General features: G+C 72.4%; 56 protein-coding genes (1 of these 56 cut by a window edge). 17 read left to right on the forward strand and 39 right to left on the reverse strand.

The features are described 5' to 3' along the window. Nucleotides 1-545 precede the first annotated feature (545 nt). On the reverse strand, nt 546-1,019 hold the full coding sequence (locus ABD269_RS18270; protein WP_344119097.1) for a hypothetical protein: 474 nt from the start codon (nt 1,017-1,019) through the stop codon (nt 546-548). Between the two features lie 41 nt (nt 1,020-1,060). Further along, nucleotides 1,061-1,396, reverse strand: coding sequence for an SH3 domain-containing protein (locus ABD269_RS18275; protein WP_301893381.1), 336 nt, complete (start codon nt 1,394-1,396; stop codon nt 1,061-1,063). A 147-nt stretch (nt 1,397-1,543) separates the two neighbouring features. On the opposite strand from ABD269_RS18275, the gene ABD269_RS18280 reads away from it, so the two are divergent. Then, the gene (locus tag ABD269_RS18280) at nt 1,544-3,787 is read left to right on the forward strand and encodes a protein kinase domain-containing protein (RefSeq protein WP_344119099.1); all 2,244 of its coding nucleotides are present in this window, start codon (nt 1,544-1,546) and stop codon (nt 3,785-3,787) included. Nucleotides 3,788-4,016: 229 nt separating this feature from the next. Here the strand turns inward: ABD269_RS18280 and ilvD are convergent, their stop codons facing one another. From ilvD to ABD269_RS18300, 4 genes are all read right to left on the reverse strand, one after another. Continuing rightward, nucleotides 4,017-5,867 carry a dihydroxy-acid dehydratase gene (gene ilvD, locus ABD269_RS18285; protein WP_344119101.1) on the reverse strand — a complete coding sequence of 617 codons (1,851 nt, stop codon included), beginning with the start codon at nt 5,865-5,867 and terminating at the stop codon, nt 4,017-4,019. A gap of 155 nt (nt 5,868-6,022) precedes the next feature. After that, nucleotides 6,023-6,655 (reverse strand): TetR/AcrR family transcriptional regulator, encoded by a 633-nt coding sequence (locus ABD269_RS18290; protein ID WP_344119103.1) that lies wholly within the window; start codon nt 6,653-6,655, stop codon nt 6,023-6,025. Next, entirely contained in the window at nt 6,652-7,476 is an 825-nt protein-coding gene (locus ABD269_RS18295) for a sugar phosphate isomerase/epimerase family protein (protein ID WP_301893386.1), read from the reverse strand. Before ABD269_RS18295 ends, ABD269_RS18290 begins: the two co-directional genes overlap by 4 nt. Nucleotides 7,477-7,575: 99 nt before the next feature. After that, on the reverse strand, nt 7,576-8,508 hold the full coding sequence (locus ABD269_RS18300) for a Ppx/GppA family phosphatase (protein WP_301893387.1): 933 nt from the start codon (nt 8,506-8,508) through the stop codon (nt 7,576-7,578). A 45-nt stretch (nt 8,509-8,553) separates the two neighbouring features. Between ABD269_RS18300 and ABD269_RS18305 the strand changes: the two genes are divergently transcribed. Continuing rightward, nucleotides 8,554-9,402 (forward strand): DUF3109 family protein, encoded by an 849-nt coding sequence (locus ABD269_RS18305; protein ID WP_425572916.1) that lies wholly within the window; start codon nt 8,554-8,556, stop codon nt 9,400-9,402. A 17-nt stretch (nt 9,403-9,419) separates the two neighbouring features. On the opposite strand, the gene ABD269_RS18310 is transcribed toward ABD269_RS18305, so the two are convergent. Next, nucleotides 9,420-11,018, reverse strand: a complete 1,599-nt coding sequence (locus ABD269_RS18310; RefSeq protein ID WP_344119106.1) for a BACON domain-containing protein — start codon at nt 11,016-11,018, stop codon at nt 9,420-9,422. Nucleotides 11,019-11,188: 170 nt separating this feature from the next. Between ABD269_RS18310 and radA the strand changes: the two genes are divergently transcribed. Together radA and disA are read left to right on the forward strand one after the other, a co-directional pair. Next, on the forward strand, nt 11,189-12,622 hold the full coding sequence (gene radA / locus ABD269_RS18315) for a DNA repair protein RadA (RefSeq protein WP_344119108.1): 1,434 nt from the start codon (nt 11,189-11,191) through the stop codon (nt 12,620-12,622). 129 nt (nt 12,623-12,751) lie between these two features. After that, nucleotides 12,752-13,876: a DNA integrity scanning diadenylate cyclase DisA gene (gene disA, locus ABD269_RS18320; protein ID WP_116213224.1), complete on the forward strand. Its 1,125-nt coding sequence runs from the start codon at nt 12,752-12,754 to the stop codon at nt 13,874-13,876. Between the two features lie 112 nt (nt 13,877-13,988). Here disA and ABD269_RS18325 read toward each other — a convergent pair whose 3' ends face one another. Beyond that, nucleotides 13,989-14,819, reverse strand: a complete 831-nt coding sequence (locus ABD269_RS18325; protein WP_344119111.1) for a hypothetical protein — start codon at nt 14,817-14,819, stop codon at nt 13,989-13,991. A 184-nt stretch (nt 14,820-15,003) separates the two neighbouring features. On the opposite strand from ABD269_RS18325, the gene ABD269_RS18330 reads away from it, so the two are divergent. Next, nucleotides 15,004-15,585, forward strand: a complete 582-nt coding sequence (locus ABD269_RS18330) for a phosphatase PAP2 family protein (RefSeq protein ID WP_344119113.1) — start codon at nt 15,004-15,006, stop codon at nt 15,583-15,585. Nucleotides 15,586-15,592: 7 nt separating this feature from the next. On the opposite strand, the gene ABD269_RS18335 is transcribed toward ABD269_RS18330, so the two are convergent. From ABD269_RS18335 to ABD269_RS18350, 4 genes are all read right to left on the reverse strand, one after another. Beyond that, nucleotides 15,593-16,075 (reverse strand): pyridoxamine 5'-phosphate oxidase family protein, encoded by a 483-nt coding sequence (locus tag ABD269_RS18335; RefSeq protein ID WP_344119115.1) that lies wholly within the window; start codon nt 16,073-16,075, stop codon nt 15,593-15,595. 19 nt (nt 16,076-16,094) lie between these two features. Continuing rightward, on the reverse strand, nt 16,095-16,718 hold the full coding sequence (locus ABD269_RS18340; RefSeq protein ID WP_301894384.1) for a response regulator: 624 nt from the start codon (nt 16,716-16,718) through the stop codon (nt 16,095-16,097). 41 nt (nt 16,719-16,759) lie between these two features. Beyond that, complete coding sequence (locus ABD269_RS18345; protein WP_344119117.1) at nt 16,760-18,418, reverse strand: sensor histidine kinase; 1,659 nt, start codon at nt 18,416-18,418, stop codon at nt 16,760-16,762. A 66-nt stretch (nt 18,419-18,484) separates the two neighbouring features. Further along, complete coding sequence (locus ABD269_RS18350; protein ID WP_344119119.1) at nt 18,485-19,381, reverse strand: HhH-GPD family protein; 897 nt, start codon at nt 19,379-19,381, stop codon at nt 18,485-18,487. 233 nt (nt 19,382-19,614) lie between these two features. On the opposite strand from ABD269_RS18350, the gene ABD269_RS18355 reads away from it, so the two are divergent. The 4 genes from ABD269_RS18355 to cseC are packed head-to-tail and all read left to right on the forward strand — an operon-like array spanning nt 19,615 to nt 22,854. Next, nucleotides 19,615-20,166, forward strand: coding sequence for a SigE family RNA polymerase sigma factor (locus ABD269_RS18355; RefSeq protein WP_116213218.1), 552 nt, complete (start codon nt 19,615-19,617; stop codon nt 20,164-20,166). Next, nucleotides 20,154-20,816, forward strand: a complete 663-nt coding sequence (locus ABD269_RS18360; protein ID WP_344119123.1) for a hypothetical protein — start codon at nt 20,154-20,156, stop codon at nt 20,814-20,816. Before ABD269_RS18355 ends, ABD269_RS18360 begins: the two co-directional genes overlap by 13 nt. Before the next feature lie 7 nt (nt 20,817-20,823). Next, the gene (gene cseB, locus ABD269_RS18365; RefSeq protein WP_301893399.1) at nt 20,824-21,522 is read left to right on the forward strand and encodes a two-component system response regulator CseB; all 699 of its coding nucleotides are present in this window, start codon (nt 20,824-20,826) and stop codon (nt 21,520-21,522) included. A 30-nt stretch (nt 21,523-21,552) separates the two neighbouring features. Further along, the gene (gene cseC / locus ABD269_RS18370) at nt 21,553-22,854 is read left to right on the forward strand and encodes a two-component system sensor histidine kinase CseC (RefSeq protein ID WP_301893400.1); all 1,302 of its coding nucleotides are present in this window, start codon (nt 21,553-21,555) and stop codon (nt 22,852-22,854) included. A gap of 27 nt (nt 22,855-22,881) precedes the next feature. Here the strand turns inward: cseC and ABD269_RS18375 are convergent, their stop codons facing one another. Continuing rightward, complete coding sequence (locus tag ABD269_RS18375; protein WP_344119126.1) at nt 22,882-23,616, reverse strand: M23 family metallopeptidase; 735 nt, start codon at nt 23,614-23,616, stop codon at nt 22,882-22,884. 341 nt (nt 23,617-23,957) lie between these two features. Between ABD269_RS18375 and ABD269_RS18380 the strand changes: the two genes are divergently transcribed. Then, entirely contained in the window at nt 23,958-24,311 is a 354-nt protein-coding gene (locus ABD269_RS18380) for a trypco2 family protein (RefSeq protein WP_301893402.1), read from the forward strand. Between the two features lie 105 nt (nt 24,312-24,416). Here the strand turns inward: ABD269_RS18380 and ABD269_RS18385 are convergent, their stop codons facing one another. Next, the gene (locus ABD269_RS18385; protein WP_116213210.1) at nt 24,417-26,942 is read right to left on the reverse strand and encodes an ATP-dependent Clp protease ATP-binding subunit; all 2,526 of its coding nucleotides are present in this window, start codon (nt 26,940-26,942) and stop codon (nt 24,417-24,419) included. Between the two features lie 501 nt (nt 26,943-27,443). On the opposite strand from ABD269_RS18385, the gene ABD269_RS18390 reads away from it, so the two are divergent. Then, nucleotides 27,444-28,091 (forward strand): SCO3374 family protein, encoded by a 648-nt coding sequence (locus ABD269_RS18390; RefSeq protein WP_344119130.1) that lies wholly within the window; start codon nt 27,444-27,446, stop codon nt 28,089-28,091. On the opposite strand, the gene ABD269_RS18395 is transcribed toward ABD269_RS18390, so the two are convergent. The 11 genes from ABD269_RS18395 to ABD269_RS18445 form a co-directional block, all read right to left on the reverse strand. Beyond that, nucleotides 28,022-28,357, reverse strand: a complete 336-nt coding sequence (locus ABD269_RS18395; protein ID WP_301893404.1) for a histone-like nucleoid-structuring protein Lsr2 — start codon at nt 28,355-28,357, stop codon at nt 28,022-28,024. The two genes, ABD269_RS18390 and ABD269_RS18395, sit on opposite strands and share 70 nt — an antisense overlap. A gap of 160 nt (nt 28,358-28,517) precedes the next feature. Further along, entirely contained in the window at nt 28,518-29,036 is a 519-nt protein-coding gene (locus ABD269_RS18400; RefSeq protein WP_301893405.1) for an amino-acid N-acetyltransferase, read from the reverse strand. Between the two features lie 9 nt (nt 29,037-29,045). After that, a complete protein-coding gene (locus ABD269_RS18405) occupies nt 29,046-29,441 on the reverse strand; it encodes a BlaI/MecI/CopY family transcriptional regulator (protein WP_301893406.1) in 396 nt (131 codons plus the stop codon). Nucleotides 29,442-29,596: 155 nt separating this feature from the next. Beyond that, a complete protein-coding gene (locus ABD269_RS18410) occupies nt 29,597-29,761 on the reverse strand; it encodes a hypothetical protein (protein ID WP_301893408.1) in 165 nt (54 codons plus the stop codon). A 67-nt stretch (nt 29,762-29,828) separates the two neighbouring features. Continuing rightward, entirely contained in the window at nt 29,829-30,560 is a 732-nt protein-coding gene (locus ABD269_RS18415) for a hypothetical protein (RefSeq protein ID WP_344119135.1), read from the reverse strand. Between the two features lie 129 nt (nt 30,561-30,689). Next, the gene (locus ABD269_RS18420; protein ID WP_344119137.1) at nt 30,690-31,373 is read right to left on the reverse strand and encodes a hypothetical protein; all 684 of its coding nucleotides are present in this window, start codon (nt 31,371-31,373) and stop codon (nt 30,690-30,692) included. A 98-nt stretch (nt 31,374-31,471) separates the two neighbouring features. Next, nucleotides 31,472-32,269: a type III pantothenate kinase gene (locus ABD269_RS18425; RefSeq protein WP_116213202.1), complete on the reverse strand. Its 798-nt coding sequence runs from the start codon at nt 32,267-32,269 to the stop codon at nt 31,472-31,474. Beyond that, entirely contained in the window at nt 32,269-33,279 is a 1,011-nt protein-coding gene (gene nadC / locus ABD269_RS18430; protein WP_344119140.1) for a carboxylating nicotinate-nucleotide diphosphorylase, read from the reverse strand. Before nadC ends, ABD269_RS18425 begins: the two co-directional genes overlap by 1 nt. Then, nucleotides 33,276-35,000 carry an L-aspartate oxidase gene (locus ABD269_RS18435; RefSeq protein ID WP_344119142.1) on the reverse strand — a complete coding sequence of 575 codons (1,725 nt, stop codon included), beginning with the start codon at nt 34,998-35,000 and terminating at the stop codon, nt 33,276-33,278. Before ABD269_RS18435 ends, nadC begins: the two co-directional genes overlap by 4 nt. Continuing rightward, complete coding sequence (panC, locus tag ABD269_RS18440; protein WP_344119144.1) at nt 34,997-35,872, reverse strand: pantoate--beta-alanine ligase; 876 nt, start codon at nt 35,870-35,872, stop codon at nt 34,997-34,999. Before panC ends, ABD269_RS18435 begins: the two co-directional genes overlap by 4 nt. Then, on the reverse strand, nt 35,869-36,789 hold the full coding sequence (locus ABD269_RS18445) for a Rossmann-like and DUF2520 domain-containing protein (RefSeq protein ID WP_301893414.1): 921 nt from the start codon (nt 36,787-36,789) through the stop codon (nt 35,869-35,871). Before ABD269_RS18445 ends, panC begins: the two co-directional genes overlap by 4 nt. 183 nt (nt 36,790-36,972) lie before the next feature. On the opposite strand from ABD269_RS18445, the gene ABD269_RS18450 reads away from it, so the two are divergent. Next, nucleotides 36,973-38,205 (forward strand): threonine aldolase family protein, encoded by a 1,233-nt coding sequence (locus tag ABD269_RS18450; protein ID WP_344119148.1) that lies wholly within the window; start codon nt 36,973-36,975, stop codon nt 38,203-38,205. Here ABD269_RS18450 and ABD269_RS18455 read toward each other — a convergent pair. Further along, entirely contained in the window at nt 38,116-38,481 is a 366-nt protein-coding gene (locus ABD269_RS18455; protein ID WP_344119150.1) for a hypothetical protein, read from the reverse strand. The genes ABD269_RS18450 and ABD269_RS18455 overlap by 90 nt on opposite strands. A gap of 98 nt (nt 38,482-38,579) precedes the next feature. Here ABD269_RS18455 and ABD269_RS18460 point away from each other — a divergent pair, with 98 nt between their 5' ends. After that, nucleotides 38,580-39,662 (forward strand): DUF5937 family protein, encoded by a 1,083-nt coding sequence (locus ABD269_RS18460; protein WP_301893418.1) that lies wholly within the window; start codon nt 38,580-38,582, stop codon nt 39,660-39,662. Between the two features lie 69 nt (nt 39,663-39,731). Here ABD269_RS18460 and ABD269_RS18465 read toward each other — a convergent pair whose 3' ends face one another. Beyond that, the gene (locus tag ABD269_RS18465) at nt 39,732-40,340 is read right to left on the reverse strand and encodes a short chain dehydrogenase (protein WP_344119153.1); all 609 of its coding nucleotides are present in this window, start codon (nt 40,338-40,340) and stop codon (nt 39,732-39,734) included. Between the two features lie 107 nt (nt 40,341-40,447). On the opposite strand from ABD269_RS18465, the gene ABD269_RS18470 reads away from it, so the two are divergent. Further along, on the forward strand, nt 40,448-41,302 hold the full coding sequence (locus tag ABD269_RS18470) for a LysR family transcriptional regulator (protein WP_344119155.1): 855 nt from the start codon (nt 40,448-40,450) through the stop codon (nt 41,300-41,302). 28 nt (nt 41,303-41,330) lie between these two features. Here the strand turns inward: ABD269_RS18470 and ABD269_RS18475 are convergent, their stop codons facing one another. Further along, nucleotides 41,331-42,008 carry a response regulator gene (locus tag ABD269_RS18475; protein WP_301893423.1) on the reverse strand — a complete coding sequence of 226 codons (678 nt, stop codon included), beginning with the start codon at nt 42,006-42,008 and terminating at the stop codon, nt 41,331-41,333. A gap of 105 nt (nt 42,009-42,113) precedes the next feature. Continuing rightward, a complete protein-coding gene (locus ABD269_RS18480) occupies nt 42,114-43,319 on the reverse strand; it encodes a sensor histidine kinase (protein WP_301893424.1) in 1,206 nt (401 codons plus the stop codon). 121 nt (nt 43,320-43,440) lie between these two features. Between ABD269_RS18480 and ABD269_RS18485 the strand changes: the two genes are divergently transcribed. Continuing rightward, a complete protein-coding gene (locus ABD269_RS18485; protein WP_344119157.1) occupies nt 43,441-44,457 on the forward strand; it encodes an SAM-dependent methyltransferase in 1,017 nt (338 codons plus the stop codon). A 13-nt stretch (nt 44,458-44,470) separates the two neighbouring features. Further along, complete coding sequence (locus ABD269_RS18490; protein ID WP_344119159.1) at nt 44,471-45,622, forward strand: NADH-quinone oxidoreductase subunit D; 1,152 nt, start codon at nt 44,471-44,473, stop codon at nt 45,620-45,622. An 82-nt stretch (nt 45,623-45,704) separates the two neighbouring features. On the opposite strand, the gene ABD269_RS18495 is transcribed toward ABD269_RS18490, so the two are convergent. From ABD269_RS18495 to ABD269_RS18510, 4 genes are all read right to left on the reverse strand, one after another. Then, nucleotides 45,705-46,892, reverse strand: coding sequence for a hypothetical protein (locus ABD269_RS18495; RefSeq protein WP_344119161.1), 1,188 nt, complete (start codon nt 46,890-46,892; stop codon nt 45,705-45,707). A 174-nt stretch (nt 46,893-47,066) separates the two neighbouring features. Beyond that, nucleotides 47,067-48,056 (reverse strand): ABC transporter substrate-binding protein, encoded by a 990-nt coding sequence (locus tag ABD269_RS18500; RefSeq protein WP_301893431.1) that lies wholly within the window; start codon nt 48,054-48,056, stop codon nt 47,067-47,069. 99 nt (nt 48,057-48,155) lie between these two features. Then, nucleotides 48,156-48,905, reverse strand: a complete 750-nt coding sequence (locus ABD269_RS18505; protein WP_344119164.1) for an ABC transporter permease — start codon at nt 48,903-48,905, stop codon at nt 48,156-48,158. Then, entirely contained in the window at nt 48,905-49,633 is a 729-nt protein-coding gene (locus ABD269_RS18510) for an ABC transporter permease (protein WP_344119166.1), read from the reverse strand. The genes ABD269_RS18505 and ABD269_RS18510 overlap by 1 nt, the downstream gene beginning before the upstream one ends. A 128-nt stretch (nt 49,634-49,761) precedes the next feature. Between ABD269_RS18510 and ABD269_RS18515 the strand changes: the two genes are divergently transcribed. After that, nucleotides 49,762-50,934: an ABC transporter ATP-binding protein gene (locus tag ABD269_RS18515; protein ID WP_344119168.1), complete on the forward strand. Its 1,173-nt coding sequence runs from the start codon at nt 49,762-49,764 to the stop codon at nt 50,932-50,934. 141 nt (nt 50,935-51,075) lie between these two features. On the opposite strand, the gene ABD269_RS18520 is transcribed toward ABD269_RS18515, so the two are convergent. The 6 genes from ABD269_RS18520 to ABD269_RS18545 all read right to left on the reverse strand — a co-directional run. After that, nucleotides 51,076-51,570, reverse strand: coding sequence for a DUF3180 domain-containing protein (locus tag ABD269_RS18520; RefSeq protein WP_344119170.1), 495 nt, complete (start codon nt 51,568-51,570; stop codon nt 51,076-51,078). 95 nt (nt 51,571-51,665) lie between these two features. Further along, nucleotides 51,666-52,259, reverse strand: coding sequence for a 2-amino-4-hydroxy-6-hydroxymethyldihydropteridine diphosphokinase (gene folK, locus ABD269_RS18525; protein WP_301893437.1), 594 nt, complete (start codon nt 52,257-52,259; stop codon nt 51,666-51,668). Next, nucleotides 52,256-52,615 carry a dihydroneopterin aldolase gene (gene folB / locus ABD269_RS18530; RefSeq protein ID WP_301893438.1) on the reverse strand — a complete coding sequence of 120 codons (360 nt, stop codon included), beginning with the start codon at nt 52,613-52,615 and terminating at the stop codon, nt 52,256-52,258. The genes folK and folB overlap by 4 nt, the downstream gene beginning before the upstream one ends. 326 nt (nt 52,616-52,941) lie before the next feature. Next, nucleotides 52,942-53,433 carry a nuclear transport factor 2 family protein gene (locus tag ABD269_RS18535; protein ID WP_301893439.1) on the reverse strand — a complete coding sequence of 164 codons (492 nt, stop codon included), beginning with the start codon at nt 53,431-53,433 and terminating at the stop codon, nt 52,942-52,944. Next, nucleotides 53,430-54,359 (reverse strand): dihydropteroate synthase, encoded by a 930-nt coding sequence (folP, locus tag ABD269_RS18540; RefSeq protein WP_344119173.1) that lies wholly within the window; start codon nt 54,357-54,359, stop codon nt 53,430-53,432. The genes ABD269_RS18535 and folP overlap by 4 nt, the downstream gene beginning before the upstream one ends. 172 nt (nt 54,360-54,531) lie before the next feature. Beyond that, nucleotides 54,532-55,741 carry the 3' portion of a phosphatidylglycerol lysyltransferase domain-containing protein gene (locus tag ABD269_RS18545; RefSeq protein ID WP_301893441.1) on the reverse strand. It continues 641 nt past the right edge of the window, so only the last 1,210 of its 1,851 coding nucleotides appear in the window; its start codon lies off the right edge, out of view — the gene reads right to left on this strand; the stop codon is at nt 54,532-54,534.

Consider the following 55,741-nt stretch of genomic DNA (forward strand, 5'->3'; position numbering starts at 1 on the left):
ACACTCGCGTTGAGCGGCACAGCCAGGCGGAATAAGCCCGGCCATGCACAGCGTCCTCGCTGTGTGCCTTCCCTAAGGAAGGACTTTCAAAGGAACCGCGTCCCGGTCCAAAGAACCGGAGACGGGGTATTTTATAGTCTGGCGTTGACTTTTGGCACGCTGTTGAGTTCTCAAGGAACGGACGCTTCCTTTGTACTCACCCTCTCGGGCTTTCCTCCGGGCGCTTCCCTTCGGTATTTCGTGTTTCCAACCTTACCAGATCCGTTTTCCGTTCCGTTTCCGGTCCGAATTCCGTTTCCGGCCCCCTGTTGGAGCGGGGTTTCTCGCGCCTTCCGGCGTGATCACTACTTTAGCGTATTTCCCCGGCGGCTCCTAATCGGAACCCGGTCCGGAATTCGGCATGCCGAAATCCATCCCGTTCAGGGGTCAAACAAGTAGAGATTGCCACCGATGCGGCGTGAGTGGCTGCCTCGCCGTCCTCGCGGACGCCGTGGCAACTCGAAGAACTCTACACCAGTCCGGCCGGTGCTCCGGCCCGTCCGCCGCTATCGGCGCTTGCCGGGCCTGTTGCGGCGCCGTTCGTAGCGGGCGACGGCCTCCTCGTACTCCTTGCGGCGCAGCTTCTCGCCCGGGGCCTCGGTGAGGGTGCGGAGGGCGTAGGCGAGCAGGGAGCCGATGAAGCCGATCAGCAGCATGCTCTGCATCGAGCGCTCGGCACCCGCGTCCCCCGCGGGGTCCGGCCGGCGGCTGAACCCTTCCCAGGTGCGGCGGAACGCGAGCGCGCTGCACACGGCGAAGGCGACGACCACCAGGATGTTGACGAGGTTGCCGACCTTGGCGATCGTCAGGCCCTCGTAGCCGAAGCGGAGCACCAGGGCGCCGGCCGCCGCCGCGACGAGGGCGCCGAGTCCGGCGCCGACCCGGCGCAGCGCGTAGCCGCCGTCGTGGTCGACCCACGTCGTACCGAAGAACCGGATCGGTTCGGGGCGGGGGCCGGTCGCCTCGTGCTCATCGCTCATGTGCCGATTATCGCCACCGGCCCGCGAAGGGGCCTCGGGCCTCAGGAGCAGCGGACGGCGACGAAGCCGCTGCTGCCCGTCTTCACATAGGCGTCCGACACATACTGGCCCGGCGCGATGCTGTCCCAGATGTCCGTCGTGCCGTACGGGCCGGAGACCGTCTCGCCGCGGGTCTGGCAGCGGATCTGCACCTCCGAGTCCTCCGGGAGGACGCGGACGATCTGGCTGCCGGTGTTCGGGCCGCGGCGGACGTTGACCTGGGTGCCCGGGGCGACCGGGTAGTAGACGGCGCTCGCGGACTGCACCGATACGGACAGTCCGGCACTCTCGTCACGCGTGCCGCTGTCGTTGCTCTCGTTGATCTCGCCGTCGGCCATGTGGCCCTCCCCCGCGCAGTAATGAGGCGTTGCTCGATGACATGCGCAGGCTAGCAAGGCACGGCCATGCCTCCCGGGGTTCCCGGGTGCCATCGATTAGGCTCCGGAAGCCGCCGTACGCGGCCGAATACACACGGGGGTGGGGGAATGCCGCCGCTGCGCACGACCGGGGCGGGCCCGGAAGCGGAGGATCCGGGGTCCGCCGGTCAGTACCGGCTGGAGGGGCGTCTCGGGTCCGGCGGCATGGGCGTCGTCCACCTGGCCCGCTCCCCGTCCGGGCTGCGGCTCGCGGTCAAGGTGGTGCACGCCGAATACGCGGTGGACCCGGAGTTCAGGGCCCGCTTCCGGCAGGAGGTCGCGGCCGCGCGGCGGGTGAGCGGGGCGTTCACCGCGCCGGTCGTGGACGCCGACCCCGATGCGGAGCGGCCCTGGATGGCGACCCTCTACATCCCCGGTCCCACGCTCTCCGAGCGAGTGAAGCGGAACGGCCCTCTCCCGCCCGACGAGGTGCGGCGGCTCGCCGCGGGGCTCGCCGAGGCGCTGCGCGACATTCACCGTGCCGGAGTGGTGCACCGCGATCTCAAGCCGAGCAATGTGCTGCTCGCCGAGGACGGTCCCAAGGTCATCGACTTCGGTATTTCCCGCCCCTGTGACAGTGAGCTGCGCACCGAGACCGGGAAATTGATCGGGACGCCGCCTTTCATGGCTCCGGAGCAGTTCCAGCGGCCGCGTGAAGTGGGTCCGGCGGCGGATGTGTTCGCTCTGGCGTCGCTGTTGGTGCACGCGGCGACGGGGCGGGGGCCGTTCGAATCGGACAGCCCGTACATCGTCGCGTACCAGGTGGTGCACAACGAGCCGGATCTCGCCGGGGTCCCCGGAGATCTCGTCCCGCTGATCCGCGCCTGTCTGGCGAAGGAGCCGGCCGAGCGGCCGACGCCGGACGCGATCATGTCGCGGCTGCCGAGCGTGCCGGACGCGGTGCGGGTGGGCTCCGTCGGCGGTACGGATCACGGCGCGGCCCGTGACGCCGTACCCACACACGTACGCGTTCCCCCGCAGCCCGAGGCGCCGGAGCCGGCCGCGCCGCCTGCCGGCTCCCCCGCGCGGCGGTCCCGGCGTGTGCTGTGGGCCGTTGCCGCCGCGGTCGTGGCCACCGCGCTGGGGGCGGCCGGCTTCTGGGTGCTGGACCGGGCCGACGTGTCGGCCCGGCCGTTGCAGTCGCGGCCGACGGCCGCGGGCGCCGACTGGCAGCCGTGGGAGGCGTCCGTCCCGGTGGACGCGGCGGGGGACGGCAGGGTGCGGGCCGGGTTCTGTACGTACGGGGAGGAGGCGCTCTACTGCTCCGCGCCCGGTGTGCAGGCGGCCCGCATCGACCCCGCGAGCGGCGCGGTCGTCTGGCGGCACCCGGTCGACACCTCCCGCCCCGCGGCGACGGAGCCGGGAGCCCCGCCCGCGCCCGTGGTCTCGGGCGGCCTGGTCCACGTCATAACGCCGGACGGCGACCGGCTCTCCGCGCTCGACCCCGCGAAGGGTGAGCAGCGCTGGGCGCGGGACGTCTCCGCGTACGGCGGGCGGGTCTATCACGCGGGTGACACGCTGCTGCTGGTCGCAAACGACGGGACGGTCACGGCCGTCGACGGTGCCTCGGGCAAGGAGCGCTGGAGCCACAGGCTGCCGGGAAACGCCAAGCCGGTCTTCTCCTCCTTCGCGGACTCCGACGCCGGTTCCTACGCCGATCCCCGCACAGGGGGCGGCCGCGACACCGGTGCGCCCGTCTACGCCGTCTCCCCGGCCGGTGCGGGACAGCACCGTACGCAGCTGCTCGCGCTCGATCCGCTGCGCGGGACGACGCTGTGGCAGCGGACGCTGGACGGCGATCTGACGGCCGTGGGCGTGGGGCCGCGCGGTGCGCTCTATCTGACCGCCGTCGACTCCCGCGACCGCGTCTCCGCCGTCGTCCGCTACTCCCCCGCCGATCAGCGTGAGCACCGGGTCTCCCTGAGCACGCCGCTGAGCGTCACGAGCGCGGCCGCGCGGGGCGACGCGGTCTATCTGTTGTCATCGGACGGCGGGCTGACGGCCGTCGGCGTCGATCCGGACGGGCCGGGCGGGGGCCAGCGCTGGCGGCTCGACACGTCCGTGGCCAACGCTTCGGCGCTCGTCCTCGCGGACGGCAGGCTGTACTTCTCGGCAGCGGACGGGCGGTTGCTGGCCGTCGATACGGGGCGGGGGGCTCTGCTCGGGCAGACGTCGCCGCGGCTGACGCGGGCCGGGCGCGGGTATCTGGATCTGTTGCCCGCGCCGGTGGCGGCGGACGGGAAGGTTTTCGGGGCGGCGCCGGATGGAACGGTGTTCGCGGTCAGCGACCACAACCCTGGCGGGTGGCGATAGGGATCGTCCGGCTGCGCCGGGCGCTTTTTGTTCCCCAGCCCCGCCCCTTCCCGAAACTGGGGCTCCGCCCCAGACCCCGAAGCACGCTTCGCGCGCTGTCCTCAAACGCCGGACGGGCTGGAAAATCCAGCCCGTCCGGCGTTTGAGGACGCGCCCGCAGGGAGCACCTCCCAGCGGTAGCTGGGGGAGCCCCCGCCGCAGGCGGCAACGGAGCTCAGCCCAGCACCCGTCACCCCAAACGGCTGACGTCTCTCACCGCTCCCTTGTCCGCGCTTGTCGCCATCGCCGCGTACGCGCGCAGGGCCGCCGAGACCTGGCGGTCGCGGGACTTCGGGGCGTAGTGGCCGGCGAGGGCTTCGCGGCGGGTGGTCAGTTCGGCTTCGGGGACGAGGAGTTCGATCGAGCGGTGGGGGATGTCGATGCGGATCCGGTCGCCGTCCTCGACCAGGGCGATCGTGCCGCCGGAGGCCGCCTCGGGCGAGGCGTGGCCGATGGAGAGGCCTGAGGTGCCGCCGGAGAAGCGGCCGTCGGTGACCAGGGCGCAGGACTTGCCGAGGCCGCGGCCCTTGAGGAAGGACGTCGGGTAGAGCATCTCCTGCATGCCGGGGCCGCCCCTGGGGCCCTCGTAGCGGATGACGACGACGTCGCCCTCCTTGATCTCCTTGCGGAGGATCTTGTCGACGGCTTCTTCCTGCGACTCGCAGACGACGGCCGGTCCTTCGAACGTCCAGATCGATTCGTCGACGCCCGCAGTTTTCACGACACAACCGTCAACGGCGAGGTTGCCCTTGAGGACGGCCAGTCCGCCGTCCTTGGAGTAGGCGTGCGCGGCGTCGCGGATGCAGCCGCCCGCCGCGTCCGTGTCCAGGGTCTCCCAGCGCTCGGACTGCGAGAAGGCGGTGGCGGAGCGGACGCAGCCGGGGGCGGCGTGCCAGAGTTCGACGGCCTCGGCGGACGGGGAGCCGCCGCGCACGTCCCAGGTCTCCAGCCAGTCCTTGATGGAGGGCGAGTGGACGGTGTGCACGTCCTCGTCGAGCAGGCCCGCGCGGTAGAGCTCGCCGAGGATCGCGGGGATGCCGCCGGCGCGGTGCACGTCCTCCATGTAGTACGTGCCGCCGGGGGCGACGTTGGGGGCGACCTTGGCCAGGCAGGGCACCCGGCGCGAGACCGCGTCGATGTCCTTGAGGTCGTAGTCCAGCCCGGCCTCCTGGGCGGCGGCGAGCAGGTGGAGGATCGTGTTGGTCGATCCGCCCATGGCGATGTCGAGGGCCATGGCGTTGTCGAAGGCGGCGCGGGTGGCGATGTTGCGCGGCAGGACCGAGTCGTCGTCCTGCTCGTAGTAGCGCTTGGTGATCTCGACGACCGTGCGGGCAGCGTTCTCGTACAGCGCCTTGCGGGCGGTGTGGGTGGCGAGGACGGAGCCGTTGCCCGGGAGGGAGAGGCCGATGGCCTCGGTGAGGCAGTTCATGGAGTTCGCGGTGAACATGCCGGAACAGGAGCCGCAGGTCGGGCAGGCGTTCTCCTCGATGCGGAGGACGTCCTCGTCCGACACGTTCTCGTCGACCGCGTCCACGATGGCGTTGATGAGGTCGAGCTTGCGGACCGTGCCGTCGACGAGGGTGGCCTGGCCGGCCTCCATCGGGCCGCCGGAGACGAAGACGACGGGGATGTTGAGGCGCAGCGCGGCCATCAGCATGCCCGGCGTGATCTTGTCGCAGTTGGAGATGCAGATCAGCGCGTCGGCGCAGTGCGCCTCGACCATGTACTCGACGGAGTCGGCGATCAGGTCGCGGGAGGGCAGCGAGTAGAGCATCCCGGCGTGGCCCATCGCGATGCCGTCGTCGACGGCGATGGTGTTGAACTCGCGGGGCACCGCGCCCGCCGCCAGGATCGCCTCGGAGACGATCCGGCCGACCGGCGCGAGGTGGGTGTGGCCGGGGACGAACTCGGTGAAGGAGTTGGCGACCGCGATGATCGGCTTGCCGATGTCCTCGCTCGCTACGCCCGATGCGCGCATCAGGGCGCGGGCGCCCGCCATGTTGCGGCCGTGGGTGACGGTGCGGGACCTCAGCTCGGGCATCCTGCTCCACTCCTCGAAGGGCGTCGGCGCGGTGTCTGGCGTCTTCGTATCGACGTCTTCGCGTCGGCGCGGGTGTCGGCGTCTTCCGAGCCTACGCCGATGATCCAAGATCCGGACAGTGGCTCCGGGATGTGAGACGGGCGTCTCGCGTGACGTTACGAGGCACCCGAGAGGTGGCGCTGTATGGCCGGTGCCACCTGGGCGATGACCTCTTCCATGTCCGCCGACGCCAGCGGCTCGACCTTGATCACATGGCGCAGCATGGCGATGCCGACCAGGTGGGCGGCGGCGAGCTCGGCGCGCAGCCGGGGGTCCGCGACGTCCAGCTCGTCGGCGATGCGGGCCATCAGCCGGGAGGAGACGAGGTCGCGGAAGACCGCGGCCGCGGTCTCGTTGGCGACCGCGGACCGGACGATCGCGAGCAGCGGCTCGCGGGTGACGGGGTCCTCCCAGAGCCCGAGGAAGAAGCGCGCCATCCGCTCGCCCGCGGTGTCCGGACTGCCCTTGAGGACGACGTCGGGCGCCTGGAGCGCGGGCGCGAAGGCCACCTCGATGGCGGCGGCGAAGATCTGTTCCTTGGGACCGAAGTAGTGGTGGACGAGGGCGGGGTCCACGCCCGCTCCCCGGGCTATGGCGCGGATGGACGCCTTGTCGTAGCCGCGCTCGGCGAACTCCGCGCGGGCCGCGGTGAGGATGCGCTCCCGGGCGCCGGGGCCGCCGCCGAGGTCCGTGCGGGCGGGCCTGCCGCGCTTCCTGGGGGCTCCGTCGCCCGTACGGGGCGCGCTCACGGGTGGCCCACGCCCGTCGGGGAGGCGAGGTGCAGCCGGGTGAAGGCCAGGGCCTCGGCGAGGTCGGCCTCGCGCTCGGCGGCGGACATGGCGCGGCGGGTGTTGACCTCGATCACCACGTGGCCGTCGAAGCCGGTGGTCGCGAGGCGCTCCAGCAGCTCGGCGCAGGGCTGCTTGCCGCGGCCCGGGACGAGGTGCTCGTCCTTGGCGGAGCCGTTGCCGTCGGCGAGGTGGATGTGCGCCAGCCGGTCGCCCATCCGGTCGATCATGTGGATGGCGTCCGTCCGGGCGGTGGCGGTGTGCGAGAGGTCGACGGTGAAGTGGCGGTAGTCGTCCTTGGTGACGTCCCAGTCGGGGGCGTAGGCGAGCATCTCGCGGTCGCGGTAGCGCCAGGGGTACATGTTCTCGACGGCGAAGCGGACATCCGTCTCGTCGGCCATCCGCCAGATCCCCTGGACGAAGTCCCGTGCGTAGCCGCGCTGCCAGCGGAACGGCGGGTGGACGACCACGGTCGTGGCGCCCAGCTTCTCGGCGGCCGCGCGGGCCCGCTGGAGCTTGACCCAGGGGTCGGTCGACCAGACGCGCTGGGTGATCAGCAGGCAGGGCGCGTGGACGGCCAGGATGGGCACCTGGTGGTAGTCGGACAGCCGGCGGAGCGCCTCGATGTCCTGGCTGACCGGGTCGGTCCACACCATGACCTCGACGCCGTCGTAGCCCAGGCGCGCGGCGATCTCGAAGGCCGTCGCCGTCGACTCCGGGTAGACCGAGGCCGTGGACAGCGCGACCTTCGCATCCGGGATGCGCACCACAGGCTCTGTCACGAGGGACAGCGTACGACCGTGTCCCGGACCACGGGCATGGAGGTGCCCGTGCGGCGCACCGGTCGCGGGCCGCACGGTGGGCCGTCCGCGTCCCGCGCGTCACGGAGTCGGCAGGTGGTCCAGCCTCCGGAGGATGACGCCCTCCCGCAGCGCCCAGGGGCAGATCTCCAGTTCCTCGACGCCGAAGAGGTCCATGGCCGCCTCGGCGACGAGCGCGCCCGCGACGAGTTGGGACGCCCGTCCCTCCGACACCCCGGGCAGCCGGGCGCGCTCCGCGGAGGTCATGCCGGCGAGCTTGGGCACCCACTCCTCCAGGGACCGCCGGGTGAGCGCGCGCTGGACGTAGAGGCCGTCGGTGGAGCGGGCGGCCCCGGCGATCCGGGCGAGCTGTTTGAAGGTCTTGGAGGTGCCGACGGTGTGGTCCGGGGTGCCGTGCCGGGCGAAGTCCCCGACGATGCGCGCGATCTGCGCCCGTACGTGCCGCCGCAGGGCCCGTACGTCGGTGGGGTCGGGGGAGTCGCCGGGCAGCCACGCCTTGGTCAGCCGGCCCGCGCCCAGCGGCAGGGAGGCGGCCGCGTCGGGCTCCTCGTCCATGCCGAAGCCGATCTCCAGGGAGCCGCCGCCGATGTCGAGGACGAGGAGCTTTCCGGCCGACCAGCCGAACCAGCGGCGGGCGGCCAGGAAGGTCAGCCGCGCCTCCTCGTCGCCGGTGAGGACGGGCAGGGTGATCCCTGTCTCCTTCTGGACGCGGGCGAGCACGGTGTCGGCGTTGGCCGCCTCGCGCACCGCGGAGGTGGCGAACGGGAGCACCTCTTCCACGCCCTTGTCCTCGGCGGCCTCCAGGGCCTCCTGGACGACGGCGACGAGCCGGTCGATCCCGGCCTCGCTGATCGCCCCCTCGTCGTCGAGGAGCTCCGCGAGGCGCAGCTCGGCCTTGTGGGAGTGCGCGGGCAGGGGGCGGGCACCCGGATGCGCGTCCACCACCAGCAGATGGACCGTATTCGAACCCACATCGAGGACACCGAGTCTCATGGCCTGAACGCTACTGCGGTCGGCCGGTGCGCATAGTCTTGAGGGGTGGCAAAGACGAAGAAGGCGAAGCCTGACAAAACCCTCGACAAGGCAGCCGAGATCTCCCGGGACAAGACCTCGAAGAAGGGCTCCAAGCCCTCCGCGAAGGTCTCCGACGAGGTCGGGCTCGACTTTGCCCGCGCCTGGGTCGAATTCCCCGATCCGGCCGACGACGAACAGGTCTTCCGCTGCGACCTGACCTGGCTCACCTCCCGGTGGAGCTGCATCTTCGGCAGCGGCTGCCAGGGCATCCAGGCCGGGCGCGCCGACGACGGCTGCTGCACGCTGGGGGCGCACTTCTCGGACGAGGAGGACGAGCAGCGGGTCGCCGGGCACGTGGCGCGGCTGACGCCGGAGATGTGGCAGTTCCACGAGGTCGGCACGTCGACCGGCTGGACCCAGGTCGACGAGGACGGCGACCGGCAGACGCGCCGCTGGGAGGGCTCCTGCATCTTCCAGAACCGGCCGGGCTTCGCGGGCGGCGCCGGCTGCTCGCTGCACATCCTGGCCCTCAAGGAGGGCCGCGAGCCGCTGGAGACCAAGCCGGACGTCTGCTGGCAGCTGCCGGTGCGGCGCACGTACGACTGGATCGACCGGCCGGACGACACGCGGGTGCTCCAGGTCTCGATCGGCGAGTACGACCGCCGCGGCTGGGGCCCCGGCGGCCACGACCTGCACTGGTGGTGCACGTCGGCGACGTCCGCGCACGGCGCGGGTGACCCGGTGTACGTGACGTACGCGCCGGAGCTGAAGGAACTGATGGGCAAGAAGGCGTACGCGCGGCTGGTGGAGCTCTGCGAGGAGCGGGTGGCTTCGCTCCTGCCGCTCGCTCCGCATCCCGCGGACAAGCGCTGACGGCTGTCTGAGCCCGATCAGCCCGCCGGGGTGGGCGGAGGAGGCGTCGGCTGCGGGGTGGTCGCGGGCGGCGTCGGCCGGGGCGTCGGTATCGGCGCCGGGCCCTGTCCCTCGATCGTCACCACCGAACCGCCGGGCGCCACGGCCACCCGCGCGCTCCAGTGCCCGGCCGGTTCGTTTGCCGCGTCGACCTCGACGACGACGGTGATGGACTGGCCCGGCCGCAGCACCCCGCCGGTGCGGCTCAGCCGCAGCCAGGGCGCGTCGGTGCTCATCGACCAGACGACCGGCTCCCCGCCGCTCGCCGTGAGGGTGATGAGGGTGGCGTTGCCGCTCGGCCGCGCGGCGATGGTCAGCCGTCCGGGACCGGGCGCGGGCGTCGGTGGCGGCCCCGGCAGGGGTACGGCGCTGCCGGTGGGCGAGGGCGGCACCCCGCCGAGCTGCTCCTCGGGTACGGGCACGGGTCTGCCGTCCGGCCCGATCACCGAGACCGAGACCCCGGGCGGGCGGTCTCCGGGCGCCGAGCGCGTGCCGATCCGCTTGTGGGCCGCGTCGTCGGCCTCCCCGCGCGGGTATTCGGCCGGGCCGCCGGCCTCCTCTGCGGTGACGGACGTGGGGCTCTGTCCCTCCCCCGTCGACGGCGCGCCGCGGTAGGCGGCCCACAGGGCGAGCACGGGGGCGGCGACGACGGTGGCGACGACCGTGGTCGTGATGGCGCGGCTGCGGAGCCGGCTGCGGCGCGCCACGCGGTCCTTGGGGTCGACGGGGAAGCCCCGGCGGTCGAAGCGCGGGGTGAGGTGCGCGGACCCCCGCTGCGTACGCGCGCTCACGGCGGCCAGCATGGCGGTGTGCGCCGCGGCCCGGGGGGCCTCGATGACGGGCAGCGCGGCCGATGACGCGGAGGTGCCGGGCCAGGGTTCGCCCGCGGTGGCCCGCTCGGCGGTGCGGCGGCAGTCGGCGCAGTCGTCGACGTGCCGGACCAGTTCGCGCCGCAGCGCGGTGCCCAGCAGCACCCGGGTGTCGCCCGCGAACCGTGCCACGACCGGACAGCGGCCCGACTCCACGACGGCCAGCGCGGTCCGGGTGCGCTCGACCTCGCAGGCGGCGCTGGACAACAGGGCGCGCGCCGCGTCGGCCTCCAGGCGGAGCACGGCCGCGACCTCGTGCGCGGAGAGGCCGTGGCGGACGGCCAGTTCGAGCGCTTCCCGCTGCTCGGCGGTGGTCCCGGCGGCCTCGGGCCAGGCGAGCCGGGCGAGCTCCGTGCGGCGGTGCTCGGCGGGCTCCCCGGACGCGCCGCCCGGTTCGGCGAGCCGGCGCAGACAGGCCCAGCGGGCGAGGGCGTAGAGCCAGGAGCGGCGCACGTCGTCACCGGCGGGGGCGCGGTCTGCGCGCCGCTCGGCGATCGCGAGGACCTCGCCGAGCGCGGCGGTCGCGCTGTCGTGCTCGCACAGCACGGACAGGCAGTACGTGAACAGGCCGTCGAGGTGGGGGTCGTACTGAAGAGGCGGCCGCTGAACGAGCGTTTCCTGGTCCGTACGGGCCGCGCGCGGCGCTCCGCGGCCTGCGCGGTGCGCGCCGGTGGCGTGCGTGGGGTGCTCGGGCCTCCTGGTCATCATCCCGGCGACGGTAGGCGCGTGGCGGGCCCTCGTCCTCGCTGCCGGCACAGGATTAACCCATTCGGGTGAGCTTCTCCCTCAAAAGGGGACGCCTCGTTGTCGCGGGGCGCCCCGTGGGCGGCAACGGACCCGTACCCGGGATGTCAGTGCCCACCGATACGGTGACCCACATGGCCACCCGCACCGCTCGATCCGCCAAGGACCGCCCCTCCTACAAATGCAAGGAATGCGGCTGGACCACCGCCAAGTGGCTCGGCCGCTGCCCCGAGTGCCAGGCGTGGGGCACCGTGGAGGAGCTCGGCGTGCCCGCGGTGCGGACGACCGCGCCCGGCCGGGTGACCTCGGCCGCGCTGCCGATCGCGCAGGTGGACGGCCGCCAGGCCACCGCCCGGAGCACGGGCGTCGACGAGCTGGACCGCGTCCTCGGCGGCGGCCTCGTGCCCGGTGCCGTCGTGCTGCTCGCGGGCGAGCCCGGCGTCGGCAAGTCGACCCTCCTGCTGGACGTGGCGGCCAAGGCCGCCTCCGAGGAGCACCGCACCCTCTATGTGACCGGTGAGGAGTCCGCGAGCCAGGTGCGGCTGCGCGCCGACCGGATCGGTGCGCTCTCCGACCACCTCTATCTGGCCGCCGAGACCGATCTGTCCGCCGTCCTCGGGCATCTCGACACCGTGAAGCCCTCGCTCCTGATCATGGACTCCGTCCAGACGGTGGCCTCACCGGAGATCGACGGCGCGCCGGGCGGCATGGCGCAGGTGCGCGAGGTGGCGGGCGCGCTGATCCGCGCGTCGAAGGAGCGCGGGATGTCCACGCTGCTGGTCGGCCACGTCACCAAGGACGGCGCGATCGCCGGGCCCCGGCTGCTGGAGCACCTGGTGGACGTGGTGCTGAGCTTCGAGGGCGACCGGCACGCCCGGCTGCGCCTGGTGCGCGGGGTGAAGAACCGCTACGGCGCGACCGACGAGGTCGGCTGCTTCGAGCTGCACGACGAGGGCATCACCGGCCTCGCGGACCCCAGCGGGCTGTTCCTGACCCGGCGCGCCGAGCCCGTGCCCGGCACATGTCTGACGGTGACGCTGGAGGGCCGCCGCCCGCTGGTCGCCGAGGTCCAGGCGCTGACGGTCGACTCGCAGATCCCCTCGCCCCGCCGCACGACGTCCGGTCTGGAGACCTCGCGGGTGTCGATGATGCTGGCCGTGCTGGAGCAGCGCGGGCGCATCAGCGCCCTCGGCAAGCGGGACATCTACAGCGCCACGGTGGGCGGGGTGAAGCTCTCCGAGCCGGCCGCCGACCTCGCCGTCGCGCTCGCGCTGGCCAGCGCGGCCAGCGACACCCCGCTGCCGAAGAACCTGGTGGCCATCGGCGAGGTGGGGCTGGCCGGCGAGGTCCGTCGCGTCACGGGAGTGCAGCGGCGGCTGGCCGAGGCGTACCGGCTGGGATTCACGCACGCGCTGGTGCCGGGCGACCCCGGCAAGATCCCGAGCGGGATGCGGGTGCTGGAGGTCGCGGACATAGGCGAGGCGCTTCGAGTGCTGCCCAAGCGGGTACCCCGGGAGAACCGGCGCAAAGCCGGGGCGGACGCCTCGTCGGAAGAGAGCCCTGTCTGAACCGGAGGAGAGCCCTCTTTAATAGGCTGGGCGCCGGAATACGCCAGTAGACTTTGCCCTGGTCTCGCCCGTACGTACGGACGGCAGGGCGGCCTGCGGCACCGTTGACCTTGCGACCGGAGGAGTGCAGTGGCAGCCAACGACCGGGCATCGGGCCCCGGCAAGGCCGGGGGATCCTCCGGTGCCGACGGTCTGATGCGCGCCTCGCTGAGCGCCGTCGCGCCCGGCACGGCCTTGCGCGACGGCCTTGAGCGCATTCTTCGCGGCAACACCGGCGGCCTGATCGTCCTGGGCATGGACAAGACCGTCGAGTCGATGTGTACGGGCGGTTTCGTCCTCGATGTGGAGTTCACGGCCACCCGGCTGCGCGAGCTCTGCAAGCTGGACGGCGCGCTGATCCTCGACAAGGACATCACCAAGATCGTGCGGGCGGGCGTCCAGCTCCTGCCGGACGCCTCCATCCCCACCGAGGAGACCGGCACCCGCCACCGCACCGCGCAGCGCGTCTCCATCCAGTGCGGCTTCCCCGTGGTCTCGGTCAGCCAGTCCATGCGGCTGATCGCGCTGTACGTGGGCGGGGAGCGGCGCGTGCTGGAGGAGTCCGGCGCGATCCTCTCCCGCGCCAACCAGGCGCTGGCCACCCTGGAGCGCTACAAGCTCCGTCTGGACGAGGTCGCCGGCACGCTCTCCGCCCTGGAGATCGAGGATCTGGTGACCGTCCGGGACGTCACCGCGGTCTCCCAGCGGCTGGAGATGGTCCGCCGGATCGCCACGGAGATCGCGGAGTACGTGGTCGAGCTGGGCACCGACGGCCGTCTCCTCTCCCTCCAGCTGGACGAGTTGATCGCCGGCGTCGAGCCGGAGCGCGACCTGGTCGTGCGCGACTACGTCCCCGAGCCGACCGCCAAGCGCACGCGTACGGTCCCCGAGGCACTGTCCGAGCTGGACTCCCTCACCCACGCCGAGCTCCTCGAACTGCCCATCGTGGCCCGCGCGCTGGGCTACAGCGGCTCGCCCGAGACGCTGGACTCGGCGGTCTCCCCGCGCGGCTACCGCCTGCTGGCGAAGGTGCCGAGGCTGCCGGGGGCGATCATCGAGCGGCTGGTCGACCACTTCGGCGGGCTCCAGAAGCTGCTCGCCGCGAGCGTCGACGATCTGCAGACCGTCGACGGCGTGGGCGAGGCCCGCGCCCGCTCGGTGCGCGAGGGGCTCTCGCGCCTGGCTGAGTCCTCGATCCTTGAGCGGTACGTCTGACGCGGCCGTGGGGCACCCGGGATCAGTTCACTCTGCCCCGGGGCTCCGCCCCGGACCCCGGTCCTCAATCGCCGGACGGGCTTGATTCTCCCGTCCGCGATCCGCCCGATGTCTAGCCCTTGTCGAGTGTGAACTCGAACTTCTCGGTGACCCCGGCCACCTTGACCTCCACCCGGTACGCACCCGCGCCAGCCGAGGAAGCGCCGGACGGCGTCGCACAGAGCGGAGCACTCCGCTTGCGGTCCCACTCCAGCGTCCGCTTCGTCTCGCCCGAGCCGGGCAGCTCGATCAGCACGGCGCCCTTGCCCCGGGGGCAGTCGTCGGAGGACCAGACGTGGTCGTCGCCACCGGCTTCGGTGATCTTCAGGAAAGCGGCCGTCGACCCGAAGTCGACCTTGCACGCCGAGCCGCCGGAGTTCTTCACCACGATCTCGAACTTCGGCTTCTCACCGGGCCCGTAGGAGTCCTTGACGCTGCGCACCGCCAGGCTCACGGATCCTGACGTGCAGTCGGGCAGCGAGGAGCTCGCCGGGACGGCCTTGCCGTCGCCCGTGCCCAGGGCCCCGTTGCCGCCACCGGAGCCACCGGAACCGCCGGTTCCGGAGCCGCCCGTGCCGCCGCCGGAACCTCCGGAGCCGCTGACGTCGCCGTGGTCGTTCGCGACGCCACCGCTGCCGCCCGCGCCCGAGTCGCCCCGGCCGCCCGGCCGTTGGCTGTAATACGTGCCCGACGGAACCGGGCCGGGCGTGATGGTCGTGTCCGACGGGCCCTTTCCGTCCGAGGAGCCCTTGCTCTGGTCCTTGCCGGAGCCCCCGTCACCCCCGAGGGTGAGCATCCACAGCCCCAGCAGTACGAGAAGGCCGAGCAGGCCAAGCGCAACTGCCCTCCGCCGCCAATAGATGGAGGAGGGAAGCGGCCCGATCGGATTGCGCAGTGATCCCACGCGAAGACTCTACGAGAGATCGGGCAGGGCACCAGCCAATACCCGCCGGGCGGGTGCTTACTTTTCCCATCATCTGCCCGCGTGACGAGGGCATTCCGTTGTCGATACCTGACGAAAGTCAGATGCGCCGCATGCCGATCGCCCGATGTGGTGCGGGGGTGACATTCCGTACGCTCCATTGATCATGGACGACGATCTCTACCGTGACATCACCGATTACGCGCACTCCACCCCGGGCTGGGTGCACACCCTCGCGGAAGTCGGCACCCAGGCCGGACTGTTGCTGCTGATGGCCGTGGCCGTCGTGGTCTGGTGGCTGGCCCGGCGGCGCGGCGCGCGCGAGGTCGCGCTCACGCTCCTGGTGCCGGTCGGCACGGCCGTGGCGTACGGGATCAGCGAGATCGTGAAGGCCCTGGTCGACGAGGTGCGGCCGTGCCGTGCGGTGGCGCACGCGGTCACCTCGATCGCCGCGTGCCCGGCGCGGACCGACTACTCGTTCCCCAGCAACCACGCCACGCTGGCCGCCGCCCTCGCGACCGGCATCATCCTGGCGCGCCCCGTCGCGGCGTGGCTGGTGGTGCCCATGGCGCTGCTGGTGGCGTTCTCCCGCGTCTTCCTCGGCGTGCACTACCCGCACGACGTGGCCGCGGGCCTGCTGCTCGGGGCCATCGTCGCGCTGCTGGCGGCCCGGCTGCTCGTACGCCCCGGCACCCGGCTGGTGGAGCGGTGGAGCGGCGGCCGGTGGAGCGTACTCGTCAAGGCATGACGGCGGTTCACACGATGGGGTGGTGAGTCCACTCCGTCTTGTGCCCGAAGCCCTGGCCGTTGTCGACAAGCCTCAGCCATTCGGGGCGCAGCTCCCACAGATCGGTGCGCTCCATCGCCTGCCGGAGCTTCTCGTTCCGGTCCACGTAGGGGTGGCGCGTGCCGTACGTACGCCACCCGGCCTCACGGTCCGGGCCCTCCAGGCGGCGGCACACGCCCCGGCCTTGAAGGCCCGTCAGGGCGGTCCACACCTGGCCGTCGCGCTGCACGGTGAAGGCGACGGGCCCCCCGTCGAGGAGAGCGCGTCCGTGGCGGGTGGTGACCGAGGTGACGAAGAGGAGAGCGGGGCCGCCGTCGGCGGTCTCCCCTCTCGCGTAGAGGACGGCGCACGCCTGTGGGCCGTCCTCGTCGGCGTAGGCCAGGGTCATGGTCGTGTGCGCGTCGAGGGCCGCCCGGATCTCGCCCGGGGGCCGTTGCTCCGTCTCGCTCATGATCCCCATTCCACCCCGGTCAGTCGCCGGTGACCAGTCCGGCCTCGTACGCGATGATCGCGGCCTGCACCCGGTTGCCGACCTCCAGCCGGTCGAGGACCGCGCTCACATAGCCCTTGACCGTGCCCTCCACGAGGTGCAGCCGCCGGGCGATCCCGGCGTTGGAGAGCCCCTCCCCCAGCAGGGCGAGCACCTCGCGCTCGCGGGCCGTCAGCCCGGCGGTGCGGGCGCGCGCGGCGGTGCCGCGCGTCATCCGCTCGCCGCCCAGCTCGGCGATGACGTGCCGGGCGACCTTGGGGGAGAGATAGGCGCCGCCGTCGGCCACCGCGCGCACGCCGGCCATCAGCTCGTACGGGTCGCCGGACTTGAGGAGGAAGCCGGTGGCGCCGCCGCCGAGGGCGCGGGAGATGTAGGCGTCCTCGGAGAAGGTGGTGAGGATGGCGACGGCCGTGCCGGGTGTGGTGCGGCGGATCTCCTCGCACGCGGCGAGGCCGTCCAGCCGGGGCATCCGGATGTCCAGCAGGGCGACGTCGGGGCGGTGCGCCTGCGCCGCCTCCACCGCCTCCCGGCCGTCGGCCGCCTCGGCGACCACCTCGATGCCCGGGTCCGCACTGAGAATGGCCCGCACGCCCGCCCGGATCATCGCCTCGTCGTCCGCGAGCAGCACCCTGATGGCCTCGCCTGTCACCGCACCCACTCCTTCTCCTCCTGTTCCACGACCTCGGCCGTGCCGACCCGCGGGATGCGGCTCTTCGCCACCAGCCGGCCGTCCTGGAAGCAGAGCCGGAAGTGGTCGACGCTGACGAAGAGCTCGCCGCTGGCCCGGTAGTAGCGGCACTGCGCCCCGGCGGGCGGCGGTGCGACGGTCCGCTTGACCGGCGGGTCGGCGACGCGCCGGTCGGGCAGTACGGGCGCGACCGCGTCGTACGGCGCGCCGACGCGCAGCGCGGCGTAGTCGGCGGGCTTCAGCACGGAGTGCGCCTTGATGTAGGCGTACCACCCGAAGGCGGCCGCGACGAAAACGGCGGCGCAGCCTCCGACGACGGCGAACGGCACGACGATGCGCCGCCGTGACACGCGCCGCGCACGGGCGAAGGCGTCGAGGTCCCCGGCCGCCGAGGCGGCGGTGAGGGCCTCGGCCTCGCCGGTGTGCCGTGGTTCCGCCTCCCCGGCGGGCGCGGGAGGCGTGTGGGGCAGGTGTGCCGAGACGCGGAAGCCGCCGTCGTACGGGCCGGCGGAGAAGGTGCCGCCGGCCAGCGCGGCGCGTTCGCGCAGCCCGAGCAGTCCGGTGCCGGAGCCGCCGGAGGCGGAGGGGTGCGCGGTGGGTGCCGGTCCGTTGACGACGGTGACGGCCGTCCCGTCCGCGCCGTGCTCGACGGTCACGGTGACGTCCGCGCCGGGGGCGTGCTTGGCGGCGTTCGTCAGGGCTTCCTGTACGACGCGGTGGGCGGCGCGCTCGATCATGACGGGGACGGCGGGGGTGCCCGTCCGGGGAGCGGGGTGCAGACGCACGCTCATCCCCGAGGCCGCAGCCCGCTGCACCAGGGCCGGAATGGTTTCGTCCGCCGGGGTCAGCGGGGGCACCGGTGCCGCCTGGGTCGTCGTGGGGTCGCGGAGGATGCCGATGATGTCGCGGAGGCGGTCGGTCGCGTCCGCCGCCGCCCCGCGCAGGTCCGCGGCGGCCGCGCGCTGTTCCGCGTCGAGGCCCGGCGCCACCTGGAGGGCGCCCGCACGCAGCGCGATCAGGCTCAGCTCGTGGCCCAGGGAGTCGTGCATGTCCTGGGCGATGCGGGCGCGCTCGCGCAGCCGGGCGCGGTCGGCGACGATCACCTGCTCGCGCTCCAGCTGCGCCGCGCGGCTCCACCCGGCCGCGACCAGCTCGCGGTCCTGGCGGCGGTAGCGGCCGATCAGCCAGGGGAAGACCGCCCCGAACAGCAGCGTGCCGGTCAGGACCAGCCATTCGATGACGGGGTCGAAGCCCCGTCCCACGACCAGCAGCGTGCCCGCCGCGGCGGTCGCCGCGAACGCGTACAGCGCCGGGCGGGCCCCGGCCGAGCGGCGGCCGAGCAGAAAGGCGAGGACGGCGAGCGCGGGCCCGTACGAGAGCGTGAAGAGCGACGGCGAGGTCGCGAGGCCCAGCCCCGCGGCCAGCAGCACCCCGAGCACCGGACGCGTACGGGACGCCACGACGGCGACGGCGAGGACGGCGGCGCCGCCCAGCGACTGCCACCAGGGCCGCGGCGTGTTCAGCCCGAGCCAGGCCGCGGCGAAACCGGGCGCCACCAGCGCCACCCAGAGCAGGGTGTCCGGAAGCACCGTGGTCAGGGCGGGTCTACGGCTCACCGCTCGAACGTACCGGTGCGGAGGTCCCGCGCGCCCCTGCCGAAAGTCACATGCTCCGGGGGCGCGCTACGTGAGCGGCAGCCGGTACAGGCCGTCGGGCAGCGGTTCCACCAGGCCGTCCGCGACCAGGCCGTCGAGCGCGCGGGCCCGCTGGACCGGCTCGTCCCAGACCGCGTCCAGGGTCCGCTGCGGTACGGGCTCCAGGGCCTCGCGGAGAACGGCCAGGAGCTTGCCCCGGACCTGGCGGTCCGTGCCCGCGTAGGTCTGGCCGCGGCGCGGCGGGCCGTCGTGCGCAGGCGAGCCGGCCGCCCGCCAGGCACACCGGGCGGCGATCGGGCAACGGGCGCAGTCGGGGGTGCGTGCCGTGCAGACGAGCGCCCCCAGCTCCATCGTCGCCGCCGCCCAGCGCGCGGCCACCGGCTCGCTGTGCGGCAGCAGCTCGCGGGCCAGCTTCCGCTCGGCGGCGGTGGTGGCGTTCGGCGGGTACTGCGCGCCGCTCACGGCGCGCGCGAAGACCCGGCGGACGTTGGTGTCCAGGACCGCGTGCCGCTGCCCGTACGCGAACGAGGCGACCGCCGCCGCGGTGTACTCGCCGACGCCCGGCAGCGCCAGCAGCTCGGCGTGGTCGCTCGGCACCTCGCCGCCGTGCAGCTCGGTGATCGCCGAGGCCGCGGCGTGCAGCCGCAGCGCGCGCCGCGGGTAGCCGAGCCGGCCCCAGGCCCGTACGGCCTCGCCGGGCGGCTCCGCCGCGAGGTCGGCGGGGCGCGGCCAGCGGGCGAGCCACTGCTCGTACACCGGCAGCACCCGGCTGACCGGCGTCTGCTGGAGCATGAACTCGCTGACCATCACGCCCCAGGGGCCCGCTTCCGGGCGGCGCCAGGGCAGGTCGCGGGCGTGCGTCTCGAACCACGCGATCACGGGGGTGTGGAGGGACGCGTCGGCGGGTGTGGGTGCGGCAGTCATCACCACGATCCTGGCACGGCCGGGCGTCACAGCAACAAAGCAAAGGCGCACAGCCCCCTTTGCGCCCCATTTCTTCGGCTTTCCCTCATCGCTGTTACACAACCTATGGACAGCTGTGCACCAGCCGCAGGGCTGCTGCACATCGCGCCGCAACAGCTCCTCCGTAGCGTCCTACTCGTGCTGGAGGACCACCAGCGTGACGCGGGGAATGCAAGCGGAATGGAGGCTGCAAGATGGCCAGCAGCGGCAGCAAGGTTCTGGACTTCGAAGAGTACGTGCGCAACCGTCAGGACGCCCTCCTGCGCAGCGCCCGCCGTCTCGTTCCGGACCCCATCGACGCGCAGGACCTCCTCCAGACCGCCCTGGTGCGTACGTACGGCCGCTGGGAAGGCATAGCGGACAAGTCGCTTGCCGACGCCTACCTCCGCCGTGTCATGATCAACACTCGTACGGAGTGGTGGCGCGCCCGCAAGCTCGACGAGGTGCCCACCGAGCAGCTCCCCGACGCCTGCGTCGAGGACGGCACCGAGCAGCACGCCGACCGCGCCCTGCTGATGGACATCCTCGGAGTCCTGGCCCCCAAGCAGCGCAGCGTCGTCGTGTTGCGACACTGGGAGCAGATGAGCACCGAGGAGACCGCGGAGGCGCTCGGCATGTCGACCGGCACGGTCAAGAGCACGCTGCACCGGGCGCTGGCCCGGCTCCGTCAGGAGCTGGAGAGCCGTGACCTGGACTTCCACGCCCTTGAGCGCAACGAGCGGGGGCAGGAACGGTGCGCAGCCTGAAAAAGGCGGCTCCCACCAAGCCGGCACTGATCACCGGCGGCACGGTCGCAGCACTGGCCGCAGCCGCCGGTCTTCTGCTTGCCGGATGCGAGGCGGGCAGTGAGGGCGTGCGCAAGGAGGGCACCGCGCAGACCCAGTCCGCGGCGAAGCCCACCCGGATGCCCGCGGCGTCGGCGGTCCCCACCCAGGGGAAGATAGACGCCATAAAGCTGATCAAGAGCGACCCCAAGGTCAGCGATCAGGTCAAGAAGAACCTCAAGCCCTGCGAGAAGAACCAGTACCCCGTCGACGTGATCTACGGGCAGGTCACCGAGGGCTCCCGCAACGACGTGGTCGTCAACGTCCTGACCTGTGGGGATTCCCTGGGGGTCGCTTCGTATGTGTACCGTGCCAAGGGCGACTCGTACGAGAATGTGTTCACGGCCGAGCAGCCGCCCGTCTATGCCGAGATAGACCGCCGCGACCTGCGGGTCACCAAGCAGGTCTACGGCCCTGGCGACGCGGCGTGCTGCGCGTCGGGCGAGGACGTCATGACGTACCACTGGTCGGGGAACGAGTTCCGCGAGGCCAGTCGCACGCACACCGACTTCAGCAAGGTCGGCGGCAACAACGACAAGGGTGAACTCCCGAGCGTGGGAACGGAGGGCTGAGAGCAGCGTGGCCGATACGCATGTGCTCTTCGTCGAGGACGACGACGTCATCCGCGAGGCGACCCAGCTGGCGCTGGAGCGCGACGGCTTCGAGGTGACCGCCGTGCCCGACGGGCTGCTGGGGCTGGAGCGCTTCCGCGCCCGCAGGCCCGACATCGCCCTGCTCGACGTCATGGTGCCGGGGCTGGACGGGGTGAGCCTGTGCCGCCGGATCCGTGACGAGTCGACCGTCCCCGTGATCATGCTGTCGGCGCGCGCGGACTCCATCGACGTCGTGCTGGGCCTGGAGGCCGGGGCCGACGACTATGTGACCAAGCCCTTCGACGGTGCCGTGCTCGTCGCCCGGATACGGGCCGTGCTGCGGCGCTTCGGGCACGCCGGCGGCGGCGGCGCGGCCGACGACCCCGAGCCGCTCGAGGGCGGTGTGCTGCGCTTCGGCGACCTGGAGGTCGACACGGAGGGCATGGAGGTGCGCAAGGCCGGCGAGCCCGTGGCCCTGACCCCGACGGAGATGCGGCTGCTGCTGGAGTTCTCCGCGGCGCCGGGCACCGTGCTCTCCCGCGACCGGCTCCTGGAGCGGGTCTGGGACTACGGCTGGGGCGGCGACACCCGCGTCGTCGACGTCCATGTGCAGCGGCTCAGGGGCAAGATCGGCCAGGACCGCATCGAGACGGTCCGTGGCTTCGGCTACAAACTCAGAGGCTGACCTCCCGATGGTGAACCACCGGGGTCTCCCGTGGTGAAGCTGGCCCTGCGAACCGGTCTTCGCTGGAAGGTCAGCCTCGCCATCGCCGGTGTCAGCGCGCTGGTGGCCGTCGCGCTGAGCCTGGTCGTGCACAACGCGGCGCGGCTGTCCATGCTCGACAACGCCCGTGACGTGATGGACTCGCGGGTCCAGATCGCCCAGGGCTACTACGAGAGCACCCACCGGCTGATGCTCCACGCGAAGCTGGACGACCCGGCGCTCCCCAAGCAGCTCAAGGACGCCGCGGCCGTGGGCCTGCGTGCCACCTATCTCCAGGACTCCGGCGGCAAGGGCACCCCCGAGGTGTGGGCCTCCACCCCGCTGCGGAACGGCAAGATCCTCTCGATCCACACCCGCTTCCAGGACCGCTTCTCGATCCTCGACGCCCTCGACCGGGCGCTGATCATCGGCTCGGTCGCGGTGGTTCTGGGCGGCTGCGCCCTGGGCATCCTCATCGGGGGCCAGCTCTCACGGCGGCTGCGGAAGGCCGCCACCGCCGCCCGCAAGCTCGCCGACGGGGACGCCGAGGTGCGGGTCCGCGACGCCATCGGGGGGCGGGTGCGGGACGAGACCGACGACCTGGCGCGCGCGGTCGACGGCATGGCCGAGGCGCTCCAGCACCGGCTGGAGGCCGAGCGGCGGGTCACCGCGGACATCGCCCACGAGCTGCGCACCCCCGTCACCGGTCTGCTCACCGCCGCCGAACTGCTGCCGCCCGGCCGCCCCACCGAGCTCGTCAGGGACCGCGCCCAGGCCATGCGCACCCTGGTCGAGGACGTCCTGGAGGTCGCCCGGCTGGACGGCTTCGCGGAGCGCGCCGAGATGCAGGACATCCGGCTCGGCGAGTTCGTGCTGCGCAGGGTCCGGATCGCCGAGCCCCAGGCGCAGGTCAAGGTCGTGCGCGACGCCTATGTCTCCACCGACCCGCGCCGGCTGGAGCGCATCCTCGGCAATCTGCTGGCCAATGCCGCCAAGCACGGCAAGGGGCCCTTCGAGGTGACCGTGGAGGGCCGGGTGCTGCGCGTGCGGGACCACGGGCCGGGCTTCCCCGAGGAGCTGCTGAAGGAGGGCCCGAGCCGCTTCCGCACCGGCAGCTCGGACCGCGCGGGCAAGGGCCACGGCCTGGGCCTGACCATCGCCGCGGGCCAGGCACGGGTGCTCGGGGCGCGGCTGACCTTCCGCAACGCGGACCCGGAGGCGGAGGAGGGGCGCGGGGCGATCGCCGTGCTCTGGCTGCCGGAGTCCGCCCCGACGAGCACGGGCAGCTTCCCGATCATCCAGGTGCCGGACTGAGGGCTGCTCCGGGCTCCGGCGGTGACGTCAGAGGTTCTCGCCGTGGGCGCTCAGGAAGGCGCGGGGCTCGACGGCGGTGCCGTAGTCCGGGGTCGTACGGATCTCGAAGTGCAGGTGGGGGCCGGAGGAGTTGCCGGTGGAGCCGGACAGGCCGATCTCCTGGCCGGTCGTGACCGCCTGGCCGACGCGCACCTCGACCTGCGACAGGTGGGCGTACTGCGAGTAGGTGTTGTCGTCGTGCTTGATCACGATGGCGTTGCCGTACGCCGGGCCGTCGCCGCCGCCGTTGGGGCCCGCCTTCACGACCGTGCCGCCGTGCACGGCCTTCACGGACGTGCCGCTGTCGACGACCAGGTCCTGGCCGCTGTGCTTGTTGGCCCACATGTTGCCGGAGATGCCGAAGGGCTGGCCGATCCGGTAGCCGTCGACGGGCGCGACCCAGGCGTCAGCGCGCTTGCGCGAGGCCTCGGCGGCCTTGCGGGCGTCCGCGGCGCGCTTGTCGGCCTCCTGCTTGGCATGGGTCCGGTCGGCCTGCTCCTTGGCGGCGGCCTTCAGCTGGGTCTCGGCCTGCGCGTGCAGCGCGCCGCCCAGCGCCACCACGGACGCGAACGCCGGGACCTGCTCCTGGGCGGTGGAGGTGTCCGCCGCGAGCGCCACACCGGTTCCGAGAGCGAGCGAGGCGCCGAGCCCGGCGGCCAGGACGGCGGCGCGGGAGCGCAGGGCAGACGTGCTCGCATTACGGAAAGTGGTGTGCTTCGACATGAAGAAATACCTCCAGGCATGAATGGGTCCCGGTTGCGGACCGGGATCGCCATACCTTGGTAACCCGCAATTTCCGGTCCGCCAAGGGCGCCCTCTACTAGCGGATTTCGTATCCGTCGCGAAGGCATTTGGTCCCTACCCCCGGGCCTCTCCGGGCAAAATCACGCTTTTGTGGTGCCTGGCCGACCGCTAATGCGGGTAGTAGCCGGAATTCGCCCTGTGCGGCTTGTCACCGCCCCGGGACTTTCGGCCTTCGCCGTTCCGGGACCAAGGCCCGCGTCCCGGCGGTACGCTCTCGGACGGCAGCTGACGACGGGCCGCACACGCCGGGGGGCACCGCGATGGGCAGGGATCCGCACCACTCCGAGATCGAGGGCATCGAGCTGGCGGACGCCGTCCAGGCGGTCCGCGACGGCCTCACCACGGCCGCGGCGCGCGGCGCGGGCCAGGACGTCGTGTTCGACGTCGGACCGATCGCCATGGAATTCAGCGTGGAGATCCGCAGGGACCTCCAGGGCTCGGGCGGCGTGAAGGCCTGGGTCGTCAGCCTGGACACGGAGGCGTCCCGGGGTTCGACGCGCACCCACCGGGTCTCTTTCACGCTCACGCCGAAGGACGCCCGTACGGGCGGGAGCCTGCGCGTGGGCAACGAGCGCCCGGGCGGCCTGTCCCGGTTCGGCCCCGCGGGGCCATGACCGTCAATTCCGGTAATTGAAATTCACCGGAAGAGCTGAAAAAGGGTGGGCCCCGGAACCGTACGGTTCCGGGGCCCACCCTTTTTCAGCTGTGCCCAGGGCGCCTTATGCGTCCTTGGAGAGGTTCGGGCCCGCGCCACCTGCCGCGGACTCGATCGGCGGGGTGTCCGGCAGAGCCGACTTCTCCTCGCCGCGGAAGGTGAACTTCTTCTCCTCACCCTCGCCCTCGGTGCCGACGACCACGATGTGGCCGGGGCGGAGCTCACCGAAGAGGATCTTCTCCGAGAGGATGTCCTCGATCTCGCGCTGGATCGTGCGGCGCAGCGGGCGGGCGCCCAGGATCGGGTCGTAGCCCTTCTTCGCCAGCAGCGACTTGGCCTCCGAGCTGAGCTCGATGCCCATGTCGCGGTCCTTGAGCCGCTCATCCACCTTGGCGACCATGAGGTCGACGATCTGGATGATGTCTTCCTCGGTGAGCTGGTGGAAGACGACCGTGTCGTCGACGCGGTTGAGGAACTCGGGCCGGAAGTGCTGCTTCAGCTCTTCGTTGACCTTCGCCTTCATCCGCTCGTACCCGGTCTTGACATCGCCCTGGGCGGCGAAGCCCAGGTTGAAGCCCTTGGAGATGTCCCGGGTACCAAGGTTGGTCGTCATGATGATGACGGTGTTCTTGAAATCGACCACGCGGCCCTGGGAGTCGGTCAGGCGACCGTCCTCCAGGATCTGGAGCAGCGAGTTGAAGATATCCGGGTGGGCCTTCTCGACCTCGTCGAAGAGAACCACGGAGAACGGCTTGCGGCGCACCTTCTCGGTGAGCTGGCCGCCCTCTTCGTAACCGACATATCCGGGCGGGGATCCGAAGAGCCGGGAGACGGTGTGCTTCTCGCTGAACTCCGACATGTCGAGGGAGATCAGCGCGTCCTCGTCACCGAAGAGGAATTCGGCGAGCGTCTTGGACAGCTCCGTCTTACCGACACCGGACGGACCCGCGAAGATGAACGAGCCGCCGGGGCGCTTCGGGTCCTTGAGGCCCGCACGCGTGCGCCGGATGGCCTGGGAGAGCGCCTTGATGGCGTCCTTCTGGCCGATGACGCGCTTGTGCAGCTCGTCCTCCATGCGCAGCAGGCGGGAGGACTCCTCCTCCGTGAGCTTGAAGACCGGGATACCGGTGGCCGTGGCCAGGACCTCGGCGATCAGCTCGTCGTCGACCTCGGCGACGACGTCCATGTCGCCGGCCTTCCACTCCTTCTCCCGCTTGGTCTTCGCGGCGAGGAGCTGCTTCTCCTTGTCACGCAGGGAGGCGGCCTTCTCGAAGTCCTGCGAGTCGATCGCGGACTCCTTGTCCCGGCGGACGTCGGCGATCTTCTCGTCGAACTCGCGGAGGTCCGGCGGCGCGGTCATCCGGCGGATGCGCATCCGGGATCCGGCCTCGTCGATCAGGTCGATCGCCTTGTCCGGCAGGAAGCGGTCGGAGATGTAGCGGTCGGCCAGCTGGGCCGCGGCCACCAGGGCGGAGTCGGTGATGGAGACGCGGTGATGCGCCTCGTACCGGTCGCGCAGACCCTTGAGGATCTCGATGGTGTGCGGCAGCGACGGCTCCGCGACCTGGATGGGCTGGAAGCGGCGCTCGAGGGCGGCGTCCTTCTCCAGGTGCTTGCGGTACTCGTCGAGCGTGGTGGCGCCGATGGTCTGGAGCTCACCGCGGGCCAGCATCGGCTTGAGGATGCTGGCGGCGTCGATCGCGCCCTCGGCGGCGCCCGCACCCACGAGGGTGTGGAGCTCGTCGATGAACAGGATGATGTCGCCGCGGGTGCGGATCTCCTTGAGGACCTTCTTCAGGCGCTCCTCGAAGTCACCGCGGTAGCGGGAGCCGGCGACCAGGGCGCCGAGGTCGAGGGTGTAGAGGTGCTTGTCCTTGAGGGTCTCGGGCACCTCGCCCTTGACGATGGCCTGGGCCAGGCCCTCGACGACCGCCGTCTTGCCGACGCCGGGCTCGCCGATGAGCACCGGGTTGTTCTTCGTACGGCGGGAGAGCACCTGCATGACCCGCTCGATCTCCTTCTCGCGCCCGATGACCGGGTCGAGCTTGGATTCGCGCGCCGCCTGCGTCAGGTTGCGGCCGAACTGGTCCAGGACGAGCGAGGTCGAGGGCGTGCCCTCGGCCGGGCCGCCGGCGGTGGCGGCCTCCTTGCCCTGGTAGCCGGAGAGCAGCTGGATGACCTGCTGCCGGACCCGGTTCAGATCGGCGCCCAGCTTGACCAGGACCTGGGCGGCGACGCCCTCGCCCTCGCGGATCAGGCCGAGCAGGATGTGCTCCGTACCGATGTAGTTGTGGCCGAGCTGAAGGGCCTCGCGGAGCGACAGCTCCAGGACCTTCTTGGCACGGGGAGTGAAGGGGATGTGCCCGGACGGGGCCTGCTGCCCCTGCCCGATGATCTCCTCCACCTGCTGGCGGACCGCCTCGAGCGAAATCCCGAGGCTCTCCAGGGCCTTAGCGGCGACACCCTCACCCTCATGGATCAGGCCCAGGAGGATGTGCTCGGTGCCGATGTAGTTGTGGTTGAGCATCCGGGCTTCTTCCTGAGCCAGGACGACAACCCGCCGCGCGCGGTCGGTGAACCTCTCGAACATCGTTAATCGCTCCTCAGAGCGGTCAGGCAGTTAGGGGTCGGTCCCCTCCCTGTCCTTCCGCATGCTAGTCCCGCGGGACGGGACAGCTCATTCCAACTGCCGACATCCGTCCGGATCACCCCCGCGTCGGCGGGGAAACCTGCTGCCGAACAGCCGACAACTCCTCCAACCCGATGGTGGGAGACGATGTTCCCGCAGGCCAGGCATATACGCTCACCACCACTACGCCCATGGCGAACGCACCCCTGGCCCGACACGCCCGCTCGGCACCCCACCACCGCCCCCGGTGGTGCGCTCCGACGCTGCTGTACCGCCTCTTTCCCACTGGGAATGTCTTACCCGTAAGCACCGGCGGTCCATGCGGCGCGGCCCCCGCCCCTCAGCTACGGGCGAACAACCTCGCGCCTTCCGGAGCCTCCGTGCGCCCCTTGCCCCTTATACGGAGCGTGCCCAACTACCAACCCTGCGTAACCTCTTGGGCGCTTCTCAGTTGCACCGCGTATGACCGTTGCCCTCCCGCGCCCCTGCGGCCCCGCATCTCCATGGTGCCAGGCACGCCACTGGTACGAGCACGAGCTGAACTGGCCGACCACCGGCGAGGAACCCCTGGAGCTGGTGACCGGGGTGCGCTTCGACGTCCTGGACGTGCCGCTGGACGCCGGGCGCGCGGTGCTCGCCCGGGTGCGGACCGGGCCCGTCGCGCTCGACGAGCGAGCGCGGAGGCTGCGGTTCCTGATCGCCGCCGGCAGCGCGGACGAGCTGCCGGGGCTGCTCGACTGGCTGGAGTGGGGCGGGGTGGCCCTGGATCTGACCGCCCTGGGGTCGGGCGGCCGGGTGGTCGCACCTGTGCCCGCCGGCGAGGGCCGCGGGCACCTCGTGGCGCTCGGCACGGGGAAGGCCGTGTGGGTACGACCTCCCGAGCCGGGGTGCGAGGTGGAGCCGACGCTGCCGGTGACCGGCCTCGGGGGCGATGGGGGCGCCCCCGATCTCGTACGGCTCGTGAGCGCGGCGGCGACGGAGTGCCACCGTGCCCGGTTGCTGCGCGCCGGGGACGCGCGCACGCGTCAGCCGACGGCAGATCAGCCGTTGGCCTTCTCGTACGCCTCACGGATGTCGGCGGGGACGCGGCCGCGGTCGTTGACGCTGTAGCCGTTCTTCTTGGCCCAGGCGCGGATCTTCGCGGTGTCGGGGCTGCCACCGGTGGCGGCGCGGGCCTTGCCACGGCCACCCGCGGTGCGGCCGCCGGTGCGACGGGCGGACTTCACGTAGTCCGCGAGCGCCTCGCGCAGCTTGTCCGCATTGGTAGCGGTGAGGTCGATCTCGTAGGACTTGCCGTCGAGCGCGAACGTCACGGTCTCGTCCGCCTCGCCACCGTCGAGGTCATCAACAAGAAGGACCTGAACCTTCTGTGCCACGGGGAATCCTTTCAGTGGAAAATGGGATTACGGAGGAATAGCAAACCGCCTTTCTCTGAAAAACACAAACCCCCCGGGAAGGTTCAGCCCGCCTTCCGCGTGGGAACGATGCCTTCCGGAGGTCTGGGATAGGGGCGCGATTCGGACATAGGGACCGCGATCACAGATGCAGAAGCATCCGGCTGTTGCCAAGGGTGTTCGGCTTCACCCGTTCGAGACCCAGGAACTCGGCAACGCCCTCGTCATAGGACCGCAGCAGCTCGCTGTAGACATCCCCGTCGACCGGCGTCTCGCCGATCTCCACGAAGCCGTGCTTCACGAAGAAGTCCACTTCGAAGGTGAGGCAGAAAATGCGCCGGACGCCGAGCCAGCGTGCCGTCTGGAGCAGCTTGCCCAGTACCGCGTGGCCGACTCCGGCGCCCTTGACGGCCGGGTCCACCGCGAGAGTGCGCACCTCCGCGAGGTCTTCCCACATCACGTGGAGTGCGCCGCAGCCGACGACCTCGCCGTCGGCGTCCCGCTCGGCCACCCAGAACTCCTGGATGTCCTCGTAAAGCGTGACCGTGGCTTTGTCGAGCAGGATCCGCTCACGAACGTACGTGTTGATGAGGCGGCGCACCGCCGGGACATCACTGGTCCGGGCGCGGCGGACGGTGACGACTTTTGATTGTGCGGGCATGCCCGGACGCTATCGCTCGGGAGCCCCGGCGCTGTCGGCGGGCCCGTCGAGTTGGACGATGTGGATGGCGTCGCGCAGGGCTTCGCGTTGTTCGGCCGACATCATCCCGAAGAAGGCGACGAGTGCGGCCGCCGGGTTGTCACTGACGGACCACGCTTCGTTCATCAGTGCGGCCGAGTAGGCGGCCCTGTTGGAGACCGCCTCATATCGATAGGCGCGGCCTTCCGCTTCCCGCCGGACCCAGCCCTTCTGATACAGGTTGTCCATTACGGTCATGACCGTGGTGTAGGCGATCGACCGTTCCTGCTGAAGGTCTTCCAGCACTTCTCGAACAGTGACCGGTCGGTTCCAGTCCCACACGCGCGTCATCACGGCGTCTTCCAGATCACCCAGGCGTCGAACCACACGCGAATAATAGTGGGAGATGTCTAGAATGCCGGTTTATCCGGGCAGGAAAAAGGGCGCACGGCCGAGAAATGCGGTCTCGGACCGTACGCCCTGAGGACGCGGTACGCCCAAACGGCAGACCCGCCCTTCGGCGGGAAGTCGGGGGCGCCGCCCTAGGAGGCCTGGTCGGCACTCCCGGCGCGGGCCAGGGCGGCGTCGACGATGGCGTCTTCCTTCGCCTTGTTCTCGCCACCTTGGCTCTTGACGATCGTCACGATCAGCGCGATGAATGCGACCGCCATCACCACGGGCGGGACCAGCGCTGCGACATAGTCCATGGCCGTCGGCTCCTTCTGGTTCTGGATTCTGCGATTGCCTGAGCGACCCGTCCAGATTACGCGCGCATCAGGCCGGCCGGACCCGGGGGTCGGCAACCTCGGACCCCGACGGCGGGGGAACCTTGCGCCGCGGGGGAAAGACCTCGCCGGGGGTGGGAATGGGGCGCTCGGGCCGCGGCGACTTCGGCGCGGGCGCCGACGGGGCGGGTTTCTGCTCGGGCTTGGGTGCCGGCTTCGGGTCGGGGCGAGCCTCCGGTGCCGCGATCGCCGTCGCCCCGGCCGCCCGGCCGCCCGCGAGGGCGAGCAGCCGCGCACGCGGCTCCGGCCGGGACATGGGCACCCCGCCGGTGACCGAGCGGTCGGCCAGCCGTGCCCGTACGCCGAGCTCCGCGAGGTGCTCGCAGCGGTGCAGCAGCGCGCGGCGGCGGTCCGCCTCGGCACCCCCGGACGGCCCCGCGCAGAGCGTGCGCAGCGCCTTGAGGTCCTCGGCACGGGGCTGGTAGCCCGCCGAGAGGGCGTTCTGGAGCCGTTCGGTGTAGCCGGCGGCGGTCCCGGGCAGGGCGGCGCGGTAGCGGATGAGGTCGGCGAGGAGGAAGGCGCGCAGCCGGCCACCCTCGTGGGCCGCCTCGTCCACGGACTCCGCGAGCCGGAGGCACTCGCGCACCTCTTCGTCCCGCTCGGGGCCGGGGCTCCTGGGCACGGACTGGGGGTCGAGGGCGATGGCGAGGGCTCGGCGCAGCACGCGCAGTTCGTCCGCGCTGAACGCCATGCCGCCGCGTGTTCCATAAGGCGTGGGCATGCGCCGACTTTAAGTGCTAAGCGGACAAAATTGTCCGATCGGTGCATTTCGGGCGTGGCATGAGTGTTTGATCGCGGCTCGTCGCCAGGTACGGCTTCCGCTCCTGCGGGCCGTCCTCCGTCGGCCCCGTCAGCGCTGGCGGCGGCGGGACGCGCCCAGGGCTATCGCTCCCGCCGAGAGGGCCGTGCCCGACGTGGTGGCGATGAGGAGGGTGCCGTTGGTGCCCAGGTCCTCCGTGCGGGCGGGCGGCGGGGCCGGGGGCAGGATCTCCACGTGGATCGGGGCCGAGTCGTTGGCCGGGTCCGGGTCGGGCGCCTGCTCGGCGTCGTGGTCGAGCACCTGGACCCGGCCCTCCGCGCCCTCGACCTTCCGGTCGATGCGGACCTGGAAGCGCAGCGTCTCCTGGTCCCCCGCGGGGAAGTCGTCGCCGATCGCGCAGACGTACGCGGCCGGGCCGGTGGGCGTCGCCTTCGCCACGCACGGCTGCCGGCCACCGCCCTGCGGCGGGCGCGCCGCGGTGATGGTGGTCCCCGCGGGCGGGATCACCTCGTATGTGCCGGCACCGTGACCGCCGCGGACGGCCGCGGGGGCGGGGCCGCCGTTCCTGACGCCCAGTTCGACCTCGACAGTCTGGCCGACGCGGCCCACGACGGGATGGGCGACGGCCTGGTAATCGGCGCGCGACGGCCCGTCGGCGCTCACCGGCCCGACGGCCAGGCCCAGTCCGGCCGCCGCCACCGCGCCGACGGCCGCAAGCCGCCGCATTGTCCGCTTCCTGCGCATACGCTCCACGCCCATCATGTGCACGATCATGTCCCGCAGCTGACAGGACAGTTGGAGCGGCCCCCCGGTTGCGCCCGCGGAGCATTCCCTACGAGCGCACCACGCTCCCGACCGTACCCGCCGGGGTCCTAGGTGCGGGCGACATTGCGCTCGTACACCAGGCGCAGGCCGATGAGCGTGAGCCAGGGCTCGTGCTCGTCGATGACGGACGCCTCGCCGAGCACCAGCGGCGAGAGGCCGCCGGTGGCGATGACCGTGACGTCGTCCGGGTCGTCGGCCAGCTCGCGGGCCATCCGGGTCACGACGCCGTCGACCTGGCCCGCGAAGCCGTAGAGGATGCCGGACTGCATGGCCTCGACCGTGTTCTTGCCGATGACGCTGCGCGGGCGGGCCAGCTCGATCTTGCGGAGCTGGGCGCCCTTGACGCCCAGCGCCTCCACGGAGATCTCGATGCCGGGGGCGATCACTCCGCCCGCGTACTCCCCGCGCGCGCTGACCGCGTCGAAGGTGGTGGCCGTGCCGAAGTCGACGACGACGCAGGGGCCGCCGTAGAGCTCGACGGCCGCCACGGCGTTGACGATGCGGTCCGCGCCGACCTCCTTGGGGTTGTCCATCAGGATCGGCACCCCGGTCTTGACGCCCGGTTCGACCAGGACCGCGGGGACGTCGCCGTAGTAGCGGCGGGTGACCTCGCGGAGCTCGTGCAGGACGGCGGGGACCGTGGAGCAGATCGCGATGCCGTCGATGCCGTCACCCAGCTCCTCGCCGAGCAGCGGGTGCATGCCCATCAGACCCTGGAGCAGGACGGCCAGTTCGTCGGCGGTGCGGCGGGCGTCGGTGGAGACCCGCCAGTGCTCGACGATGTCCTCGCCGTCGAACAGGCCGAGGACGGTATGGGTGTTGCCGACATCGATGGTGAGCAGCATCAGGCGGTCTCCTCCCGGAGGTCCAGGCCGATGTCGAGGATCGGGGAGGAGTGGGTGAGCGCGCCGACCGCGAGGTAGTCGACGCCGGTCTCCGCGTAGGCACGGGCGTTGACCAGGGTGAGGCGGCCGGAGGACTCCAGCATGGCGCGGCCCGAGACGAGTTCGACCGCCTCGCGGGTCTGCTCGACGGTGAAGTTGTCGAGCAGGATCAGGTCGGCGCCCTCGGCGAGGACCGGCTCGATCTGGTCGAGCCGGTCGACCTCGACCTCGATCGGCACCTCGGGGAAGCGCTCGCGGACGGCGCGGAAGGCGGCGGCGACGCCACCGGCGGCGACCACGTGGTTGTCCTTGACGAGCGCGGCGTCGGACAGCGACATGCGGTGGTTGACGCCGTCGCCGCAGCGCACCGCGTACTTCTCCAGGGCGCGCAGGCCGACCGTGGTCTTGCGGGTGTCTCGGACGGCGGCCTTGGTGCCCTTGATGATGTCGGCCCACTCGCGGGTGGCGGTGGCGATGCCGGACAGGCGGCAGAGCAGGTTGAGCGCGCTGCGCTCGGCGGTGAGCAGGTCGCGGGTGCGGGTGCGCACGGTCAGCAGCTTCTGGCCGGCCGACACCCGGTCTCCGTCCTCGACGTGCCGCTCGACCTCGAACTCGTCGGTGCAGACGACCGAGAGGATGGCCTCGGCGATGCGCAGACCCGCGACGGTGCCGTCCTCACGGGCGGTGAAGTCGCCGGTGGCGACGGCGTCCTCGGGGATGGTCGCGACGGTCGTGATGTCCTCGCCGCCGTCCAGATCCTCCTCGACGGCGAGGTGCGCGATGTCCTCGACCTGGAGCGGGTCCAGGCCCGCGCCCGCGAGCAGCTCGGCGAGCGCGGCGTCGAGCCCGCACTCCATGGCGTCCGCCTCGAACGTCTCACCGCAGCCACAGCCGTCGCCGCAGCCGCCGGCCGCGGCTTCCTCCTCGGACAGGCCGATCTGGTGCAGGGGAAGATCTTCGGTGGTGCTCACGGTGTCTCCTTGAGGGCGGCGGGAGTGACGGGCGGGACGGCTGTGGTGGACAGCGCGGGGAAGGCTGCGGAGTCCGTGCGGGAGACCGCGAGCGTACGGTCGGGGCGCAGGGTGACCAGGAGGTGGCGGCGCCAGGTGGAGTCGGCGCGGTCGGGGAAGTCCTCGCGCCAGTGGCAGCCGCGGGTCTCCTCGCGGCGCAGGGCGGCGGCGACCAGGACGCGGGCGACGAGCAGGAGGTTGGTGGCCTCCCAGCTCTCGGTGCCGGGCTCGGCGGTCTTGCCGTCCGTCTCCAGCGTGGTGACCGCCTGGGAGAGCAGCGCGTCCAGGTCGGCGGCGGCCCGCTCCAGGCTCTTCGCGGAGCGCAGCACTCCGGCGCCCGTGGTCATGATGCGCTGGATCGCGAAGCGGGCTTCGGGGGCGAGGAGGGGGGTGACCGGCCGGTCGGCGACGGTGGCCTCGCCCGGTGCGGCGGAGTCGTCCGCCGCGATGTCCGCGGCGATGCGCTCGGCGAAGACCAGGCCCTCCAGGAGGGAGTTGGACGCGAGGCGGTTGGCGCCGTGGACGCCGGTGCAGGCGACCTCGCCACAGGCGTACAGCCCCGGCAGCGTCGTGCGGCCGTGCAGGTCGGTCCGTACGCCGCCGGAGGCGTAGTGCGCGGCGGGCGCGACCGGGATGGGCTCCGTCACGGGGTCGATGCCGTGGGCGCGGCAGGCGGCCAGGATGGTGGGGAAGCGGTGGGCCCACATCTCCGCGCCGAAGTGCCGGGCGTCGAGGTACATGTGCTCGGCGCCGAGCTCCTGCATGCGGCGCGTGATGCCCTTGGCGACGATGTCGCGCGGGGCCAGCTCGGCCAGCTCGTGGGCGCCGACCATGAAGCGGTGGCCGTCGGCGTCGACGAGGTGGGCGCCCTCGCCGCGGACCGCCTCGGACACCAGGGGCTGCTGCCCCTCGGCGTCGGGGCCGAGCCACAGGACGGTCGGGTGGAACTGGACGAACTCCAGGTCGGAGACCTCCGCCCCGGCGCGCAGGGCGAGGGCGACGCCGTCGCCGGTGGAGACGGCGGGGTTCGTGGTCGCGGAGAACACCTGGCCCATACCGCCGGTGGCCAGCACGACCGCCTTGGCGCGCACGGCCCCGACGCCGTCGTGGCAGCCCTCGCCCATGACGTGCAGGGTGACACCCGCGGCGCGGCCCTCGGAGTCCTTGAGGAGGTCGAGGACGAGGGCGTTCTCCACGGTCTTGATGCCCGCGTCGCGGACGGCCTCGACGAGGGCGCGGGAGATCTCGGCACCGGTGGCGTCGCCGCCGGCGTGGGCGATCCGGCGGCGGTGGTGGCCGCCCTCGCGGGTCAGCAGGATCTCGCCGGTGTCGCTGTCGGTGTCGAAGAGAGCGCCGGTGGCGATGAGGCGGCGCACCGCGTCGGGACCCTCGGTGACCAGCGCGCGCACGGCCTCGTCGGAGCAGAGCCCGGCACCGGCGACGAGGGTGTCGTCGAGATGCTGCTCGGGGGTGTCGCCGTCGCCGAGCGCGGCGGCGATGCCGCCCTGCGCCCAGCGCGTGGAGCCGTCGTCGAGGCGTGCCTTGGTGACGACGGTGACAGCGGCCCCGGCGGCGGCACAGCGCAGCGCGACGGTGAGCCCCGCGACGCCGGATCCGACGACGACCACGTCGGCGTCGACGGACCAGCCGGGCCGGGGTGCGTGCAGCCGTATGCCGGTCATCGCTGTGCTCCGGTTTCCGCGAAGGTCAGGGGGATGTTGTCGATGAGGCGGGTGGCGCCCACCTTGGCGGCGACGGCCAGGACCGCCTCGCCGGTGTGGTCGTCGGGGATCTCGGTGAAGTCGGCGGGGTCGACGAGGGCCAGGTAGTCGAGGACGACCGGGGGCTCCATCCGTGCCGCGTCGTCCAGGACGGCGCGGGCGGAACGGCGGACGGCCGCGGGGCCCTTCGCGACGGCTGCCTCCGCGGTGAGCAGGGCGCGCGATATCTCCAGGGCGGAGGCGCGGTCGGCCTCGGAGAGATAGCGGTTGCGGCTGGAGAGGGCGAGGTTGTCGCCCTCTCGGACGGTGGGGACGCCCACGATCTCGACGGGGAAGTTGAGGTCGCGGACCATGCGGCGGATGAGCGCGAGCTGCTGGGCGTCCTTCTGGCCGTAGAGCGCGACGTCGGGCCGGGTGAGGTGGAGCAGTTTGGCGACGACGGTGAGCATGCCGTCGAAGTGGCCGGGGCGGCTGGCGCCTTCGAGGCGCTCACCCATGGGCCCGGCGGTGATCCGCACCTGGGGCTCGCCGCCGGGGTAGACCTCGTCGACGGCGGGGGCGAGCACGATGTCGGCGCCGGCCTTCTCCGCGATGACGATGTCGGCGTCGAGGGTGCGCGGATAACGGTCGAGATCTTCACCCGCGCCGAACTGGAGGGGGTTGACGAAGACGGTGACGACGACCTGGCCCTCCGGCCCCACGAGCTCGCGGGCGGTGCGGACCAGGGTGGCGTGGCCCTCGTGGAGGGCGCCCATCGTCATCACGACGGCTCGTCGGCCCGCGCGGGGCAGGGCGTGCAGCTCCTCTGCCGTACGGGTGAGCTGGGTGGTCATTCGTTGCCTCCGTCCGCGAGGACGCCGAGCAGGTCCTCCGCCAGTTCCGGCTTGAGCAGGCCGTGCGCGAGGGCGCGGTCCGCGGTCGTGCGTGCCATGGCCAGGTATCCGGCGACGGCGTGGGGTGCGTGGGTGCGCAGTTCCGCGATGTGGGCGGCGACGGTGCCCGCGTCGCCGCGGGCCACCGGGCCGGTGAGGGCGGCGTCGCCGCTGCGCAGGACGTTGTCGAGCGCGGCGCCGAGCAGGGGGCCGAGCATGCGGTCGGGGGCGGCGACGCCCGCGGTCCGCAGCAGGTCCATGGCCTGGGCGACCAGGGTGACCAGGTGGTTCGAGCCGATGGCGAGGGCCGCGTGGTAGAGGGGGCGGGTGCTCTCCGCTATCCACTCGGGCTCGCCGCCCATCTCGATGACCAGGGCCTCCGCGGCGAGCCGCAGCTCGTCGGGCGCGGTGACGCCGAAGGGGCAGCCCGCGAGCCGCTCCACGTCCAGCTGTGTGCCGGTGAAGGTCATGGCGGGGTGCAGGGCGAGCGGCAGGGCACCGGCCCTGCGCGCCGGGTCGAGGACGGCCGTGCCGTGCCGGCCCGAGGTGTGCACGATGAGCTGGCCGGGGCGGACGGCGCCGGTCTCGGCGAGCCCGGCGACCAGTCCGGGGAGGACGTCGTCGGGCACGGTGAGCAGCACCAGATCCGCGCGCGCGAGCACCTCGGCGGGCGGGACGAGGGGCACTCCTGGGAGCAGGTCGGCGGCTCGGCGCACCGAGGCGTCGGAGACTCCGGAGGCGGCGACCGGGCGGTGCCCGGCGAGCCGCAGCGCGGCGGCCAGCGAGGGGCCGACACGGCCCGCGCCGACGACGCCGACGTTGAGCCGGGCCGGTCGGTCCTGTGGGCTCGGGTGCTGCGGGATGGGTTGTGCGTTCACGCGGCGATGGCCTTCCGTTCCAGTCCTGGGGTCCCCCATGCCGCAGGCCAGGGGCGGGTACCGGACGATTCCTTCGTCATGCTACGCGAGTGTGCGGCGGCCGATTCCGAACGTTCCAGCCCTGTGGATAACCCGCCTGTGGATAACTCGGGCGGTGTTCCGGAGATGCGCCATCATCGGCACATGGCTGACGACAGGACCTGGGAAGACACCGAGGCGGCGACGGCGGAAACCGGCGCGGCAGAGCCGGAGGAAGGGCTGAAGGAGGGGCCGAGCGTGGACCGGGCGCGCAGGGTCGCGGCCGTGCGGGGTTCGGAGCGGGTCCTCTCGGCGGGCCTGCCCGTGGCGACGATCGCCGAGCGGCTGGCGGCACTGTCCGACCGGGCCCCCGCGGGCCGCGGCCTGGACGAGCAGGCGGATGTGTACGGCGACGGGATCGTCGGCGAGCTGGAGCGAAAGGTCGCGGAGCTGCTGGGCACGCAGGCCGCGGCGTTCTTCCCGACCGGCACGATGGCGCAGCAGGTGGCCCTGCGGTGCTGGGCGGGGCGCACCGGCAGCCCGGTGGTGGCGCTGCACCCCATGTCCCATCTGGAGAAGGACGAGCGCGGCGCGTACGCACAGGTCTCCGGCCTGCGCGCGGTGCGTCTCGCGAGCGGTGCCCGGCCGCCGACGGCCGCGGAGGTCCGCGATCTCGACGAGCCCTTCGGGACTCTCGCGCTCGAACTGCCGCTGCGGGGTGCGGGCTTCCTCCTGCCTACGTGGGAGGAGCTCACCGCCGTGGTGGAGGCGGCCCGCGAGCGGGAGGCGGTGGTCCACTTCGACGGCGCGCGGCTGTGGGAGTGCGCGACCCACTTCGGTGTGGGTCCGGCCGAGGTGGCGGCCCTCGCCGACTCGGTCTACGTGTCCTTCTACAAGTCGCTCGGCGGCATATCGGGGGCCGCGCTGGCCGGGCCCGCGGAGCTGGTGGAGGAGGCGAGGGCGTGGCGGCACCGGTACGGCGGCAATGTCTTCCAGCAGTGGCCCGCGGCGCTCGCGGCGCTGTCCGGGCTGGAGCGTGAGCTGCCCCGGCTTCCGTCGTACGTGGCGCACGCCAGGGTCGTGGCGGCGGCGCTGGAGGAGGGTTTCCGGGCGGCCGGGGTGCCGTGGTTCCGGGTCAATCCCCGGGTGCCGCACACCCACCAGTTCCAGGTGTGGCTGCCGTATCCGGCACCCGCGCTGGAGGAGGCCGGGGTGTCGCTGGCGGAGGAGACCCGTACGACGGTGTTCGACGGCTGGTCGTCCTCCGACGTGCCCGGTCTGTCGTTCACCGAGGTCACGATCGCCTCGTCAGCACTGAGCTGGACGCCCGAGGCGGTCGTCGAGGCGGTCGGCGCGGTCCTGGCCCGGGTTCCGGCGGGCGCCGGAGGCGCAGGGTGAGGCGGGCTCCGCGGTCCGGGCCTCCACCGCGGGGCGGGCGGCGACGCGGGCCACCGGGTGCGCCGGGGTGCGCGTCCCCGGCCGGAGGAAGGAGAGCAGGGCGTTCCAACGGGCGCGGCGGGCCGCGGCGCGCTCGTCGACGACGGCCCGGAAGTCCCGCCAGGTGCGGAACTCGCGGAGGGCCCGGAGCTCGCCCTCGCCCGGGGTGAGCGGGGCGGGCTCCTGATGCTGGGCGGCGCGGTAGAGGTCGAGCATGTGCTGCTGGGTGGCGTTCATGTCCCCACCCTGCGCCGGTCGCGAAGCCACTGGCGCGCCAATTGACGAGGACCGTCAATCGACGGCCCGACCTGCGAAAAGAGAGGCACGATGAGCACATGAGCGTGGACATCGACATCACCGGACTGCCGCTCGAGCGCATCCAGTTCTGCCCCTCGCCGCTGGCGGAACTGGGCGCGATGCTGCACGCGCTGGCCGAGCCCGGGCACCACCCGGGGCTGCACGCCTGGGCCACCACCACCGCCTCCTCGCTCAAGCCCGACCTCGCCGACCGGCTGACCGAGGCGGACTTCCTGTGGCGCTCCACGCGCTCGGACATCCTGCTGCCGGCCGTCCCCCGGGCCACGCTCGCCGAGGAGCTCGACGACCTCGACCGGATGGACGACGAGACGTTCACGTCCGCGGCCTTCGAGGTCACCTGCTTCTCCGGTTACGAGAAGGGCTGGCCGTCCCCGCTGGTCGACTCCGGGCAGCGGGCGCGGGTGCTGGAGCTCTCCGCCGCGCGCGGGCCGCGGCAGGCGGCGTTCGCGGAGCGGATGCTGGAGACCCCCGGGGTCCTGCGCGCCTGGCTGCGGCGCCTCTTCGAGGACTGCGAGCAGGCGTTCTTCGGTGACAACTGGCAGCGGGTGCGGGTGCAGCTCGCCACCGACGCCCGGCACAAGGCCGACCTCCTCCAGCACAAGGGCCTCGCGGAGGCCCTCGCCGCGGTCTCCCCCGCCGTCTCGCTCAGCGAGGACCGGTCCCGCATCGTCGTCGACAAGCTGGCGAACGGGCGGACCACGGCGTACGGGCAGGGGGTGACGTTCCTGCCGACCGCCTTCGGCTGGCCGCACCTCTTCGCCGTGCACCGGTCCGGGTGGAAGCCGGTCATCCAGTATCCGGTGACCGCCACCGAGCTCCCCCAGCCCACGGGCCCGCACCTGGTGCAGCAGCGGCTGGAGGCCCTCGCCCACCCGGTGCGGATGCGGCTGTGCCGCACCCTCTCGCGCGGCCCCCACACCACGGGCGAGCTGGCGGCGGCGTACAACCTGACGCCGCCCGAGGTGTCACGGCACATAGCCGTGATGAAGAAGGCGGGGCTGCTCAGCACTCGGCGGCGCGGACGGTACGTGCTCCACCAGCTGGATCTGACGACGGTGGCGCGCCTCGGGAGCGACTTCCTGGAGACCGTGCTGCGGTGACGCACCCCAGGTGACGGGCCCCCGGGGCCGCCCGCCGCTCCCAACCGCCGTTCCCGACCTGCCACTCCCCTACGCCACCTCGTAGATCCGCCCCGTCTGGCGGCCCTCGACCGAGCGGACGTAGGCGTTCGCGACACGGCTGAGCGGTACGGACTCCATGCCGGGGAAGAACGCGCCATAGGCGTCGAGGGACTCGGTGACCACGGTCGGGCTGACGGCGTTGATCCGCTGCGGCGGGAGCTCGATCGCGGCGGCGCGGACGAACGCCTCCACCGCACCGTTGGCCGCGGAGGCGGCGGCCCCCGCGAGGATGGGCTCCTGGGTCAGGACGCCGCTGATCAGAGTGAAGGACCCGGCCGGGGACAGGTGCCGCGAGCCCTGCCGGACGAGCTCGATCTGGCTCAGCGCCTTGCCCCGGAAGGAGGCGGCGACGTCGTCGGCGGTCAGCTCGCCGAGCGGCTTGAAGACGGCGTCGCCCGCCGCGCACACGACCGCGTCCAGGCCGCTCCCGCCCGCCACCCGCTCGTACAGCCGCCCCACGGCCTCGGGGTCGGTGATGTCGCAGACCACGTCGCCGCCCGTACGGCCGACGGTGATCATGTCGTGGCCGCGCCCGGCCAGTGCCGTGCGCACCGCGCCGCCCAGGGTGCCGGAGGCGCCGACAAGGAGAATCTTCATGCTGTCCGTCCAGGGAATCGTCGAGAAGCAACAGGAACGACTCCGACGCTAATCAGCCCCTCGCGCACCCGGAAATGCCTTCTGCGCAGCGACTATGCTCCCCACGCATGGATGTGGAACTGCGTCACCTCAGGGCATTGGTCGCCATCGCCGACGAAGGCACCGTCACCGCCGCGGCCACGCGCCTGCACCTGACCCAGCCCGCCCTGTCCCGTACGCTCGCCCAGCTCGAACAGCGGGTCGGGGTCCGCCTCGTCGAGCGCTCGTCCCGCCACCTGACCCTCACGCCGGCCGGCCGGACCCTGCTGGAGCACGGCCGGGCGATCCTCGCCCACATGGACGCCGCCCTCGCCGACACGGCGGCCGTCTCCCGCCCCCTGCGGATGGGGTACAACTGCGCGGTCCTCGGGGAGCTCACCGTGCCGCTGCTGCGCTCCTGGCGTCAGGAGCACCCGCACATCCCGCTGGAGCTGCGCCGGATGGACAACCGCACCGCCGGGCTCGCCACCCGCGAGGTCGACGTGGCGATCCTGCGGGTCCTGCCCACCGACCCCCGCATCCACGCCGAGGCGCTCTATCTGGAGGAGCGCGTCGCCGCGCTGCCCGACGACCACCCGCTCGCCGGCCGGGACGCCGTCACCCTGGCCGAGCTCCGCGTCGAGACGCTCGCGGTCTGCCCGGAGACCGGCACCGCGGGCGTCGAGCTCTGGCCGGTGGAGCTGCGCCCGAGCCGTACGACGGAGGTCCGCAACGTCGACGAGTGGCTGACCGCCGTCTCCGCGGGACAGGCGATCGGCCTGGCGGCGGCGGGCACGCGGGAGAGCCACGCGCACCCCGGGGTGCGCTATGTCCCCGTCACCGACGCCCCGGCGGCCACGGTCTATCTCGCCCGCCCCGCCCAGCCGACGCACCCGGGCACGGACGACTTCCGGGAGGCGGTGCGCGCCGTCGTGTGCGCGTAGACCGTGTGCGCGTAGGCGGGGCGCCGCACTACTGCGCCGCTCCCCCGCCCGCCCGGACGAGGCCGCTCTCGTACGCGAGCACCACGACCTGCACCCGGTCCCGCAGCCCCAGCTTAGTGAGGATCCGTCCCACGTGGGTCTTCACGGTGGCCTCGGACAGCACCAGCCGTGCCGCGATCTCGCCGTTGGACAGCCCCTGCGCCACCAGCAGCATCACCTCGCGCTCCCGCTCGGTGAGCCTGCTCAGCTCCGCGCTCGTGGGTTCGTTGCCCGCGCTGGGCAGCATCGGGGTGAAACGGTCCAGCAGCCGGCGGGTCGTGCTGGGCGCGACCACCGCGTCACCGCTGTGCACGGCCCGGATCGCGCCCAGCAGTTCGGCCGGGGGCACGTCCTTGAGCATGAAGCCGCTCGCGCCGACCTTCAACGCGGAGAAGGCGTATTCGTCCAGGTCGAAGGTGGTCAGGATCAGCACCTTCGGAGGGTTCTCCTGCGCGCAGATGCGGCGGGTGGCCTCCACGCCGTCCAGGCGCGGCATGCGCACATCCATCAGGACGACGTCCACCTCGGTCCCGGCCAGCACCTCCAGGGCCTCCGCACCGTCCCCGGCCTCGGCGACGACGTCCATGTCGGGCTGGGCCGCCAGCACCATGCGGAAGCCGGTGCGCAGGAGCACCTGGTCGTCGACGAGCATCACGCGGATCGACATGCGTGGTCCCTTTCCTCGGTGTTCATCAAGTCTGCCAGCGCTGACAGTTTTCGATCAGGTTTGATCAGCATGCGGTCGCCGTGCCTCCCGCACCCGTCGGGCGGGTCAGCGGCCGCCCGGTTTGATCGGCAGCAGCACGCTGATCCGGAAGCCACCGCCCGGCCGCGGCCCCGCGTCCAGGGTGCCGCCGACCATCCCGACCCGCTCGCGCATGCCGATCAGGCCGTGCCCCATGCCGTCCGCGCCCCCCGCCTCGTACAGCTCCTGCTGCGCGCCCCGGCCGTCGTCCTCGACCAGCAGGCCGAGCCCGTCGTCGAAGAAGGTCAGGTGCACGCTCGCGCCCGCGCCCGGCCCGCCGTGCTTGCGGGTGTTGGTGAGCGCCTCCTGCACGATGCGGTACGCGGTCAGCTCCACGCCGCTCGGCAGCGGCCGCGGCGCGCCCTCGACCTGGAACTCCACCGGCAGCCCCGCGCCGCGCACCTGCTCGACGAGGTCGCCGATCTGCTCGACGTCGGGCTGCGGCACATACTCGCCGCCCTCGCCGCCCTCCTCCGTGCGCAGTACGCCCAGCAGCCGGCGCATCTCGGCGAGCGCCTGGCGGCCGGTGCCGGAAATGGTCTCCAGGGCCTGCTTGGCCTGCTCGGGCGAGGCGTCCAGGACATACGCGGCGCCGTCGGCCTGAACCACCATCACCGAGACGTTGTGCGCGACGACGTCGTGCAGCTCGCGCGCGATCCGCGCCCGCTCCGCCACCACCGCCATCCGCGACTGCTGCTCGCGCTCCTTCTCCAGCCGTGTGGCCCGCTCCTCCAGCTGCGCCCAGTAGGCGCGACGGGTGCGCATCGAGTCGCCGAGCACCCAGGCCAGGACGAACGGAACGGTGACGAAGACCGTCCCGATGACGTTGGCGGTCATGGTCTGGTGGGGTTCGACCCACCGCAGTTGGGCGAGTGTCGGCGCGATCAGGCCGCCGATCAGGGCATAGCGGGACGCCCAGCGGGTGTTGCCGGACGCCACCGTGTAGATGATCACGAGCATCGCGAAGTCGGCGAGGTTCAGCCCGACGTCGAGGACGAGCTGTGCCACCCCCACCGCCGTCGCCAGCAGCAGCATCTTCTCCGGCCATCGCCTGCGCAGCGCGATCACCGTGCACAGCGCGACCGCCACGACCGCCTTGACGAGGCCCGACGCGTGCCCGGCCCCCGTCGACTGCTCGGCGATGGTGATCGCACTGAGCCCGAGCAGCAGGACGGCCCAGAAGCTGTCCACACCCGTCGGGTGCCTGCGGAGAAAGTCGTAGAGGCGCTGCACGTCACCCAGCGTAGGCACGTCGCGTACGTGCCGGGGTCAACCGGACGATCGATCCGACGACGCCCCGCCTACTCCCCAAGGTGGAGGCGGCATGCCCACCAAGGGCGCATAGCGTGTGTGTATGGCAAGCGGAACAAGAACGTGGCGCGCCGCCACCGAGGCCGCCCTGTACGGCCCGAACGGCTTCTACCGGCGTCCCGAGGGGCCCGCCGGGCACTTCCGTACCTCCGTGCACGCCTCGCCGCTCTACGCGGGGGCCGTTGCGGAACTCCTGCGCCGCGTCGACGCGGCGCTGTGCCATCCGGCGGAGCTGGCGTTCACGGACGTCGGCGCGGGCCGTGGTGAGCTCCTCACCGCCGTGCTCGCGCGGACCGCGCCCGAGCTGGGCGCGCGGCTGCGCCCGTACGCCGTGGAGCGCGCCGAGCGCCCCCCGGGGATCGACGAGCGCATCACCTGGGTGAGTGACGTCCCCGAGGGCGTGGACGGGCTGCTCTTCGCCAACGAGTGGCTGGACAACGTGCCGGTCGACGTCGCCGAGACGGACGCCGAGGGCATCGCGCGCCAAGTGCTCGTCCAGGAGGACGGCGAGGAGCTCCTCGGCGAGCCGGTGTCCGGCGCCGACGCCGCCTGGCTCGCCCGCTGGTGGCCCCTCGACGGCGCGCCGCCCGGCAGCCGCGCCGAGATCGGCCTGCCGCGCGACGCCGCCTGGGCGCGGGCGGTGCGCGGCCTGCGGTCCGGGCTGGCCGTCGCCGTGGACTACGCGCACCGGCACGACGCCCGGCCGCCGTTCGGCACGCTGACCGGCTTCCGGGAGGGCCGCGAGGTGCGGCCGGTGCCGGACGGCTCGTGCGACATCACCGCGCACGTCGCCCTGGACGCGTGCGCGGGCCCCGGCAGCTCCCTGCTGACCCAGCGCGACGCCCTGCACGCCCTCGGCGTCGACGGCAGCCGTCCCCCGCTGTCGCTCGCGTCGTCCGATCCGGCCGCCTACGTACGGGCACTGGGCGCCGCGGGCGAGGCCGCGGAGCTGACGGCGCCGGCCGGTCTCGGCGGCTTCGGCTGGCTGGTGCAGCCGGTCGGCGACGCCTGCGCCGGGCTTCTGGAGCCCGCCCACGGCCGCCCGGACGGGGAGGGCTGACAAACTATCCCCCATGGCCCCTACCTCTGAGACGACAGTCGGCATCGGCGGCGCGGCGGAGAGCACCGACATGGTGCTCAACATCGGGCCGCAGCACCCGTCCACCCACGGTGTGCTGCGGCTGCGGCTCGTTCTCGACGGGGAGCGGATCCAGCACGCCGAGCCGGTCATCGGCTATATGCACCGGGGCGCTGAGAAGCTGTTCGAGGCGCGCGACTACCGGCAGATCATCATGCTCGCCAACCGCCACGACTGGCTGTCGGCCTTCTCCAACGAGCTCGGGGTCGTGCTCGCCGTGGAGCGGATGCTGGGCATGGAGGTCCCCGAGCGCGCCGTGTGGACGCGCACGCTGCTCGCCGAGCTGAACCGGGTGCTCAACCACCTGATGTTCCTCGGCTCGTACCCCCTCGAACTGGGCGGGATCACCCCCGTCTTCCACGCCTTCCACGAGCGCGAGCAGCTCCAGACGGTGATGGAGGAGGTCTCCGGCGGCCGGATGCACTACATGTTCAACCGCGTCGGCGGCCTCAAGGAGGACCTGCCCGCGGGCTGGCTCGCCCGGGCCCGGCACGCGGTGGCCGACGTCCGCTCGCGGATGGACGTCTACGACCGGCTCGTCCTCGGCAACGAGATCTTCCGCGGGCGTACGCGCGGCGTCGGCGTGCTCTCGCGCGAGGCGGTGCACGCGTACGGGGTCAGCGGGCCGATCGCCCGCGCGTCCGGCGTGGACTTCGACCTGCGCCGCGACGAGCCGTACCTCGCGTACGGCGAGCTGCGGGACACCCTGAAGGTCGTCACGCGCGAGGACGGCGACTGCCTGGCCCGCTTCGAGTGCCTGCTGGAGCAGACGCACAACTCGCTGGAGCTGGCGGAGGCGTGCCTGGACCGGATCGCGCACCTCGCGCCCGGCCCGATCAACCAGCGGCTGCCCAAGGTCCTCAAGGCGCCGGAGGGCGCGACCTACGCCTGGACCGAGAACCCGCTCGGCCTCAACGGCTACTACCTGGTCTCCAAGGGCGAGAAGACGCCGTACCGGCTCAAGCTGCGGTCGGCGTCGTTCAACAACATCCAGGCGCTGACCGAGCTGCTGCCGGGGACGCTGGTGGCCGACATGGTGGCAATCCTGGGCTCGCTGTTCTTCGTCGTCGGCGACATCGACAAGTAGCGCGGCGAGCGGCGTCGGGCGGCGCGGCGAAACGAAAACCCCCGGTGGGCGTCCCACCGGGGGTTTCGTGGCCGGCGCCGGGCTACGAGATGGCGCTGCGCAGTTCCACGACGTCTATCTGCTCGGTCTCGTCGTGCGCGGTCAGGTCGATGACGCCCCCTTTGGCGTCGTCGCCACCGGCTTCCGCGGCCTCGGCCTCGGCGAGCGCCTCCTCGCCGACGACGTCCGCGAGGTCGGTCTCCTCGACGGGCCGCGCGGCGGCGGGAGTCCGCTGGGTGCCGAAGAAGTCGAAGCCGCCCTGCGCGCGCGACGCGGGGCGCCGGGCGGGGCTCTGCTGCGGCACGACCGCGGAGGCGGGCCGGGTCACGCGGGGCGCGCTCTTGGGAGCCTCGGCGTCGCCGGGCCGCTTGGCGTCCTCGACGGGCTCGGCGTCCTCGGCGGGCGCGGTGTCCGTGGCGGGCTCGGTGTCCATGGCCGCGGTGGTGTCCTGGGCACCCTCGACAACGCCCTCGGCCGCGTCGGCTTCCCCGGTGGCCGGGGCGGGCTCGACGGTGTGCGGGGCGGACCCGGTGCTCTCGGGCGCCGGGCGCTTCCCGGCGGCCTCGGCGTCGGCGGTGGTCTTCGCGCCCGTGCGCCTCTTGGCGGCCCTGGCCGCGTCCGCGGCGCTCAGGATCTCGCCGGTGCCGGCCTCCGGCCGCCCGGTCGGGGGCACGGGCACGGCGTCGGCCGGCTGCGCCAGGGGCGCGTCCTGGACGGGCTCCGCCGCGGCCGCGGACTCCGCGTCCCGCTGGAGCGTCGCATTCCGCTCCAGGTCGCGCAGTGCTTCCGCCGCCTTGCGGTACGCGGAAGCGGCGACGGCGGACCCCGCCGTACCGGCCGAAGCCGCGGCGGACTCCAGCGCCTTCGCGCTCCGGGGCGCCGCGCCGCGCGCCTGGCGCCGGCCCTCGAGCGCGCTGGCCCGGCCGGTCTCGGCCGCGGCGTAGCGGCGCAGCAGGTCGGCGTGTTCCGTACGGAGCCTGGCGAGTTCGGCGCGCTTGCCGCGCAGCTTGGTCTCGACCTTGGCGCGGGCGGTGCGGGCTTCCTCCAGCTCCGTCTCCAGCTCGGCGATGCGCTCGTCGGTCTTCCACTCCTCGCGCACCCGGGCGGCGTTGAGCTGGGCGACCCGCTTCCCGGCGGCGCGGTCCCAACGGCGCATCAGCACGGCGCCGACCACCGCGGCGGCGGCGGCCGCCGCGGCGAGGCCCCGGATGACGACCGTTTCACCTACCACCCAAGCACCGGCGGCAGCGGCGACCGATGTCGCGGCGACCGTCGATGGGGGAAGGAGCCTGTGCAGGGGCTGTGAATGGCGGTGGCGTCCTCGTGGCATGGCCTGAAACTTACCGTGCGTCGCCTCAGGAGTGTGACTCCACCACCAAACTCTTCCCTTGATCTTACTTCTCTCCTACTTCTTCTCCCCCGTCAGCAACCCCTTGTCCTTGAGGTACTGAGCCGCCACATCCGCGGGCTTGAGCCGCTGTGCGTCGACCTTCTTGTTGAGTTCGGTGAGATCGGCCGTGGTCAGCACCCTGTTGAGCTTGCCGAGGGCATCGGCGATCTTCTGTGCGCCGGCCTTCTTCGCATTCACGACGGGCAACACGTTGTCGGAGTTCTGGAGCTTCTTGTCGTCCTCAAGGAGAACGAGGCCGAACTGTTCGAGCGTGGCGTCCGTGGTGGTGGTCAGCACCATCTGGTCCTTGCCCGACTTGACCGCCTGCTTGGCCTGCGTGCTGCCGACCTCCAGCGGGTCGATACCGGTGACGTCGATGCCGTACGTCTTCTCCAGACCCGGCTGGCAGAAGGGCCGCTGGGGGCATTCGTCGCCCGCCGCGAGCTTGATCCGCTCCTTTGCCGCACCCAGGTCGGAAAGGGTCTTGAGCTGGTGTTTCGCGGCGAACTCCTTGGTCACCGCGAAGGCGTTCTGGTCGACGGCCCGACCGGCGTCCAGCACCTTGAGGCCACGCGGCTCCGCGAGTTTACGGAGCGCCTTCACCGTGGCGTCGGCATCGGCCGAGGCGACCGTGGGAGCGTCCTTGCCGTTCTGCTTCTTGTTGAGGAATTCGGCGAGTGTCGCCGCATACTCAGGGACGACATCGATCTTGCCGTTCTCCAGCTCCGGTTCATAGAGCTCGCGGGCGTCGACGGTCTTGATCGACGTCGAATATCCGGCGTCCTTCAGCAGCCCCGCATATATCTCGGCGAGCACCTTGGACTCGGTGAAGGAGGCCGATCCGATGACCAGCGAGCCCTCGCCCGGACGCCCGGACGCGTCCCCGCCACCGGACTTCTCCAGGCTGTCGCCACCGCAGGCGGCCAGACCCGCCGTCAGGGTGGCGACGCCCGCCGCCGCCAGCAGCGCGCGCGTGGTCCGCGCTCGACGCGGGGTCCTGCTCATGGGGAACTCCATCCACTCGGTCGGACGTCCGGTGCGCCCGGACGGCCCTTGATCGGTCGTCATTCCCGCCGTCGCACGAGGGCGGACGGGACACGGGTGTCACACGGCGCTGCCCACGGCGGGAGCGGCGTCGGCGGGCGCCACCGGGCCGTCGCCGCCCGCGGCCCGGCCGGCCGTCCGCCTCGCCCTGCGGCGCACCGGGTCCAGCAGCCGCTCCAGGACCACCAGCACCCCTTCGACCAGCAGCGCGAGCACGGCCACCAGCAGCGCGCCGGACACCACTTGGGCGGTGTCGGTCAGCCGGAAGCCCGCCGTGATGATCCGGCCGAGGCCACCGCCGCCGGGCAGCGCGGCGAGCGTGGTCGTGGCCACCACCTGCACCGCGGCCGTCCGCACCCCGGTCGCTATCAGCGGGAAGGCGAGCGGCAGCTCCACCCGGCCGATCAGCTGACGGCCGGTCATGCCCATGCCGCGCGCGGCCTCGACCACGTCGCGGTCGACCTCGCGCATCCCGACGTACGCGTTGGTGAGCAGCGGAGGGATCGCGAAGAGCACCAGCGCGATGACGGTCGGCCATGAGCCATGCGTACCCAGCGGGCTGAGCAGCAACAGCACCAGCACCGCGAACGTCGGCACGGCGCGCCCCGCATTGGAGATGTTCACCGCGAGGGCACCGCCCCGGCCCACGTGCCCCAGCAGCACCGCGACGGGCAGCGCGAGGGCGCAGGAGATCGCCAGGCAGACGACGGTCAGGAACAGGTGCTCGCCGAGCCGGTGCCACACGCCGTCCGTGCCGGACCAGTGCGAGCCGGTGGTCAGCCACGTCCACGTGCGGTCGATGACGCCCATCACAGAGCCCCCTCGGTGACCGGCCGCCCGCCCGCTCCCCTGCCACGGCGCTTCGCCTGCTTGCCCGCCCGCATCCAGGGGGTCAGCAGCCGCTGCACGAGCAGCAGCACGAGGTCGGCCACGATCGCCAGCGCCACGCACAGCACCGAGGCGGTGAGCACCTGCGCCTTGAAATAGCTGTGCATGCCTTCATAGATGAGATTGCCGAGGCCGCCGTAGCCGATGATGGCGCCCACGGTGGTGAGCGAGACGGTGGAGACCGTGGCGATCCGCAGACCCGCCATCAGGGCGGGCAGCGCCAGGGGCAGCTCCACGCCGAAGAGCAGGCGCAGCGGGCCGTAGCCCATGCCGCGCGCGGCCTCGCGGGCCTCCTCGGGCACCGAGGCCAGGCCGGCCAGGATGTTCCGCACGAGGACCGTCAGCGAATAGAGCACCAGGCCGGTGACCACGACCGACACCGAAAGCCCGAAGACGGGCACCAGCAGCGAGAACATGGCCAGCGACGGCACCGTGTAGAGCACGGTGGTCAGGCCGAGCACCGGGCCCGCCGCGGCCCGCCATCTCCGGGCCAGCAGCGCCAGCGGGAAGGCGACGAGCACGCCGATGGCGACCGAGGCCAGCGTGATCCCGATGTGCTGGAGCGTGGCGTCCGTCAGCTCGTGGCCGCGGGTCCGCAGGTATTCGCCGCAGATCCACTCGTTGGTGACCAGGCAGTTCTGCCCCGCCATACGCTCTCACCTCCCCCTGGGCATTGACCGTCGGTTACTGGCGACCCTAACCCCGGGCACTGACATTCGAGTCCGGCGCCACACAACGGCAACAATGTGGGGAGCGAGTACGGCCAGAATGGGGAACCATGATCCGCTTCGAGCACGTCACCAAGCGCTACGCCGATGGCACCACCGCCGTGGACGATCTGTCCTTCGAGGTGGCGGAGGGCGAGCTGGTCACGCTCGTCGGACCGTCCGGCTGCGGCAAGACCACCACCATGAAGATGGTCAACCGGCTGATCGAGCCGACCAGCGGCCGGATCCTCCTCGACGGCGAGGACATCGCGACCGTCGACCCCGTCGAACTGCGCCGCCGGATCGGCTACGTCATCCAGCAGGTCGGCCTCTTCCCGCACAAGACCGTGCTCGACAACACCGCGACCGTCCCGCACCTGCTCGGCTGGCAGCGCAAGAAGGCCCGCGCCCGCGCCGCCGAGCTGCTCGACCTCGTCGGGCTCGACCCGTCCGTCTACGGCGACCGCTACCCCGAGCAGCTCTCCGGCGGGCAGCGCCAGCGCGTCGGCGTGGCCCGCGCGCTGGCCGCCGACCCGCCCGTCCTGCTGATGGACGAACCGTTCGGCGCGGTCGACCCGGTGGTCCGCGAGCGTCTCCAGAGCGAGTTCCTGCGGCTCCAGTCGCAGGTGCGCAAGACGGTCCTCTTCGTCACCCACGACATCGAGGAGGCGGTCCGCCTCGGTGACCGCATCGCGGTCTACGGCAACGGGCGCATCGAACAGCTCGACCCGCCGGCGGCCGTGCTCGGGGCGCCCGCCACGCCGTACGTGGCCGACTTCGTCGGCGCCGACCGGGGCCTCAAGCGGCTCTCCGTCACCCCCATCGAGTCCGGCGACCTCGAACAGCCGCCCGTCGTCCACCTCGACGACCGGGTGGGCGACGCGGCGGCCCGGCTGGAGGCGGAGGGAGCACGCTGGGCGGTGGTCCTGGACCGCTCGGACGGGCTGCACGGCTGGGTCTCGGCGGAGGCGCTCTCCGGCGCGCCCGACGGCGGTACGGTCCGGAACCACTCCCGGCGCATGGACGCGTGGCTGCCCGTGGGCGCCTCGCTGAAGCAGGCGTTCAGCACGATGCTCCAGCACGACGCGGGGTGGATCGCCGTCCTCGACGGCGACCAAGCGGACCACTTCGTGGGCGTCCTGACCCCGGCCCGCCTGCACGAGGCCCTGCGGCGGTCGACGGCGGCGGACGCGCTTGGCGCTGCGCGCGCGGAGGTGTCGGTGGAGACCGTGGCCGACGCGTAGCCCTTGGGAAGCCTGCTCGCCAGGTGCGGGTCCGTTGCCGCCTGCGGCGGGAGCTCCCCCAGCTACCGCTGGGAGGTGCCCCCAGCGGGCGCGTCCTCAAACGCCGGACGGGCTGAAATCAGCCCGTCCGGCGACGAAAAGCTAGGCCCGCGCCGAGCCCGTCCCGCCCTCCTCGTCGTCGTCCTCCGGAAGCCGGCAGACCCGCTCCAGGAAGAACGCCGCCACCACGACGCAGACGGCGGCCAGCACCGACGCCCCGGCGTAGATCGTCTGGTCCCGGCGGGCCGGGTTGTTGTCCAGGCCGGCCATCAGGAGGAACGCGCCCACGCCGCCGTACATGCCGGCGACCAGCGCCGCGACCAGCGCGCTCGCCTGGCCGAAGACCACCGCGCGGGCGGCCACCAGCGGGTCGACACCCTTCGCGCCGGGGCGCCGCTCGCGCTGGGCCCGCAGCCGGGCGCGCAGCGAGAGCGCCGTCGCGGCCAGCACGACGGCGATGACGGCCAGCACGATGGGGGCCGCCACGGGCACGCTCGGCAGTGTGCCGAAGGCGTCCCACAGCCGGGCGCCCGCCCAGGACACCACCCCGGCCACGACGAACAGCCCGGCCAGCACCCTGAACCGCAGTTGCTTCACCGGTTCGCTCCTCCGTGAGCAGATCGCGGAGCAGGCCGCGGAACAGGTCGCACCGTGCCCTCGCCCCTCGTCTCGTACGTCTCTCGGCCCAACGCCTACTCGGGCAGTCGCAGTTCCAGGTCGACCCGCGGGGCGACCCCGTCGAGACCGACCTGGGCCAGCAGCTCGACGACCGCGCCGTGCCCCGGGACGACGGCCTCGGGGTCCACGTCGTGCCACGGCGCGAGCACGAAGGCGCGCTCGTGGGCGCGCGGGTGCGGCAGCGTGAGGACGGGGTCGTCGGAGAGGACGTCCTGATAGCTGACGATGTCGACATCCAGCGTCCGCGGGCCCCAGCGCTCGTCGCGCACGCGCTCGAAGGCCTCCTCGATCGCGTGCCCGCGCTCCAGCAGCGAGTCCGGCGGGAGGGTGGTCTTCACCAGGACGACGGCGTTGAAATACGAGGGCTGGGTGCCCGGCTCGACGCCCCACGGCTCCGTCTCGTAGACCGGGGAGACCGCTTTGACCCGCAGGCCGGGCGTGTCCTCCAGCGCGTCGATGGCGCCCTGGAGGGTCTCCAGGCGGTTGCCGAGATTGCTGCCCAGCGAGATCACGGCCCGCTTGGGGTTGCTCAAGGTCACATCTGCGGCGTCCACCTGCTCCACCACGGAGGCGGGCACCGGCTGCACGGTCGGGTCGCTGCTGCTCATACTCGGCTCCGGGTAATAGTGATCGTCACATCGTCAAAAGGCACGGTGATGGGGGCGTCGGGCTTGTGCACCACGACCTCCACCTCCCGCACCGCTTCGTGCTTGAGACACACCTGGGCGATCCGCTCGGCGAGGGTCTCGATCAGGTCGACGGGTTCCCCCTGGACGACGTCGACGACCTCCTCCGCCACCACGCCGTAGTGCACGGTCTTCGCAAGGTCGTCGGTGGCCGCGGCGGGCCGGGTGTCCAGACTCAGCACCAGGTCCACGATGAAGGTCTGGCCCTCTTCGCGCTCCCGGGGGAAAACCCCGTGGTGCCCGCGGGCCTTCAAGCCGCGCAGCGCGACACGATCCACACGAATCACTCCTGCTGGTCATCGGTATGCCGGGTGCGCACCGGCCGCTGCCGGCACATCACCCGTCCCCCGTCGGCCGGGGTACCCACTTCGAATCTACCTGCGAGCACCGACAGTGCTCGCACCCGGACGCCCAGGGGCGCTGCCGACATGTAACGACATTTGCGGATGTTTACGGACGCCACAGAGCTTCACGGACAGGAACCCCAACGCCGCCGACCGGTCCCGCCGCGCTTACCCCCGGCTCCGTGCCTCACCCCTACCCGGCCATCGAGCACCCCGAACGAGTGGCTTCCGAATGCCCGGAGCTGACGCCCGGGCGCCGGTCACGCCCCTTCCGGGCCGTCCGCGCCCTCTCTGCCCTCCGGGCCGTCCTCCTCCTCGTCGTCGCGCCCCGCGAGCACCGGCGAGCCGTGGTGGGACCACACCTTCCACTCCTCGCCGACCCGCCGGAAGGCGTTGGTCGCCACGACCAGCTGGCCCACCAGCGGCCCCAGCTCGCCCTCCGCCTCGGACGGACCGCCGCTGAGGATGTTCTCGGTGCAGGTCACCAGCGCCGTGTCACCGGCCACCGCGACCTCGACGTCCGTCAGGAAGAACTGGATGTAGTCGGTGCTCGCCATGATCAGCGCATACGACCGGAGCACCTCGCTCCGCCCGCGCAGCACCGGCCAGCCCGGGTGCACGCAGGACACCTCGGCATCGGGGTCGTCCAGCCACAGCCGCCCCATGGCCACCGTGTCGCCGCGCTCCACCGCCTCGTACAGCGCGGTGTTCGCCAGCTCGACCCGCTCGCTGTCCGTACGGGCCGCGCTCACTCGGCCCCCTCGGCGCCCCGGGCGCCCGCCGCCTCCGCCACCATCGCCACCCCCGCCGTCTCGGCCGCCTGGTCCACGGCCCGCACCACCCGCACCGCGTCGGCGCTCGCCCGCACCTCGTGCACCCGCACCGCCCACGCGCCCTCGCGCGCGGCGATCGTCGACACCGCCGCCGTCGCCGCGTCCCGCTCCCGGGCAGGCGGCGGGCTGCCGCCGTCGTCCCCGGCCAGCACCCGGCCGAGGAAGCGCTTCCGGGAGGCGGCCACCAGCATCGGCAGCCCCAGCTCCCGGCGGAGCCTGGCCAGCTGGGCGACCAGGGCCAGGTCGTGGTCCGCGGTCTTCGCGAAGCCCAGCCCCGGGTCGACGACCAGCCGCTCCGGGTCCACGCCCGCGGCGACCACCGCGTCCAGCCGCTGCCGCAGCTCGCCGAGGACCTCGCCGACCACGTCGCCGTAGACCGCCCGGTTGTTCATGTCCTCGCTGAAGCCGCGCCAGTGCATCACCACGAACGGCACCCCGGCCGTGGCCACCACCGGAACCATCGCCGGGTCCGCGAGGCCGCCGCTCACATCGTTGACCAGCGCCGCGCCCGCCTCGACGGCCGCCTCCGCGACCGAGGCGCGCATGGTGTCCACGGACACCACCACCCCCTCGGCAGCCAGCCCGCGGACCACCGGGATCACCCGGCGCAGCTCCTCGCGCTCGTCCACCCGGGTCGCGCCCGGCCGGGTCGACTCGCCGCCGACGTCGACCAGGTCGGCCCCCTCGGCGGCCAGGTCCAGACCCCGCTTGACCGCCCCTTCGGTGTCGAACCAGCGACCGCCGTCGGAGAACGAATCGGGCGTGACGTTGACCACGCCCATCACCGCACAACGGCCCCACTCCGGCAGACCGACCGGCCCGAATCGACCACGCAACGCACTCATGCCACCAGCCTAGGGCGTGCGGTGAAGGGCGCGCCGCCCGCCCGGAGGCCGGATCGCGGCGAACTCCGGCCGCCTTCGGCATATGACGAAGGCCCCGCCCGACGGCACCTCCCCGGACGGTCGTCCGGGGAAGCGGTGGTCGGGCAGGGCCTTCGGGGCCTGTGCCGTACGGTCACGCGGCGCGCGTGACCTCCGCGACCGAGACCTTCTCGTCGTCCATGCACGGCTTGGGCTCGGCCGGACGGCGGCGCAGCAGGCGCGGCAGCTCCAGGAAGCCCTCCGCCTGCATCATCGCGAAGCCGATGCGCGGCAGGTCGCGGTTGTTCGGGAAGACGATGAAGCGCGGCTCCCAGCGCGGCCGGAACTTCTCGTTGAACTTGTACAGCGACTCGATCTGGAACCAGCGCGAGAGGAAGACCAGCACCGCGCGCTGGACCCGGACCACCGGGCCGGCGCCGAGCTTGCCGCCGCGCTCCAGGGCGGAGCGGAAGAACGCGAAGTTCAGCGACAGCCGCTTGATCTTCAGGTCGGGCGCGGCCTGCAGGAAGGCGACGATGAGCAGCTCGTTCATGCCGGGGTCGGCGCTGCGGTCGCGGCGCATCAGCTCCAGCGACTGGCCGTCCGGGCCCCAGGGCACGTAGTGCTGCATGGCCTGCAGGTCGCCGAAGGGGCCGGGCTCCTCGCCCTCCTCCGGCGCCTTGTGGGCGGTGGCGATGACGGCGTCGAGGTCCTTGGGGTCGCCGATGCGGCCCAGGGCCATGGAGAAGCCGCGCTCGTCCTCGGTGTCGCGCCAGGCCTCGGCGGCCTTCTGCACGGCCTCGAGCTCCGCGGGGCTCAGCTCGCCGACGCGGCGCACCTTGGTCTCGTAGCCGTTGCGCTCGATGCGCTTGACCATCTGGCGGACGTTGCGCATGGCGCGCCCGGTCAGGGAGAAGTCGGCCACGTCGACGATGGCCTCGTCGCCCATCTCCAGCGCGTCGAGACCCGTCTCGCGGGTCCAGACCTCGCCGCCGGTCTCACTGCAGCCGGCGACCGCCGGGGTCCAGGAGTGGCGCTTGGCGAGCTCCATGAACTGCTCGATGGCGCCCGGCCAGGCCTCCACGTCACCGATGGGGTCACCGCTGGCGAGCATCACACCGGAGACGACGCGGTACGAGACCGCGGCCTTGCCGGACGGGGAGAAGACGACGCTCTTGTCGCGGCGCAGCGCGAAGTGGCCGAGCGAGTCGCGCGCACCGTGCTTGGCGAGGAGCTCGCGCAGCCGGTCCTCGTCCTCCTCGGTCAGCACCGCGGCCGGGTAGGCCGGGCGGAAGGCGAGGTAAGCGGTGGAGGCGACGGTCAGCAGGCCGAGCGCGCCGAGGGAGTAGCCGACGGTGTAGTCG

Source organism: Streptomyces blastmyceticus (assembly GCF_039521185.1).
Classification (GTDB): domain Bacteria; phylum Actinomycetota; class Actinomycetes; order Streptomycetales; family Streptomycetaceae; genus Streptomyces; species Streptomyces blastmyceticus.

Excerpts from the sequence above, each read along its gene's own strand:
- ABD269_RS18270 (WP_344119097.1), bottom strand. The coding sequence starts at position 1,019 with ATGAGCGATGAGCACGAGGCGACCGGCCCCCGCCCCGAACCGATCCGG.
- ABD269_RS18275 (WP_301893381.1), bottom strand. The coding sequence starts at position 1,396 with ATGGCCGACGGCGAGATCAACGAGAGCAACGACAGCGGCACGCGTGAC.
- ABD269_RS18280 (WP_344119099.1), top strand. The coding sequence starts at position 1,544 with ATGCCGCCGCTGCGCACGACCGGGGCGGGCCCGGAAGCGGAGGATCCG.
- ilvD (WP_344119101.1), bottom strand. The coding sequence starts at position 5,867 with ATGCCCGAGCTGAGGTCCCGCACCGTCACCCACGGCCGCAACATGGCG.
- ABD269_RS18300 (WP_301893387.1), bottom strand. The coding sequence starts at position 8,508 with ATGAGACTCGGTGTCCTCGATGTGGGTTCGAATACGGTCCATCTGCTG.
- ABD269_RS18310 (WP_344119106.1), bottom strand. The coding sequence starts at position 11,018 with ATGATGACCAGGAGGCCCGAGCACCCCACGCACGCCACCGGCGCGCAC.
- radA (WP_344119108.1), top strand. The coding sequence starts at position 11,189 with ATGGCCACCCGCACCGCTCGATCCGCCAAGGACCGCCCCTCCTACAAA.
- ABD269_RS18330 (WP_344119113.1), top strand. The coding sequence starts at position 15,004 with ATGGACGACGATCTCTACCGTGACATCACCGATTACGCGCACTCCACC.
- ABD269_RS18335 (WP_344119115.1), bottom strand. The coding sequence starts at position 16,075 with ATGAGCGAGACGGAGCAACGGCCCCCGGGCGAGATCCGGGCGGCCCTC.
- ABD269_RS18340 (WP_301894384.1), bottom strand. The coding sequence starts at position 16,718 with ATGATCCGGGCGGGCGTGCGGGCCATTCTCAGTGCGGACCCGGGCATC.
- ABD269_RS18350 (WP_344119119.1), bottom strand. The coding sequence starts at position 19,381 with ATGACTGCCGCACCCACACCCGCCGACGCGTCCCTCCACACCCCCGTG.
- ABD269_RS18355 (WP_116213218.1), top strand. The coding sequence starts at position 19,615 with ATGGCCAGCAGCGGCAGCAAGGTTCTGGACTTCGAAGAGTACGTGCGC.
- ABD269_RS18375 (WP_344119126.1), bottom strand. The coding sequence starts at position 23,616 with ATGTCGAAGCACACCACTTTCCGTAATGCGAGCACGTCTGCCCTGCGC.
- ABD269_RS18380 (WP_301893402.1), top strand. The coding sequence starts at position 23,958 with ATGGGCAGGGATCCGCACCACTCCGAGATCGAGGGCATCGAGCTGGCG.
- ABD269_RS18385 (WP_116213210.1), bottom strand. The coding sequence starts at position 26,942 with ATGTTCGAGAGGTTCACCGACCGCGCGCGGCGGGTTGTCGTCCTGGCT.
- ABD269_RS18390 (WP_344119130.1), top strand. The coding sequence starts at position 27,444 with ATGACCGTTGCCCTCCCGCGCCCCTGCGGCCCCGCATCTCCATGGTGC.
- ABD269_RS18400 (WP_301893405.1), bottom strand. The coding sequence starts at position 29,036 with ATGCCCGCACAATCAAAAGTCGTCACCGTCCGCCGCGCCCGGACCAGT.
- ABD269_RS18410 (WP_301893408.1), bottom strand. The coding sequence starts at position 29,761 with ATGGACTATGTCGCAGCGCTGGTCCCGCCCGTGGTGATGGCGGTCGCA.
- ABD269_RS18415 (WP_344119135.1), bottom strand. The coding sequence starts at position 30,560 with ATGCCCACGCCTTATGGAACACGCGGCGGCATGGCGTTCAGCGCGGAC.
- ABD269_RS18420 (WP_344119137.1), bottom strand. The coding sequence starts at position 31,373 with ATGATCGTGCACATGATGGGCGTGGAGCGTATGCGCAGGAAGCGGACA.
- ABD269_RS18425 (WP_116213202.1), bottom strand. The coding sequence starts at position 32,269 with ATGCTGCTCACCATCGATGTCGGCAACACCCATACCGTCCTCGGCCTG.
- ABD269_RS18435 (WP_344119142.1), bottom strand. The coding sequence starts at position 35,000 with ATGACCGGCATACGGCTGCACGCACCCCGGCCCGGCTGGTCCGTCGAC.
- panC (WP_344119144.1), bottom strand. The coding sequence starts at position 35,872 with ATGACCACCCAGCTCACCCGTACGGCAGAGGAGCTGCACGCCCTGCCC.
- ABD269_RS18450 (WP_344119148.1), top strand. The coding sequence starts at position 36,973 with ATGGCTGACGACAGGACCTGGGAAGACACCGAGGCGGCGACGGCGGAA.
- ABD269_RS18455 (WP_344119150.1), bottom strand. The coding sequence starts at position 38,481 with ATGAACGCCACCCAGCAGCACATGCTCGACCTCTACCGCGCCGCCCAG.
- ABD269_RS18460 (WP_301893418.1), top strand. The coding sequence starts at position 38,580 with ATGAGCGTGGACATCGACATCACCGGACTGCCGCTCGAGCGCATCCAG.
- ABD269_RS18465 (WP_344119153.1), bottom strand. The coding sequence starts at position 40,340 with ATGAAGATTCTCCTTGTCGGCGCCTCCGGCACCCTGGGCGGCGCGGTG.
- ABD269_RS18470 (WP_344119155.1), top strand. The coding sequence starts at position 40,448 with ATGGATGTGGAACTGCGTCACCTCAGGGCATTGGTCGCCATCGCCGAC.
- ABD269_RS18475 (WP_301893423.1), bottom strand. The coding sequence starts at position 42,008 with ATGTCGATCCGCGTGATGCTCGTCGACGACCAGGTGCTCCTGCGCACC.
- ABD269_RS18485 (WP_344119157.1), top strand. The coding sequence starts at position 43,441 with ATGGCAAGCGGAACAAGAACGTGGCGCGCCGCCACCGAGGCCGCCCTG.
- ABD269_RS18490 (WP_344119159.1), top strand. The coding sequence starts at position 44,471 with ATGGCCCCTACCTCTGAGACGACAGTCGGCATCGGCGGCGCGGCGGAG.
- ABD269_RS18500 (WP_301893431.1), bottom strand. The coding sequence starts at position 48,056 with ATGAGCAGGACCCCGCGTCGAGCGCGGACCACGCGCGCGCTGCTGGCG.
- ABD269_RS18505 (WP_344119164.1), bottom strand. The coding sequence starts at position 48,905 with ATGGGCGTCATCGACCGCACGTGGACGTGGCTGACCACCGGCTCGCAC.
- ABD269_RS18510 (WP_344119166.1), bottom strand. The coding sequence starts at position 49,633 with ATGGCGGGGCAGAACTGCCTGGTCACCAACGAGTGGATCTGCGGCGAA.
- ABD269_RS18515 (WP_344119168.1), top strand. The coding sequence starts at position 49,762 with ATGATCCGCTTCGAGCACGTCACCAAGCGCTACGCCGATGGCACCACC.
- folK (WP_301893437.1), bottom strand. The coding sequence starts at position 52,259 with ATGAGCAGCAGCGACCCGACCGTGCAGCCGGTGCCCGCCTCCGTGGTG.
- folP (WP_344119173.1), bottom strand. The coding sequence starts at position 54,359 with ATGAGTGCGTTGCGTGGTCGATTCGGGCCGGTCGGTCTGCCGGAGTGG.